This window comes from Alcanivorax xiamenensis (assembly GCF_009846745.1).
In the GTDB taxonomy this organism is placed as follows: Bacteria; Pseudomonadota; Gammaproteobacteria; order Pseudomonadales; family Alcanivoracaceae; genus Alloalcanivorax; species Alloalcanivorax xiamenensis.
In genome coordinates this window covers 173,015-229,712 of the sequence record NZ_AQPF01000004.1, presented here as the reverse complement: position 1 = coordinate 229,712, position 56,698 = coordinate 173,015, and the positions used below count along the sequence as shown (strand labels likewise).

At 63.4% G+C, this 56,698-nt stretch carries 54 protein-coding genes (1 of these 54 only partly in view); 37 read left to right on the top strand and 17 right to left on the bottom strand.

Annotated elements, in window-relative coordinates:
• Positions 1-103 precede the first annotated feature (103 nt).
• Both A6D6_RS05105 and A6D6_RS05100 read left to right on the top strand, forming a co-directional pair.
• Positions 104-574, top strand: a complete 471-nt coding sequence (locus tag A6D6_RS05105) for a hypothetical protein (protein WP_159660121.1) — start codon at positions 104-106, stop codon at positions 572-574.
• Positions 575-802: 228 nt separating this feature from the next.
• Positions 803-1,516: a TorF family putative porin gene (locus A6D6_RS05100; protein ID WP_022996073.1), complete on the top strand. Its 714-nt coding sequence runs from the start codon at positions 803-805 to the stop codon at positions 1,514-1,516.
• A gap of 115 nt (positions 1,517-1,631) precedes the next feature.
• Here A6D6_RS05100 and A6D6_RS05095 read toward each other — a convergent pair whose 3' ends face one another.
• The 3 genes from A6D6_RS05095 to A6D6_RS05085 are packed head-to-tail and all read right to left on the bottom strand — an operon-like array spanning position 1,632 to position 3,616.
• Positions 1,632-2,600, bottom strand: coding sequence for an endonuclease/exonuclease/phosphatase family protein (locus tag A6D6_RS05095; protein WP_133490305.1), 969 nt, complete (start codon positions 2,598-2,600; stop codon positions 1,632-1,634).
• Position 2,601: 1 nt separating this feature from the next.
• Positions 2,602-3,042 (bottom strand): copper chaperone PCu(A)C, encoded by a 441-nt coding sequence (locus A6D6_RS05090; RefSeq protein ID WP_133490304.1) that lies wholly within the window; start codon positions 3,040-3,042, stop codon positions 2,602-2,604.
• Entirely contained in the window at positions 3,023-3,616 is a 594-nt protein-coding gene (locus A6D6_RS05085) for an SCO family protein (RefSeq protein ID WP_159660120.1), read from the bottom strand. The genes A6D6_RS05090 and A6D6_RS05085 overlap by 20 nt, the downstream gene beginning before the upstream one ends.
• A gap of 340 nt (positions 3,617-3,956) precedes the next feature.
• Between A6D6_RS05085 and miaB the strand changes: the two genes are divergently transcribed.
• The 3 genes from miaB to cysT all read left to right on the top strand — a co-directional run bounded on the left by miaB (position 3,957) and on the right by cysT (position 7,351).
• The gene (gene miaB / locus A6D6_RS05080) at positions 3,957-5,294 is read left to right on the top strand and encodes a tRNA (N6-isopentenyl adenosine(37)-C2)-methylthiotransferase MiaB (protein ID WP_133490302.1); all 1,338 of its coding nucleotides are present in this window, start codon (positions 3,957-3,959) and stop codon (positions 5,292-5,294) included.
• 215 nt (positions 5,295-5,509) lie between these two features.
• Complete coding sequence (gene cysP, locus A6D6_RS05075) at positions 5,510-6,511, top strand: thiosulfate ABC transporter substrate-binding protein CysP (protein ID WP_133490301.1); 1,002 nt, start codon at positions 5,510-5,512, stop codon at positions 6,509-6,511.
• Complete coding sequence (cysT, locus tag A6D6_RS05070) at positions 6,512-7,351, top strand: sulfate ABC transporter permease subunit CysT (protein ID WP_133490300.1); 840 nt, start codon at positions 6,512-6,514, stop codon at positions 7,349-7,351.
• 9 nt (positions 7,352-7,360) lie between these two features.
• On the opposite strand, the gene A6D6_RS05065 is transcribed toward cysT, so the two are convergent.
• The 3 genes from A6D6_RS05065 to A6D6_RS05055 all read right to left on the bottom strand — a co-directional run bounded on the left by A6D6_RS05065 (position 7,361) and on the right by A6D6_RS05055 (position 10,700).
• Positions 7,361-8,038: an anti-sigma factor gene (locus A6D6_RS05065; protein ID WP_159660119.1), complete on the bottom strand. Its 678-nt coding sequence runs from the start codon at positions 8,036-8,038 to the stop codon at positions 7,361-7,363.
• Positions 8,035-8,589, bottom strand: coding sequence for an RNA polymerase sigma factor (locus tag A6D6_RS05060; RefSeq protein ID WP_022996065.1), 555 nt, complete (start codon positions 8,587-8,589; stop codon positions 8,035-8,037). The genes A6D6_RS05065 and A6D6_RS05060 overlap by 4 nt, the downstream gene beginning before the upstream one ends.
• A gap of 113 nt (positions 8,590-8,702) precedes the next feature.
• Positions 8,703-10,700, bottom strand: coding sequence for a YncE family protein (locus A6D6_RS05055; protein WP_159660118.1), 1,998 nt, complete (start codon positions 10,698-10,700; stop codon positions 8,703-8,705).
• Between the two features lie 235 nt (positions 10,701-10,935).
• Between A6D6_RS05055 and cysW the strand changes: the two genes are divergently transcribed.
• From cysW to A6D6_RS05030, 5 genes are all read left to right on the top strand, one after another.
• Entirely contained in the window at positions 10,936-11,736 is an 801-nt protein-coding gene (gene cysW / locus A6D6_RS05050) for a sulfate ABC transporter permease subunit CysW (protein WP_055098741.1), read from the top strand.
• Positions 11,737-11,750: 14 nt separating this feature from the next.
• Positions 11,751-12,845, top strand: a complete 1,095-nt coding sequence (locus A6D6_RS05045) for a sulfate/molybdate ABC transporter ATP-binding protein (protein WP_159660117.1) — start codon at positions 11,751-11,753, stop codon at positions 12,843-12,845.
• A 149-nt stretch (positions 12,846-12,994) separates the two neighbouring features.
• The gene (locus A6D6_RS05040) at positions 12,995-13,984 is read left to right on the top strand and encodes a PhoH family protein (protein WP_133490296.1); all 990 of its coding nucleotides are present in this window, start codon (positions 12,995-12,997) and stop codon (positions 13,982-13,984) included.
• Positions 13,956-14,444: an rRNA maturation RNase YbeY gene (gene ybeY / locus A6D6_RS05035; RefSeq protein ID WP_133490295.1), complete on the top strand. Its 489-nt coding sequence runs from the start codon at positions 13,956-13,958 to the stop codon at positions 14,442-14,444. The genes A6D6_RS05040 and ybeY overlap by 29 nt, the downstream gene beginning before the upstream one ends.
• A gap of 47 nt (positions 14,445-14,491) precedes the next feature.
• Positions 14,492-15,367: a CorC family transporter gene (locus A6D6_RS05030; RefSeq protein WP_159660116.1), complete on the top strand. Its 876-nt coding sequence runs from the start codon at positions 14,492-14,494 to the stop codon at positions 15,365-15,367.
• Between the two features lie 52 nt (positions 15,368-15,419).
• On the opposite strand, the gene A6D6_RS05025 is transcribed toward A6D6_RS05030, so the two are convergent.
• The 9 genes from A6D6_RS05025 to cynS form a co-directional block, all read right to left on the bottom strand.
• Positions 15,420-16,514 carry a porin gene (locus tag A6D6_RS05025; protein WP_159660115.1) on the bottom strand — a complete coding sequence of 365 codons (1,095 nt, stop codon included), beginning with the start codon at positions 16,512-16,514 and terminating at the stop codon, positions 15,420-15,422.
• 125 nt (positions 16,515-16,639) lie between these two features.
• Entirely contained in the window at positions 16,640-17,755 is a 1,116-nt protein-coding gene (locus A6D6_RS05020) for a CaiB/BaiF CoA transferase family protein (RefSeq protein WP_159660114.1), read from the bottom strand.
• Complete coding sequence (locus A6D6_RS05015) at positions 17,752-18,945, bottom strand: acyl-CoA dehydrogenase family protein (RefSeq protein ID WP_159660113.1); 1,194 nt, start codon at positions 18,943-18,945, stop codon at positions 17,752-17,754. The genes A6D6_RS05020 and A6D6_RS05015 overlap by 4 nt, the downstream gene beginning before the upstream one ends.
• Before the next feature lie 29 nt (positions 18,946-18,974).
• Positions 18,975-20,525, bottom strand: coding sequence for an acyl-CoA synthetase (locus A6D6_RS05010; RefSeq protein ID WP_159660112.1), 1,551 nt, complete (start codon positions 20,523-20,525; stop codon positions 18,975-18,977).
• Positions 20,526-20,742: 217 nt separating this feature from the next.
• A complete protein-coding gene (locus tag A6D6_RS05005; RefSeq protein WP_159660111.1) occupies positions 20,743-22,245 on the bottom strand; it encodes a tripartite tricarboxylate transporter permease in 1,503 nt (500 codons plus the stop codon).
• 9 nt (positions 22,246-22,254) lie between these two features.
• Positions 22,255-22,704 carry a tripartite tricarboxylate transporter TctB family protein gene (locus A6D6_RS05000; protein ID WP_159660110.1) on the bottom strand — a complete coding sequence of 150 codons (450 nt, stop codon included), beginning with the start codon at positions 22,702-22,704 and terminating at the stop codon, positions 22,255-22,257.
• A gap of 29 nt (positions 22,705-22,733) precedes the next feature.
• A complete protein-coding gene (locus A6D6_RS04995; RefSeq protein WP_159660109.1) occupies positions 22,734-23,684 on the bottom strand; it encodes a tripartite tricarboxylate transporter substrate binding protein in 951 nt (316 codons plus the stop codon).
• A gap of 103 nt (positions 23,685-23,787) precedes the next feature.
• Positions 23,788-24,768 carry a LysR family transcriptional regulator gene (locus A6D6_RS04990; protein WP_159660108.1) on the bottom strand — a complete coding sequence of 327 codons (981 nt, stop codon included), beginning with the start codon at positions 24,766-24,768 and terminating at the stop codon, positions 23,788-23,790.
• Between the two features lie 151 nt (positions 24,769-24,919).
• On the bottom strand, positions 24,920-25,360 hold the full coding sequence (gene cynS, locus A6D6_RS04985; RefSeq protein ID WP_133490293.1) for a cyanase: 441 nt from the start codon (positions 25,358-25,360) through the stop codon (positions 24,920-24,922).
• 297 nt (positions 25,361-25,657) lie between these two features.
• Here cynS and lnt point away from each other — a divergent pair, with 297 nt between their 5' ends.
• The 6 genes from lnt (at position 25,658) to A6D6_RS04955 (ending at position 33,596) form a co-directional block, all read left to right on the top strand.
• Positions 25,658-27,127 carry an apolipoprotein N-acyltransferase gene (gene lnt, locus A6D6_RS04980; protein ID WP_159660107.1) on the top strand — a complete coding sequence of 490 codons (1,470 nt, stop codon included), beginning with the start codon at positions 25,658-25,660 and terminating at the stop codon, positions 27,125-27,127.
• Between the two features lie 96 nt (positions 27,128-27,223).
• Entirely contained in the window at positions 27,224-27,607 is a 384-nt protein-coding gene (locus A6D6_RS04975) for a nuclear transport factor 2 family protein (RefSeq protein WP_159660106.1), read from the top strand.
• A 110-nt stretch (positions 27,608-27,717) separates the two neighbouring features.
• Positions 27,718-28,584, top strand: a complete 867-nt coding sequence (locus A6D6_RS04970; protein WP_133490290.1) for an MBL fold metallo-hydrolase — start codon at positions 27,718-27,720, stop codon at positions 28,582-28,584.
• 21 nt (positions 28,585-28,605) lie between these two features.
• On the top strand, positions 28,606-30,279 hold the full coding sequence (locus tag A6D6_RS04965) for a bifunctional protein tyrosine phosphatase family protein/NAD(P)/FAD-dependent oxidoreductase (protein WP_159660105.1): 1,674 nt from the start codon (positions 28,606-28,608) through the stop codon (positions 30,277-30,279).
• Positions 30,280-30,307: 28 nt separating this feature from the next.
• A complete protein-coding gene (locus A6D6_RS04960; RefSeq protein WP_159660104.1) occupies positions 30,308-32,062 on the top strand; it encodes a SulP family inorganic anion transporter in 1,755 nt (584 codons plus the stop codon).
• 76 nt (positions 32,063-32,138) lie between these two features.
• Complete coding sequence (locus A6D6_RS04955; RefSeq protein ID WP_159660103.1) at positions 32,139-33,596, top strand: SLC13 family permease; 1,458 nt, start codon at positions 32,139-32,141, stop codon at positions 33,594-33,596.
• Between the two features lie 238 nt (positions 33,597-33,834).
• On the opposite strand, the gene A6D6_RS04950 is transcribed toward A6D6_RS04955, so the two are convergent.
• Complete coding sequence (locus A6D6_RS04950) at positions 33,835-34,461, bottom strand: YdcF family protein (RefSeq protein ID WP_159660102.1); 627 nt, start codon at positions 34,459-34,461, stop codon at positions 33,835-33,837.
• 149 nt (positions 34,462-34,610) lie between these two features.
• On the opposite strand from A6D6_RS04950, the gene leuS reads away from it, so the two are divergent.
• From leuS to lipA, 17 genes are all read left to right on the top strand, one after another.
• Positions 34,611-37,061: a leucine--tRNA ligase gene (gene leuS, locus A6D6_RS04945; protein ID WP_133490285.1), complete on the top strand. Its 2,451-nt coding sequence runs from the start codon at positions 34,611-34,613 to the stop codon at positions 37,059-37,061.
• 184 nt (positions 37,062-37,245) lie between these two features.
• The gene (locus tag A6D6_RS04940) at positions 37,246-37,749 is read left to right on the top strand and encodes an LPS-assembly lipoprotein LptE (RefSeq protein WP_133490284.1); all 504 of its coding nucleotides are present in this window, start codon (positions 37,246-37,248) and stop codon (positions 37,747-37,749) included.
• 5 nt (positions 37,750-37,754) lie between these two features.
• Positions 37,755-38,759 carry a DNA polymerase III subunit delta gene (holA, locus tag A6D6_RS04935; protein WP_133490283.1) on the top strand — a complete coding sequence of 335 codons (1,005 nt, stop codon included), beginning with the start codon at positions 37,755-37,757 and terminating at the stop codon, positions 38,757-38,759.
• Positions 38,760-38,969: 210 nt separating this feature from the next.
• Positions 38,970-39,827, top strand: coding sequence for a class I SAM-dependent methyltransferase (locus tag A6D6_RS04930; RefSeq protein WP_133490282.1), 858 nt, complete (start codon positions 38,970-38,972; stop codon positions 39,825-39,827).
• Between the two features lie 73 nt (positions 39,828-39,900).
• A complete protein-coding gene (locus A6D6_RS04925; RefSeq protein ID WP_159660101.1) occupies positions 39,901-41,157 on the top strand; it encodes a glutamate-5-semialdehyde dehydrogenase in 1,257 nt (418 codons plus the stop codon).
• Between the two features lie 79 nt (positions 41,158-41,236).
• A complete protein-coding gene (nadD, locus tag A6D6_RS04920) occupies positions 41,237-42,031 on the top strand; it encodes a nicotinate-nucleotide adenylyltransferase (RefSeq protein WP_159660100.1) in 795 nt (264 codons plus the stop codon).
• Positions 42,021-42,395 carry a ribosome silencing factor gene (gene rsfS / locus A6D6_RS04915; protein WP_022996036.1) on the top strand — a complete coding sequence of 125 codons (375 nt, stop codon included), beginning with the start codon at positions 42,021-42,023 and terminating at the stop codon, positions 42,393-42,395. The genes nadD and rsfS overlap by 11 nt, the downstream gene beginning before the upstream one ends.
• An 81-nt stretch (positions 42,396-42,476) precedes the next feature.
• On the top strand, positions 42,477-42,947 hold the full coding sequence (gene rlmH / locus A6D6_RS04910; RefSeq protein ID WP_080530565.1) for a 23S rRNA (pseudouridine(1915)-N(3))-methyltransferase RlmH: 471 nt from the start codon (positions 42,477-42,479) through the stop codon (positions 42,945-42,947).
• Between the two features lie 104 nt (positions 42,948-43,051).
• On the top strand, positions 43,052-44,986 hold the full coding sequence (gene mrdA / locus A6D6_RS04905) for a penicillin-binding protein 2 (protein WP_159660099.1): 1,935 nt from the start codon (positions 43,052-43,054) through the stop codon (positions 44,984-44,986).
• A complete protein-coding gene (gene rodA, locus A6D6_RS04900) occupies positions 44,983-46,128 on the top strand; it encodes a rod shape-determining protein RodA (RefSeq protein WP_201303701.1) in 1,146 nt (381 codons plus the stop codon). Before mrdA ends, rodA begins: the two co-directional genes overlap by 4 nt.
• A gap of 132 nt (positions 46,129-46,260) precedes the next feature.
• Positions 46,261-47,307: a lytic murein transglycosylase B gene (gene mltB, locus A6D6_RS04895; RefSeq protein WP_133490278.1), complete on the top strand. Its 1,047-nt coding sequence runs from the start codon at positions 46,261-46,263 to the stop codon at positions 47,305-47,307.
• Complete coding sequence (locus A6D6_RS04890; protein ID WP_159660098.1) at positions 47,307-48,239, top strand: septal ring lytic transglycosylase RlpA family protein; 933 nt, start codon at positions 47,307-47,309, stop codon at positions 48,237-48,239. The genes mltB and A6D6_RS04890 overlap by 1 nt, the downstream gene beginning before the upstream one ends.
• A 133-nt stretch (positions 48,240-48,372) precedes the next feature.
• Positions 48,373-49,539, top strand: a complete 1,167-nt coding sequence (locus A6D6_RS04885; RefSeq protein ID WP_159660097.1) for a D-alanyl-D-alanine carboxypeptidase family protein — start codon at positions 48,373-48,375, stop codon at positions 49,537-49,539.
• On the top strand, positions 49,539-50,402 hold the full coding sequence (locus A6D6_RS04880; RefSeq protein WP_159660096.1) for a D-amino acid aminotransferase: 864 nt from the start codon (positions 49,539-49,541) through the stop codon (positions 50,400-50,402). The genes A6D6_RS04885 and A6D6_RS04880 overlap by 1 nt, the downstream gene beginning before the upstream one ends.
• A 22-nt stretch (positions 50,403-50,424) precedes the next feature.
• Positions 50,425-50,697, top strand: a complete 273-nt coding sequence (locus tag A6D6_RS04875) for a DUF493 domain-containing protein (RefSeq protein ID WP_159660095.1) — start codon at positions 50,425-50,427, stop codon at positions 50,695-50,697.
• Between the two features lie 19 nt (positions 50,698-50,716).
• Positions 50,717-51,385 carry a lipoyl(octanoyl) transferase LipB gene (gene lipB / locus A6D6_RS04870; RefSeq protein ID WP_133490273.1) on the top strand — a complete coding sequence of 223 codons (669 nt, stop codon included), beginning with the start codon at positions 50,717-50,719 and terminating at the stop codon, positions 51,383-51,385.
• Between the two features lie 88 nt (positions 51,386-51,473).
• Complete coding sequence (lipA, locus tag A6D6_RS04865) at positions 51,474-52,475, top strand: lipoyl synthase (RefSeq protein WP_133490272.1); 1,002 nt, start codon at positions 51,474-51,476, stop codon at positions 52,473-52,475.
• A 249-nt stretch (positions 52,476-52,724) separates the two neighbouring features.
• On the opposite strand, the gene A6D6_RS04860 is transcribed toward lipA, so the two are convergent.
• Complete coding sequence (locus tag A6D6_RS04860; protein WP_133490271.1) at positions 52,725-53,084, bottom strand: DUF6164 family protein; 360 nt, start codon at positions 53,082-53,084, stop codon at positions 52,725-52,727.
• Positions 53,085-53,402: 318 nt separating this feature from the next.
• Between A6D6_RS04860 and dacB the strand changes: the two genes are divergently transcribed.
• The 4 genes from dacB to A6D6_RS04840 all read left to right on the top strand — a co-directional run.
• On the top strand, positions 53,403-54,893 hold the full coding sequence (gene dacB / locus A6D6_RS04855; protein ID WP_236563991.1) for a D-alanyl-D-alanine carboxypeptidase/D-alanyl-D-alanine endopeptidase: 1,491 nt from the start codon (positions 53,403-53,405) through the stop codon (positions 54,891-54,893).
• Between the two features lie 62 nt (positions 54,894-54,955).
• Entirely contained in the window at positions 54,956-55,621 is a 666-nt protein-coding gene (locus A6D6_RS04850) for a glutathione S-transferase family protein (protein WP_133490269.1), read from the top strand.
• 371 nt (positions 55,622-55,992) lie between these two features.
• Positions 55,993-56,424 carry a copper resistance protein NlpE gene (locus A6D6_RS04845; RefSeq protein WP_133490268.1) on the top strand — a complete coding sequence of 144 codons (432 nt, stop codon included), beginning with the start codon at positions 55,993-55,995 and terminating at the stop codon, positions 56,422-56,424.
• A 240-nt stretch (positions 56,425-56,664) separates the two neighbouring features.
• A protein-coding gene (locus A6D6_RS04840) for a MotA/TolQ/ExbB proton channel family protein (protein WP_133490267.1) crosses the window boundary here: on the top strand, positions 56,665-56,698 show its start. Its footprint extends 653 nt past the window's final position; only the first 34 of its 687 coding nucleotides appear in the window; the start codon lies at positions 56,665-56,667; its stop codon lies off the right edge, out of view.

Below are 56,698 nucleotides of genomic sequence, written 5' to 3'. Positions count from 1 at the left end.
CTCATCTTTCCAGCGTGCGCCAAAGTGGCCCTGGTTTTGCATCATTTTGGACACGATTTATATTTACCTGACGGCTTCGCCCTATTTGTCATGAGGACCCACCATGAAATACCTGCTTCCCCTCCCTGTCCTGCTGCTCACCGGTTGCCAGATGCTCAGCTACACGGCACCCACCGACGAGGACATCGCCACCGTCACTTTCTCCAGCGACAACATCGCCGCCCAACCAGTCGTATGCGTACCGGGCAAGGGCTTTCAGTCCACGCCAACCTCCTTGCAGCAGGTTCCCTTCGAGACCAAGGCCTTCGACGAGCTGCTGAAAACCATGAAGAAAGCGCCGGAAGTCACCACCACCGTGCGAGCGAGCGAACAGGCACGCATCGGTGTGATTTATCAGAAAGGCTCGGCGGGCAATCGCGACCTCTGCCGCGTCGCCGTGCAGTTCAATGCCCAGGCCGGAGCCAGCTACAGCGCTCGCTTCACCAACGACAATAATCAATGCGGCCTGGAGGTGAGTGGAGAGGACGGTCTGCAAGCGGACGCGGTCCCTGTCGACTGGAAATGCCCAAAATAAGCGCCCCACTTCGGTGCGCCGCACCATAACGGCGCACCCGCTCTCCCCATCCTCTCCCGATTTTACCTTTCCCTCTCCAACACACCTTCCCAATCCCCTGTTTTTCCTGGCTTTTTATATTTTGGCACGGACCCTGCTTTGTAAAGTGACAAGCCTCCCAGGCCGGTGCGCCAGGAGCGCGCAACAGGACACATTAGAAACATTTGCCATTTGCAAAGAGGGTTGCACATGAAACACGCATTCGGGATGAAAAAAACCGTACTGGCAGCGGCGGTTGCCGCCGGCATGATCATGCCGGGCATGGCCGCGGCGGAGATCAGCGGTAGCCTGGGTATTTCCAACATGTACTTCTGGCGTGGTCAGGATATTTCCAATGGCGCGGCACAAGTTTTCGGTAGCCTGGACTACAGCCATTCTTCCGGCCTCTATGCCGGTGTCTGGGGCAGCTCCGAAACCGATTCCACCGAATACGATCTGTATGTCGGTTACGGCGGCGCCTTTGGCGACCTCACCTATGATCTGTCCTACATCGACTACAACTACCCGAACGACACCGACTCCGATCTGGCCGAAATCGTTGCCAGCCTCGGCTACGCCGGGGTCACGTTCACCGGTTACTTCGGCGTGGGTGACTACGGTCACGGTAGCGACGCCACCGATAATAAGGACCGCTACTACACCCTGGGTTACAGCTACGATAAATACGGCATTCTGGTCGGTACCTGGGACAACGACGCCGACGACACCAACTACACTCACTTGGATTTGAGCTACGCGCTCACCGACAACCTGAGCTTCACCGTATCCAAAGTGATCTCCGCTGACGACTGCGCCATCAACAACAACGATGACGCTCTGTTCATGAATGGGGAGTGTGTTGGCGACAAGGACGACGTGGACGACGATCTGCTGTTCGTCGTCTCCTACGCCTTCGAGATCTAACAGAACCGCGCTGGTTCAGGGGCGAGCAATCGCCCCGCCTTTTTACACCGTGGGGCCTTCCCTGGTCCTCGCAAACAACGCAAGCAGGCCCCACGGTGCTTTTCATTTTCTTCCGCTAATCCGCCACCGCTTCCGCTTTCAGATACACCCCCAATACATCGTGATCGGACACCACCCGGGTACCGTCGTGATCGTAGAGCACATCGTAGCGCCCGGCATTGCCGCGGCTGACCGCCACTTTCTGGACATGCTGCTTTAGCGACGGGGAGAAAAAGATGTGGTCCAGCGCCTGCGGCCGGCACTGATGCCGGAAGGAATAACGTTCCTTCCCGGGCAGTCGTGACCAGGCACTGATCAGGTTCCCGTTCTCGAATTGCTCCAGCGGCTCGCTGAAACGGCCGCTGTCCGGCGCGCTGTTGAAGTCCCCCGCCACCACCACGGGCCGGGTCTGGTCCGCCGCCCAGCCGGCGATGGCGGCGGCCTGGCGCCGGCGCTTCGGCGCCACCCAGTCCTTCTGATTCAGGTCCCGGGCACTGCGCAGATGCACCACCACCAGATCAAAGGCCACCGGGGCGCGCACTTCGACCTTCAAGGGAGGCCGGGTGAATAACGGCTGCCGCTGAAAACGATCGTCGGCGAACAAGGCCTGGTGGCGCCCCAACGTGACCGGCGCCCGGTACAACAGGCCCACATCCATGCCCGCCGGGTCGTGCCCTTCCAGCAGTACCACCTTGTAGTCCGGCCCGCCCGCCGTGGCAATGGCCTTGCTCAGTGCCCTCAGCACCCTGGCGCTTTCCACTTCCTGCACCGCCAGCAAAGTCGGCGCTCGCAGGTCCCGGGTGATGTAACGGGCCACGGCCTCGAGGCGGGCCTGGTACACGGCCTTCGACAAAGGACGGTCCAGCGAGCTGTCCTTCCTGGCATCGCGCAGGCGCCAGAGATTGAACGTGGCCAGACTGATCTGGCCATCCTTCGCCGCCGGCAACGGGCGCGCCGGCGCCAGATCCCGGCAGTCCGCGGCTACCGGTCCGGTGACCAGCACGGCGGCGGCCAGCAACCAGGCACGCCAGTATCGACCGCTCATGTCAGGGCTCGTTGTGGCGCACCTGGAAGGCACCACACAGGTCAGCATGGTTCTGGAAGGCCAGACACACCTTGGGGGTCTCCCCCGCCTCCGGCACCGATTTCATTTTCATCAGCATCAGGTGACGGCCGCCGGGGGCAAAGGCCAGGCTTTCTCCGGCCGGGATCGTGACGTCCTTCAAATGGGACATGCTGCGCCGCCCCTCACCATCGGTGCCGGTATCGTGCAGCATCGTCATGCCGGCGAAGTCGGCGTTGGCGCCGGTCAGTACCAGCGGCTGATCGGTATCGTTCACCAACACGAAATAACCGGCCATGGACGGCGATACCGGCGGCACCGCGCGCAACCAGGCCTGTTCGATACGTGCCTCCGCGAAGGCGCCGGCGCTGACGGTCACCAACAGCGCGACGCCGCTCATGGCACTAAAGAAGCGTTTTAACATCGGCTACCACCTCGTCGATATTGAAGTCCGCCGGATACACCTTGCGCACCCGGCCCTGCTGATCCAGCAGATAGATATAGTCACTGTGGGTGAAATCCGCTTCCCCGTTGCCGCCATCCTCTTTGATGAACACCACGCCGTACTGTTCCGCTACTTTCTCGATCGCCGACAGTTCTCCGGTCAGTCCCAGGATGTCCGCCTTGAACCAGGGCAGGTACTCACGCAGGTGTTGCGCGGTGTCCCGCTCCGGATCAAAGGTCACGAACACCGGCCGCACCTGGTCCGCTTCCCCTTGCTCTTTCAGATTCCGGTACACCTGGGACACCCGCGCCAGCACCGCCGGACAGATATCCGGGCAGTGGGTATAGCCGAAGAACAGAATCACCACCTCGCCGTTCAGGGATGACAAACTGAACCGCTCCCCATTGTAGTCGGTCAAGGTGAAATCGCCGCCCAGACGGGTGTTGACCGGTAATTCCCTGGCCGGCTCGGAACAGGCCGCCAGCAACAGAGCCGCTCCGGCGATCAGCATGGGGAGAAAGAATGTTCTGGTGAAACGGTCTTTATTGTTCATACCTGCCAGCCATTAAGAAGAGGATGTCAGCGTCGGCCGCCCCGGTTTACCCGGTTTCATGGCTCACCCCCGGTCCCGCACGCACCTTGCTGACCCGATTCGCCGGCGGCTTTTCGATGACGCCCAGCGACCATACCCCCACGGCCGCGCCGTGGCCACGGGCCCGGCCGACATTTTGCCACCGCCACGGTTCGCAGTTTGATCAGGGCGGCGGTATAATTCGCGCCCATTTTCCCGGAGTGCCGGTGGCGGCCCGTTGTAGCCCATCACGGCGCCCGGCACACCCCGATGCGGCAAAATGACGCATCGGCATTGATCCACAACCACGGTTGAGCGACCCATGGCACGCAAGCTGTTTATTCAGACCCACGGCTGCCAGATGAACGAGTACGACTCGGCGCGCATGGCGGATTTGCTGGAATCCAGTCATGGCCTGGAGCCCACCGACAATGCGGACGAAGCGGATGTGCTGCTGCTCAATACCTGCTCGATCCGCGAGAAGGCCCAGGAGAAGGTATTCCACCAACTGGGTCGCTGGAAGCAGCTCAAGGAGCACAAGCCGGACCTGATCATCGGCGTCGGCGGCTGCGTGGCCAGTCAGGAAGGCGAGGCGATCCGCGATCGCGCGCCCTATGTGGATGTGGTCTTCGGCCCACAGACCCTGCACCGGCTGCCCGGGTTGATCCAGCAGGCGGCCACCACGCGGGAACTGGCCATCGATGTGACCTTCCCGGAGATCGAAAAGTTCGACCGCCTGCCCGAACCCAGCGTGGACGGCCCCTCGGCGTTCGTCTCGATCATGGAAGGCTGCTCCAAATACTGCTCCTTCTGCGTGGTGCCCTATACCCGTGGCGAGGAGGTCAGCCGGCCGGTGCGCCCGGTGCTGGATGAGATCCGTCATCTGGCGGATCTGGGCGTGCGCGAGGTCAACCTGCTGGGCCAGAACGTCAACGCCTACCGGGGCCAGGGCGCCAATGGCGAAATCCTGGACTTCGCCGACCTGCTGTTGCTGATCCGGGATATCGACGGCATCGACCGTATCCGCTACACCACCAGCCATCCGGTGGAGTTCTCGGACGCCCTGATCCAGGTGTATGAGGAAGTACCGGAGCTGGTCAGCCATCTGCATTTGCCGGTGCAGTCCGGATCCGACCGGGTGCTGGCGTTGATGAAACGCAACCATACGGTGTTGGAATACAAGTCCAAGCTGCGCAAATTACGGCGTATCCGCCCGGATATCTCCTACAGCTCGGACTTCATTATCGGCTTCCCCGGAGAAACCGACGCGGACTTTGAAGCCACCATGAACCTGATCGCGGACATCGGCTTCGACAATTCCTTCAGCTTCATCTACAGCGCCCGCCCCGGCACACCCGCGGCGGATCTGCCTGATGACGTGCCGATGGCGGTAAAAAAGGAACGCCTGCGCATCCTGCAACAGCGCATCGCCCAGAATACCCAGGACATCTCCCGCAAAATGGTGGGCAGCACCCAGCGCATTCTGGTGGACGGCTTCTCCAAGAAGGACCCCGGCCAGCTCAAGGGCCGCACGGAAAACAACCGGGTGGTGAACTTCCAGACCGACGAACTGGACCTGATCGGTCAGTTCGTCGATCTGACCATTCAGGAAGCGCTGCCCAACTCCCTGCGTGGCACGGATTACCAACGGGTGGGCTGATCCCCGGCGATGGAGATCACCGGATACATCCGGGATCTCTCTCCACAGGGGGCATGACTTCGTAGGGGGAGATGCCGGATCGAGTCCGGCATGACGTTTTTCAAAGGCTCCCTAAACGCATATACGAATGGCAATTTGGTATAACCAACCCCTTTAACCTTAAGGTTGGTTATATAAAATGAGCCCTTTATGACTCACCATTCAAGGAGCCCGAGATGCGCGTCTTGTTGACCGCCGTCCTGCTGTCCCTGGCCTCGCTGGGGACCGCGCAACAAACCCTGTTGAACAGTTCCTATGACATTGCCCGGGAGCTGTTCGCCGCCATCAATCCGAAATTCCAGGAACACTGGAAAGCGGAAACCGGCGAGGACGTCACCATCAAGCAATCCCATGCCGGCTCTTCCAAGCAGGCCCGCGCCATTTTGCAGGGCCTGAAGGCCGATGTGGTGACCTTCAACCAGGTCACCGACGTCAATGTCCTGCACGACCTGGGTAATCTGATTCCGGCGGACTGGAACCAGCGCCTGCCGAACAACTCCAGCCCCTACTATTCCACCACCGCCTTTCTGGTGCGCAAGGGCAACCCGAAGAACATTCAGGGCTGGGCCGATCTGGCCCGGGACGACGTCGATGTGGTGTTCCCCAACCCGAAAACCTCCGGCAATGGCCGCTACACCTATCTGGCCGCCTGGATGAGCGCGGTGGAGCGTTTTGACGGCGACGAGGACAAGGTCAAGGATTACATGGCTCATTTCCTGTCCAACGTATCGGTATTCGACTCCGGTGGGCGCGCCGCCACCGTCACCTTCGCCGAACGTGAAATCGGCGATGTGTTGATCAGCTTCGAGTCGGAGGTGAACAACATCCGCAAGGAATACGGCACCGGCGACTATGAAGTGGTGGTACCGAAGACCTCGATCCTGGCGGAATTCCCGGTCACCGTGGTGGACAAGGTGGTGGACGACAAAGGCACCCGCAAAGTGGCTACCGCCTACCTGGACTTCCTCTACAGCGAAGAGATCCAACGGCTGCTGGCGTCCTTCAACTACCGCGTGCACAACGAAAAAGTGGTGGCGGAAAGCGCCGACCGTTTCCCGCCGGTGAAGCTGCTCAAGGTGGAAGACTACTTCGGTTCCTGGGAAAACGTGACCGACCAGCACTTCGCCTCCGGCGGCATGCTCGACAAGCTGCAAGCCAAGGCACGGAGCCTGCGTTAATTGATCGCTCTGCTGCGCACCCGCCACTCGGTTCTGCCAGGCTTCACGCTCAGCTTTTCGCTGAGCGTGCTGTTTATCTGCCTGGTGATCCTGCTGCCCCTGTCCGGGCTGGCCATGCATGTGGCCGGCATGGGCTGGGACAACTACTGGGGGGTGATCAGCCATCCGCGCAGTCTCGCCAGCTTCAAGGTCACGGTACTTTCCGCCGCCGGCGCCAGCGTCATCAACGCCATCGTCGGCCTGCTGCTGGCCTGGGTGATCACCCGCTATCGTTTTCCCGGCCGGCGGCTGATGGACGCGCTGGTGGATCTGCCATTCGCGTTGCCCACCGCGGTGGCCGGCCTGACCCTGGCGGCGCTGTTCGCCGACAATGGCTGGCTGGGACAGTGGTTCTCGATCGCCGGCGTGAAGGTGTCTTACTCCTGGGTCGGTATCATGATCGCCATGAGCTTCACCAGCCTGCCGTTCGTGGTCCGTACCGTGCAGCCGGTACTGGAGGACCTGACCCCCGACGTGGAGGAAGCCGCCGCCACCCTGGGCGCCTCGCCCACCGCCAGTTTCTTCAAGGTGATCCTGGCACAATTGACTCCGGCTTTGCTCACCGGCACCGGCCTCGCCTTCACCCGCAGTCTGGGTGAATACGGCGCGGTGATTTTCATTGCCGGCAATCTGCCTTACGAAACCGAGATCGTCTCCTTGCTGGTAAATATCCGCCTGGAAGAATACGATTTTGCCTCCGCCAGCGCCCTGGCTTCGATCATTCTGATCGCCTCCCTGGTGCTGTTGTTCGGCATTCAGTCCATCCAATCCCGTCTGGTTCGCCGTTGGCGGGGCGGCTGATGTTCCAACCTACAACGCCACCGCACGGCCAATAAACAGCACCGGCCCGGTGGGCCGGTCCTCGGGCGATCCTCCCTCTGGTTCCAGGGTCAGCTCGAACAGCTGGCCACTTTCCACACCGCCCACCCGGCTGGCCGGAATCACCAGACTCCTGCCCGGCTCCACCAGGCCCAGTGAGCGCGGCCCCTTGTCCGCTTCCGACAGGGTCCAGAACTGCACGCTGCGGTCCGCCGCGTACTGCCCTTTCACCAGCGGCGTGAGCCGCAGATCACCAGCGTCGGAGACGGTGATGCGCCAGCCCGGGCGGGCCGACTCGCCGGGAGCCTGCAGCACCGCGGTGTAGACTGGCGCCGGTTGGCGCAGCGGCCCGACCAGCAGCACCACCGCCACCAGCAGAGCCGCGCTCACCGTGCGCCATACCGCCACACTGGCCCAGCCGCTGCGCCACCAGGGGCGCGCCAGTCCGGTTTCCCAAGCCACCCGCCGCCACAGTCGCGCCGGCGGCCGCGCCGGCGGCAGTAAATCCGCGGCGCCCACCCAGTGCTCACGCCAGCGCCGGGCGAGCCGCCCGGCCTCGTCGTCCTCCGCCAGCCAGCGTTTGATTTCCGCCGCCCGCTCGCCGCGATGCAGGCCGAGCACATACTCGGCAATCAGTAAGCGACGCTCTTCGTGATCCTGGGGAATCATAGCCGCAGACACTCCTGAAGGCCTTTCAGGCCGGATCTCACCCGGCTTTTTATGGTACCCGCGGGCACCGCCAGAGCTTCCGCGATCTGCTCATAGGTAAGGCCGTGATAAAACGCCATCAGAATCGGACGTCGACGCTCACCCCGCAAGCCGCGCAGACAATCGAGCAGGCGGCGATCACGGTCCGCCAGCAGAGAGCACTGCTCCGGAGAGGGAGCCGGGTCGGGCCAATCGTCGCCGGGTAACCCCTGGTGTCCGATTTGCCCGCCGCGCCGCTGCTGGTTGATGAGCCGATAGCGCAACAGGCTGTACAACCAGGCCCTGGCGCTGCCCCGCTCCCGCCGGAAGCGGTGAGCGTTGCGCCAGACCTGGACGAAGGTGTCCTGTACCGCGTCCTCCGCCGCCGCCTGCTCACCAGTGAAACGGCGTGCCAGAGCCAGCATGCGCGGTGCTTCGATGGAATAAAGTCGTTGGAACGCATCCCGGTCGCCACCGGCACAGGCCAGCATAAGGGCATTGCCTTGTTCCAGATGCTGCTGATCGTCATCCATGGCCGGCTTCCAAGATGTGGCCTCACGAGGGTGTCTGCCGAAATCTTGAAGGCCGGCGCGAGAAGATCGTGTCAATGCCGGCAAAGCCGGCCGCCGGAGCGGCCTGCCTCACCTTATTCAGGCGTGTTACCCGGAAGAACCGTGATCAGCGACACCGACTCCGGTGACGCCTGGTCATAGCTCACCGACGGCGCCACATCCCCGCCGGTGGAATCCAGGATGTGGTCGAAACGCAGCACCTTGCCCTGGGATTTCTCCGCCACGTACAAATGCTGGCCGTCAAAGGCGATGTCCACCGGGTTGCCAAGCAGAGTGTTACCCACGGCATTGTTGTCGTTGTCGTCGATGCGCACCGATACATTGGTAATATCATCGGCGCTGCTGGCGTTATCCAGCACGTAGAGCTTGCCGTCGGTGGGATTGGTGCCGCTGCCCACGTCGGAGACAATCAATTGATCGCTGGCCGCGACATGTACAATGCCGTGCAGATTAGTGGGCGCGGCAAAGGCAGTGCCTCCCTCGGCGGGGATGATAACTCGGTCCGGGCCATCGGCGCCGCGAGCCAGGCTGAAGCTGTCGAACACCGCCACGGTGCCATCGGTGAGAGCCACATAGAGGCGGTCGCCATCCGGATCATAGTCCAGATCCCACGGCGCCACGCTCAGGGTGGTGGTGAACAGCGGCGCCACATCACCGCCAGCCTGAGCACCGAACACCCGTACCGCGGGGTCACCCTGATCGGCGACCAGTACCCAGCCCGGGCCGTCGGCCACATCAAAACCCTTGGGCGCGGACAGGCCGGTGTTGCCGCCCTCGATCACCCGGTCCCGGCTGTGACTGAAGGTCTCGCCGTCGCGGCCGCTGGCCAGACGGTTGATCACGCCCACCCCCGTGTCATAGCTCACGTAAGCATCACCCAACGGGTTAAACGCCAGGCTCTCCCGGTCCAGGCCGGAGGTAAACGCTCTCTGCGGGGCGGTCAGCCCGGTATCCAGTATGAGCACATCCGGGTCACCGGGCGCGGCGGGTGGATTGCTGGTCACCGCCAGGCCGGTGAAGACAGTGCCGACAGTATCGATGTCGGACAGATCCGCGCCGATATCCGGCGACAAGACCAGCGCCAGGGATTCTGGTTTGGTGCTGTCCACGATCCGGTCGGGGGCCACGTCTCCGGACTCACCGCTGAATACGTTCCGGTAAATCAGCACCGCGTCGTTGGACTTCTCGGCGATGTAAGCGGTGTCACCATCCAGGATCAGATCCACGGGATTGCCCAGAGAGGTGGCCGGACCGGCCAGCGTGCGCGCAGGGGTTACCATGCCGTCAGCGCTGGCGGCACCTTCGATCACATACAGACGGCCATCATCAGCCACCGCCGCGTCACCCACGTCGGTGATCACCAGAGTGTCGGTGTCCGCCCGGTAGGCAATGCCATGGATATTGGAGACGGAACCGGCGCTGTCCGGGGTGATGGTGCGCGCCGGTGTACCCATGAAGCCGCCTTCCACGTAGTCGTCGATGACAATCACGGTGCCGTTGGTCATGGCCAGGAACAGCCGGTCGGCGGCCTCGTCATAGGCCAGATCCCAGGCGTTGCCGGCCAGAGCGGTGCTGGCCAGGGGGACGGCTCCGGCACCGGCGGCGGTGCCGTATACCTCTATGCTGTTGCCACCGGTATTGGCGGCCATCACCAGCCCTGCTTCATGTGCGATGGCGATCCCTTTCAGAGTCATCGAGCCGGCCGCCTCGAAGTCACGATCAAGCGCGGCGTTGGGGCTGGAGCCATCCTGGCGTCCGGCGATCCTGTGCAGGGCCTGCAAGCGGCTGGGGGCGCCGCTGCTGTCATCGGCGGCATAGAGATTACCGAGCCGGTCCAGGGCAATGCCCTCGTTGGCGCCCGCGTTAAAGGTGGCCACCACATTCAGATCACCATCCAACCGGTCGATCCGGCCCACGCTATCGCCGCCATTGTGCATTACCAGCAGGGGCGCGGTCTGGAAATCGCCGTCGCCCGTGGCCGGGCGTCGATCATTGTCGCCGCCGCACGCGGCCAGCGCCACGGCTACCACCAACGGTGAGAGCCCCCACAAACCTTTGCCTTTCGAGTTCATGCCTTTCTCCTTGAGTGGGTATCGGTTCGGGCACGGAGCCCGGACGGGACCATCTCGGCCCCTGCTTGATACCCACGAGGGCAGCGTCCGGATGTAATAAAAAATAAAGAACGGTGGCATTCAGGTAACCGGCGATCTAACGCGATGCCGAAAGGATCTAAAACAGCACTGTATTTTGCTGATACGGAATATAGAATCGGGGCCCCGCTTCACCCGAACACGGAGCCGCTCGCGCATGCCTCGATACTGGCACCAATGGGCACTGATCGCCGCCGCCTTCGCCGCCGTCATTCTGATGCTGGTGTTACCGCTGGCGTTGATCCTGCAACAGGCCTTCGCCCAGGGCGTGGCGCCGGTGCTTGAGGCCCTCTCCAGCAGCGATATGGGCCACGCCATCCGGCTCACTCTGGTGGTGGCGGCCATCACCGTTCCGGTGAATCTGCTGTTCGGTATCCTGCTGGCCTGGTGCGTGACTCACTATGAGTTTCGCGGTCGCAAGCTGCTTACCACCCTGATTGATATTCCTTTCGCCATGTCGCCGGTGGTGGCCGGCCTCTGCTACCTGGTGGTGTACGGCAGTCAGAGCCTGCTGGGTCAGTGGCTGAGCGATTGGAATGTGCAGTTGATGTTCGCCCTGCCGGGCATGGTGATGGTGACCATTTTCGTGTCCTGTCCCTACGTCGCCCGAGTGCTGATTCCGCTGATGCAGAGCCAGGGTCAGGACGAGGAGGAAGCGGCGGTTTTGATGGGCGCCTCCGGCTGGCAGGTGTTCTGGTATGTGACTCTGCCGAAGATCCGTTGGGCCCTGCTTTATGGCGTGGTGCTCACCAATGCCCGGGCGGTGGGAGAATTCGGCGCGGTCAGCGTGGTATCCGGCCTGATTCGCGGCGAAACCTTGACCCTGCCGCTGTTGATCCAGATGTTGCACGAGGACTACAACACCGTCGGGGCCTTCACCGCCGCCGGGCTGTTGGCCGCCATGGCCTTGATCACCTTGTTGCTGAAAACCGTGCTGGAATGGCGTCAACGCGTTTAAAGGAAAGCCAGAAAGTGAGCATTCAAGTCGAAAACATCCGCAAATCCTTCGGCGCCTTCACCGCCTTGCACGACATCTCCCTGGACGTGCCGACCAATCAGCTGGTGGGCCTGTTGGGACCGTCCGGCTCCGGCAAGACCACGCTGCTGCGGATCATCGCCGGTCTGGAACGGGCGGATAGCGGCCGGGTGCGGTTCAACAACGAGGATGTCACCCATCTGGACGCACGCCGCCGCCGGGTCGGATTCGTGTTCCAGCAATACGCCCTGTTCCGCCATCTCACCGTGGCCGACAACATTGCCTTCGGGCTGCGACTGTTACCACGCGCCGAGCGCCCCTCGCGCGGCGACATCCGCGACCGGGTGCGCGATCTGCTGAGTCTGGTGCAGCTGGATAATCTGGCCAGGCGCTACCCCGCGCAACTGTCCGGTGGCCAGAAACAGCGAGTGGCCCTGGCCCGGGCCTTGGCGCTGAAGCCGGAAGTGCTGCTGCTGGATGAGCCGTTCGGCGCCCTGGACGCCAAGGTCCGCAAGGACCTGCGTCGCTGGTTGCGGCGTCTGCACGAACAGATTTCGGTAACCAGCATCTTCGTCACCCACGACCAGGAAGAGGCCATGGAGGTCTCCGACAAGGTGGTGGTGATGAGCCAGGGACGAGTGGAACAGATGGGGTCGCCATTACAGGTGTACGAGCAGCCAGCCAGCCGCTTCGTGTTCGACTTCCTCGGCCACATCAACAGTCTGGAAGGGCTCTACGATGGCCACAACTGGCGCTCCGGCGACGCTTTTCTGCGCCTCGACACCCATGGCGCCTGCCCGGACGGCGCCCTCACGCTCTATTTGCGCCCCCACGAAGCGGATCTGGCGGCGGCCCCCACAGAGGCCGCCCATTTGCCGGTGCGGCTGGCCGGACGCAGCGTGTTCGGCGGTACCGTGACGGTGGAACTCGAACCCCAGGGTTGGGGCGGTGAGGTACTTGAAGTGGAGCTGGACCGGGTGCGCTGGGACGCCCTCGATCCTGAACGGCACCCCGCCCTGTACCTGCTGCCCCGGCGTTTGCAGACCGTCACCTGCGACGGCGACCTGGGTCCCCAGGTAGCGCCGGCCTGAGGCCCGGCGCCGGCCGGCGCACCACCGGAGCATCGCCCCTTGCCTGCTCCCCGGCGGGCAGGCTACAGTGCCGGGAAATCTTCCCCCGAAAGCGCTTTTCGGGGTATGCTGAATCCATCGCAACCGCCCGCGGGGCCTCGCTTTCCAACTTGGACACACCACTCGCTTCCCAGAAACTCCGTCTCGAACCCTACGATTCCCAGCGGCTCGCCAATCTCTGTGGCCGGCTGGACGAGCACATCAAGCAGATCGCCAAGCGCTTGAGCGTGGATATCCACAATCGCGGCAATGAATTTCACCTGTCCGGCGACGAACGTTCGGTAAAGGCCGCCAGTTCGGTTCTGCACGATCTTTACGATCAGACCGTTGATGGCACCGATATCACACCGGAGCTGGTCCATTTGCACCTGCAGCAATCCGGTCTGACCGACAAGCTGGACAATACCGTGGCCTTCCCCAGCGACGACATGGTAATCCGCACCAAACGCGCCCGGATCCGGCCGCGCGGTGCCCACCAGCGCGAGTATGTGCGCAATATCCGTCGCCACGATATCAATTTCGGCATCGGCCCGGCCGGCACCGGCAAGACCTGGCTGGCGGTGGCCTGCGCCGTGGACGCCATGGAGCGCGCCGAGATCCAGCGTATTCTGCTGGTACGGCCGGCGGTGGAGGCCGGGGAGAAGCTGGGATTCCTGCCCGGAGATCTGGCGGAAAAGATCGACCCCTATCTGCGCCCGCTCTATGACGCTCTCTACGAAATGCTGGGCTTCGAAAACGTGGCCAAATTGATGGACCGCAACGTCATCGAAGTGGCTCCACTGGCGTATATGCGCGGACGCACCCTGAACAGCAGTTTCGTGATTCTGGACGAAGCCCAGAACACCACGCCGGAACAAATGAAAATGTTCCTGACCCGGATCGGCTTTGGCTCCCGGGCGGTGATCACCGGTGACGTCACCCAGGTGGATCTGCCGCGCCACCAGCGCTCGGGGCTGGTCAACGCGCTCGAGGTACTGGCCGACGAACAGGACATCGGCGTGACCCGTTTCGACAGCCGCGACGTGGTTCGCCACCCGCTGGTCCAACGTATCGTGGAAGCTTACGACCGTCATGAACGGAATACCGACCCCAACCGTTGATATCCAGTGGGCCACGGATGCCCCGGACGCACCGGACGAAAACGACTTGCAGCGCTGGGCCCTGGCCGCCGCGGAAGCGGCCGGCGGCGTGGTCGGTGATATCACCCTGCGGATCGTCGACGACGAGGAAATCCGCGTTCTCAACCGTGACTACCGGGGCAAGGACAAACCCACCAATGTGCTGTCCTTCCCTTTCGACATGCCCGAAGGCCTGCCCGATGACGCCATCGCCCCGCTGCTGGGGGATATCATTATTTGCGCGGACGTGGTCCGGCGCGAGGCCTCGGAGCAAAACAAAACCGTGGAAGCGCACTGGGCGCATATGGTCGTCCACGGTGTACTCCATCTGCTGGGTTACGATCATATCGACGATGACGACGCCGAACAGATGGAGTCCCTGGAGGTCCTCGCCCTTGCCGGCCAGGGCTTTCCAGATCCGTATAACTCGCTGCCCCCATGACTTCACAACCCATAACACCGAAACCATAACATGGAGCACTACCCCTGATGTCGGACGACTATTCAGACCAGAACAACGGTCGAAGTTGGTTGGAGCGCGTTGGCCAGTTCTTCACTTCCACTCCCGGTTCCCGGGAGGAATTGCTGGATCTGATGCGCTCCATGCGCGACAGTCACGTCATTGACGGTGACACGCTTGGCATCATCGAAGGCGCCATCGGCGTCAGCGACATGCAGGTCCGGGAGATCCTCATCCCGCGCACGCAGATGGTCAGCATCCGTGCCAGCAGCGATCCCCGCGATTTCCTGCCCACCATCATCGAATGCGCCCACAGCCGCTTCCCGGTTATTGGCGACGATCCGGACGAGGTCGTCGGCATCCTGCTCGCCAAGGACCTGCTGGCGCTGATTATGGAACCGGCCCGCATGGAGCGCTTCCAGATCAAGGATCATCTGCGCTCCGCCATGGTGGTCCCCGAGTCCAAGCGACTGGATTCGTTACTGCGGGAATTCCGCATCACCAAGAATCACATGGCCATCGTGGTCAACGAGTACGGCGGCATCGCCGGCCTGGTCACCATCGAGGATGTGCTGGAACAGATCGTCGGCGAGATCGAGGATGAGCACGACATCGAGGAAGACGATTACCTGATCAAGGATCTGGAGAACGGCGAACACACCGTCAAGGCCCTGACGCCGATCGAGGATTTCAACGAACACTTTCAATGCGAGCTCAGCGACGACGAGTTCGACACCATCGGTGGTCTGGTGATGCACGCCTTCGGCCGCCTGCCCGGCCGCGATGAATCCATCGAGTTGGGGCCGTTTCAGTTCACCGTGTTAAGCGCCGACGGCCGCACCATCCGCTTGCTGCGGGTTACCCACCGGCAAGAGGACCCGGAAACGCCTGTTCCATTGGAGTAACCAGGGGGCACGCCGTATCACTCGGATATGGCGTGTTTGATTTCCCCGCTTCTTAGAATTTGAACGCCATCCCCAGGGACAGCACTTTCGGATCACCGCCGGGCACCGTGTTGACCCGGTCGCCGTGGGCATAGTCCGCGGTACGGTAAACACCGTTGTCGCCCTGGTTCACCGTGGTGGTGGCGGCCAGGTACAGGTCCAGCGCGGGGGCCGCGTGCCAGGTGCCCACCAGGCTGTACTGATCGGCTTCGTCGTCACCGGCGTCGGATTCATCGGCGTGCATCCATTGCGCGCCCAGGGTGACATCCCGGCGAATATCCCAGGTCACGAAGCCGCCCCAGGCATCCCGATTCAGAAAGGCCAGTTCGTCGGCCTTCAGGCGATCAAACACGGCGCCCACGGTGACCGCGCCGAAGCGGTAATTGAGGCCGGCGTTGAGGCCGCTCACATCGCCGCCCGCGTACAGTTCCGACCAGTCCGAGTAACCGACCCCGGCGGTCAGACCACCCTGCCGCCAGGTCGCGGAGCCGCTCCACATATTCGAGTCGTTGTTATCGGTGACCCCATCGGTGTCCTGCTGACCGGCACCGTACTGCAGCGCCAGCGCCAGACGTTTGTCGAGGAACTTCCGGTCCCAGCGGATCGAGTTTTCCGCGCGCAGGCTGAGGCGCTGATTGCCGCCGCCGCCGCGACCCAGGATCGCCTGGGGGTCCGCCGCGGTGGTGGTAAAGCGGCTCAGTACGATGCCGTTGCGCTTGTAGGGCGTGTCCATGATGCCGAACCGGAACAGACCCGCCGGCGTGTCGAACCCGGCGAAGGTATCCCGATTACCCAGCCCGCGATCACGGGGTGAGTCCGGGTCGATGTTCTGTTCCAGCTGCCAGACCAGGTCGTAGTCCGGGCTCAAGCCGAAACGACCACGCAGACCGATCAGCGAGGTGTTGGTGGACACGCTGTGGCCACCATCGACCAGACCGGCGGAGGGGTTCTCCGGCGTGTCGCCCAGGTCCGAATCGGCGTAGTCCACGGACAGACGCAGCGCGCCGTAGATTTCCAGCTTTTCGTCGGCCACCGGTAAGGCGTTGGCCCAGATCGGTGTCAGGCCGGCGAGCAGGACCGGCAGCGCCGGTGCGATTTTTGTTTTCATTCAAGACTCCACGTTTTCCGTTCTTGGTTTTATGAACACGACTTGCCCGGGGCGGCGCGCCGGGGCGCCACGCGGAAAGCGGTTCGGGTGATAAAGGGCGGCTTGGCGGCGCCGCCGGGTTGGATTCATGCATTCAGTTCAGAGAGGATCTCCTCGGTGTGCTCGCCCAGGCCCGGCGCCGGCCGGGGCGACCACAGCGCCTGGCCGTCGATCAGCAGGGGCAAGCGCAGATCGGATCCGTCGCCTCCGGCCAGCGGCCCGGTCAGTCGCCGGTGCACCAGCTGCGGATCGTCCAGGGCCTGGTCCCGGTCGTAGACCGGCGCCCAGGGGATGTCGGTGGCGTCCAGAGCGCGTGCCCAATGCGCCCGGGGCTCACCGGCGAACAGCGTTTTCAGCACACCGTGCACCTCACGCTTGCGGGCCTGGCGTTCCGCCCGCCGGCGCAGAGCGGGCTCGCGCAACGCCGCGCACTGGTCACCGAACAGGTCCGCCAATTGCCCCCAATAGCGGTTTTCGAAGATGCCCAGGCTCAGCCACCGGCCGTCGGCGCACTGGAACAGATCGTTGTCGGGCATCACCGACCGGGTGTGTTCCATATCCCCGGCCTCGCCATCGCGCACCGCCAGGGCATGGGGCAGGCACCAGGCGCTGATCGATTCCTGGATCGCCACGTCCAGGTGACAGCCGTCGCCGCCCAGCCGCACCGTCATCAGCGCTTGCACCACGCCCAGGGCGGCGTGCATGGCGGCGGCGTAATCGGCCAGCCGTATCTTGGGCCGGGCGATGCGATCCTCCACCTGGGAGGGCGTCGCGAAGTAGCCCGCCAAGGACAGGCAGTTGAGATCGTGGGCGGTGCGGTCCCGATAGGGACCGTCCTGGCCGAAGCTGCTGATCGAGCAGTACACCAGCTTGGCGTTGATCGCCCGCGCCTGGGGCCAGCCGATGCCCAGGCGCTCGGCGACGCCGGGGCGGAACCCTTCCAGCACCACATCGGCCCGCCGCAACAGAGCCCGCACGGTGTCCACGCCCTGCTCGCTTTTCAGGTCCACGGCGATGGAGCGCTTGCCCCGGTTGTAGGTGGCGAACACCCGCTCGCCCAGGGCCCGGGTGCCGTCGCCGCCGTCGGCGCGCTCCACCTTGATCACCTCGGCACCCAGCTGCGCCAGCAGCAGGCCGGCGTGGGGGCCGGGCAGCAGCCCGGCCAACTCCACCACCGTGGTGCCCGCCAGCGGCCGGTTCATGACGACCGGGCCTGGTCGGCGTAGCGCTTCAGATAGCCCTTGGCGATGGTGTTGCGCTGGATCTCGCTGGTGCCGGTGACGATGCGGTACATGCGCAGCATCCGGAACACCCACTCCACGGTGCTGCCTTGCATCAGCCCCACGCCGCCGTGCACCTGGATGGCGCGGTCGGCGATGGCGAAGGCTTTCTCCGAACAGAACAGCTTGCTCATCGCCGAGGCTTCGCGGGTGTCCTCGCCCCGGTCGATGCGGCGCGCCACATCCAGCATCAGGCAACGGGCGGCGTGCAGGTCGGTGGCCATGTCCGCCAGGGTGTGCTGGATCGCCTGAAAGCCGGCGATCGGCTGGCCGAACTGGCGGCGCCGGGTGGCGTAGCGGGCGGAAGCGTCCAGCGACTGGATCGCCAGGCCGGTCATGGTCGGGCAATGCAGCAGCCGGTTCACGGTGATCCGCGACATGCCGAGCCGGAACCCTTGCCCTTCCTCACCGAGCACCTGGGTGGCGGGAATGCGCACATCCTCCAGGCGGATATCGGCGTGCTGGTTCTTGCCGGAAATCGGGGTGTAGTCCGAACTGACGGTCACCCCGGGGCGGTCGAAATCGACCAGGAAAGCGGTCACGCCCCGGGCCCCGGCGTTCTCGTCGGTGACCGCCATGAGGATGGCGAAGTCCGCGTAGGGCGCCCCGGAGATGTACCGCTTGAGGCCGTTGAGCACATAGTGGTCACCGTCACGGACCGCCCGGGTGCTCAGGTTGCTGGCGTCGGAGCCGGCTTCCGGTTCGGTGAGCGCGAAACACACGGTACGCTCGGCGCGGATCACCGGCAGCAGATGGCTTTCCATCTGCCCGGGCGTGGCGATATGGAACAGATGCCCGACCCGGCCCGGACCGCCCAGCTCACCCAGCACGTGCGCCGACAGCTTGGCGCCGGAGGCGGCCACGTCTTCCTTGAGCAGGCACTGGTCGTAAACACTCAGGCCCCGGCCACCCTGGGCCTCGGGCAGCTGAGCGCCGTACAGGCCGGCGTCCCGGGACGCCTTCCAGATGCCGCGCAGCAGATCCATGGACGGCTCGCTTTCAAAGCCGATGCCGTGTTCCGCTTCCAGCGGCTTGAGGTAGTTGTCGATGAAGTCACGGGCCTCGGCGCGCACCCGTTCGCCGTTTTCACTGGCGGTGAAGCGTTCGTACATGATGATGCTCCTGTTCGACCGGACGACGATCAGCCGACCTGGCGGTCGTGATCCTTCCAGAAGGTGTCGCGCACCAGGCGACGGGCCACCTTGCCGTTGGGGTTCTTGGGAAGTTCATCGACAAAACGCACATGCCGAGGCTTCTTGAAACTGGCCAGGTGCTCGGCGCAGTAGTCGACCAGCGTGCTTTCGTCCGCCGTCTCGCCGGGCCGGCACACCACGAAGGCAATCACCTGCTCCCCCCACTCCGGGTCCGGCGCGCCGACCACGCAGCACTCCGCCACCGCTGGATGGCGGAACAGCACCGTTTCGATTTCCGCCGGGTAGATGTTGAAGCCACCGGAAATGATCATGTCCTTCTTGCGATCGATGATGTACAGAAAGCCTTCCTCGTCCCGGCGCGCCACGTCGCCGGTGTGGTACCAGCCGTCCTTGACCACTTCCTCGGTGAGGTCCGGGGCGTTCCAGTAGCCCTGCATCACGTCCGGCCCGCGCACCAGGATTTCACCGGCCTCGCCGTCCGGCAGCGGGTTGCCGTCGTCGTCGGCGATGATCACCTCGGACTCGCCATAGGGGCGGCCACAGGAACCGAGCAGCTCCGGCTTGTCCTTCAGGCCGCGCAGGTGGTCTTCCAGGGTGAGGATGGAAATGGTCGAGGTGGTCTCGCCGGCGCCGTAGCCCTGGGTGAAGATCGGGCCGAACACGTCCATGGCTTCGCGCAGCCGTGACGGCGCCATGGGCGCCGCGCCATAGGTGATGCGGCGCAGGCTGGAAAGGTCGTAATCGGCGGCCAGACCGCTGTCGATCAGCCGGTACAGCATGGTGGGCACGGCGAAGAAGCGCGTGATGCGCTCGCGCTGAATGGTGGCGAACAACTCGGCGATGTCGAAACGGTCGATCAGGTAGTTGCAGCCACCGGTGGTCAGTGTCGGCATGATCTGCATGCCGCTGGCGTGGGTCACCGGGCCAACATGGCCAAGCACCTCGTCCTGGGCGAAGCGGCCTTCCGGCAGCATCAGCGATTTGCGCACCAACGCCAGCCGGTTATTGAACGTCTGCACCGCCGCCTTCAGGCGACCGGATGAACCGGAGGTGTAATGCAGCACCGCCGGCGCATCCGGGTCCACCCGCACCGACGGCAGCGCGGCGTCGCCCTTGGCCAGCAGCGCCTCGAAGCTCTCCGCGCCATCGGCGCCGATCACCACCACCTGCTCCACCACCGGCAGGTCGTCGCGACGTTCAAGAATCCCCGGGGCGTGTTCCGGCCCGACCATCAGCACCCGCGCCTGGGCGTCTTCCAGTACGTGCAGGGCTTCCTCGGTGGACAGACGCGCATTAAGAGGGGCCTTTACCAGCCCCGCCTTGTACAGCGCCACTTCCGCTTCCACCAGCTCGACGCGGTTGAGGCTGTAGAGGGCGACCCGGTCACCGGCCTCCAGGCCCAGCCCGAGCAATGCATTGGCGAGCCGGTTGGAGCGTTCTTCAAGCTGCCGGTAGCTGATCCGGCGATGACGGTCCGCCACCGCCGGACGGTCCGGCCAATAGCGTGCGCTGCGGGTCACCAGATGACCAAGGTTCACTGCCTTCTCCCTGTTCCTGTTATTCGAATGGCCGCGACAAACGGCGGCGAATCATTCAAAAATCATGGCCAAGGGCGAATGCATTGAAAAATATTATTTTATGATTCTTGCCATCACATTTCTTTTTAACAAAAGCGCGCTTTTTGTTTTCTTTTTTCAAAAAAAAAGGCCGGCCCATGCGAGACCGGCCAGCCCATAGGGAGACGGAAATCAGCGCTTATTTGATGATGGCCTCGGCTTTTCCGGCGCGGCGGTGCTGTCTCAGCAAACTGATCAAAACCACCACCGCCAGCACGATAAAGACGCAGGCAATGGGACGCTGCAAAAGGTACATCGGATCACCGTCGGCCATGATCATGGCCTGACCGAACGCTTCCTCGAACATGGGGCCGAGCACATAGCCGATAATGAAGGTGACGAACGAGAAATTCAGCATGCGCATAAAGAAGCCGGCCACCGCCATGCCCAGCAACAGCCAGGCGTCGAACAGGCTGTCGGCCACGATCACGCCGGTGATACACAGAACCACCACACAGGGAATGATGTAGGTGAGCGGAATGCGGATTACCCGGGCGAACAGGCCCATGGTGAACAAACCGGTGATCAGGTTGAGCAGATCACCGATCAGCATCACCGCGAACAGCGAGTAGACCAGCCGTGGCTGCTCGGAAAACAGCTGCGGCCCCGGTGTCAGACCGTGGATCAGAAAGGCGCCGAGAATGATCGCCGCCGCCACGTTGCCGGGAATGCCCAACGACAGCAGCGGAATAAAGTTGGCGCCCACCACCGAACTGTTGGCCGCTTCCGAGGCGGCCACGCCGCGAATCTCGCCTTTGCCGAAGCGCTCCGGGTTTTTCGAGGCGCGCTTGGCGGCGGTGTAACCGAGGAAGCCGGCGGCGCTGGAGCCGATCCCCGGGATCGCCCCGATCACGGTGCCGATCAGGGTGGAACGGAGAATGGTGGGCAGAATGGTACGGAAATCCTGCCAGGTGAAGGGCTCACCGGACTTTACCGATTCGCTGTTTTTCTGGTCCAGGCGCGGCAGGCTGTCGGAGAACACGATCTGGCGGAGAATCTCGCCCAGCGCCAGCACCCCGATGCCGGCGGCGGTGATGGAAATGCCGTCCATCAGCTCCGGAATACCGAAGGTGAGCCGCTCCGCGGCGGTGCTCTGATCCATGCCCACCAGGCTCATGAACAGGCCGAGGAAGGCGGCGATCAACCCCTTGATCATGGAGTTGCCCACCAGACCGGCGATGATCACCAGAGCCACCAGAATCACGGCGGCCATTTCCGGCGGCCCCATTTTCATGGCCACGATGGACAGCGGCGCGGCCACGAAGATCAGCACCAGATCACTGAGGGTGTCGCCGGTCACCGAGGAAAAGTGCGCCGCCCTCAGCGCTTTGCGCGCCTTGCCCTGCCGGGTCATGGGATAACCGTCGAAGGTACTGGCGGTGGCCTCCGGCGACCCCGGAGTATTCATCAGAATCGCGGACACCGCGCCGCCGATGGTGCCGCCCTTGTTGATACCGATCAGAAAACCCAGCGCCGCCACCGGACTCATATAAAAGGTGTAGGGCACGGCGATGGTGATGGCGATCAGCGAACCGACGCCAGGCGCGGCGGCGAACAGCTGACCGACCAATATACCCAGCAGGACGAACAGCACATTGCTCAGGGTGAAAGCGTCGGAGAAACCGGCGAGTATCGTTTCCATGGGAGTCTCCTAAGGCAGGGGCGTGCCCAGCACGCGATCGAACAGAACCCAGAGAAACAGGCTCCAGCCCACGGACGTCAGTACGATGGGCAGCCAGCGGCGTTCGCCCATCAGCAGCATCAACAACGCCACCGCCACCACCGCCGCCGCCAGAAAGCCGACCCATTGCATCAGCGCCAGCACCAGCGTCAGCACCGCCAGCACCACCACCAGCCGCTTCAGCGCCGCGCGGCTGACCGGAGCGGGCCGCTCCGCCAGCGCCCGATCGCGGGCGCTGAAGATCACCAGCGCCACGCCCAGCACCGTCACCGCGGTGGCGCACAGGTACGGGAAGGCCCGTGGCGACAAACCAAAGCCCAGACTCGGGCTGATGTGTTGTGGAATCAGATAGAACAGGGTGAAGAGGCCGGCCAGGGTGACAAGCACCCCCGCCGACAGATCCACGATCCGAGCGTTCATGACAGCTTTGCCTCGCGAAAACGCGGTGATTATTCGGAGAATTCGCGCTCGTTATCGGCGCTGCGGAGCTGGATAAAGCGGGTCAGTTTTTCCGCCGGCAGCACCACATTGGGGAACTTCATCTTTTCCTCGGCCAGGTTCGCCACGTCCTTGGAGGTGGCCGCCTTGCGAATCGCCGCCAGCAGCTTCTCGCGGACCGGCCCGGGGATGCCCTTGGGCGCCGCCAGCATGAAATAGCTGGTGTAGCTGCGGTCATAGCCTTGCTCACGAATGGTGGGCACATCCGGGGAGGTGCGCAGGCGTTCGCTGTTCATGGCCACGATCACCTTGACGCCCTGGTCGTTCAGATAGGCCTGGTGCACGCCGGCACTCCAGCCCACGTCCAGGTGGCGCCCCATCACATCGGTGATGATCTGACGCCCGCCCTTGATCGGCACGATACGAACGCGGATGTCTTCCTGCTTGGCCAGACGTTCCGCGAACTTGGTGGTAATCGGCGACAGCGAACCAAAGGTGAGGCCGCCCTGTTCGCGGGCATAGGCGAGCATCTCTTCCCAGGTGGAAAACGGCGCGCTGGCGCCGGCCACCAGAGCGTTCTGCAGCTCGGTGACGGTGGCCAGATAATCGAAGTCGTCGGGCTGGTAGGCGGTGCGCACGATGAACGGCAGCGCATCGAAGGTGGAATCCGAGGTGAAACCGATGGTGTAACCGTCCGCCGGGGCCCGCTGCAACAGGGTGGCCATCACCACGCCGCCGCCGCCGGCCTTGTTCTCCACCACCACCGGCTGACCCAGGTCTTGTTCCAGCGCCCGGGCCATCAATCGCGCCAGGGTGTCGGCGCCGCCACCGGCGGAAAAGCCCACCAGCAGCGTGATCGGTTTGGATGGCCAGTCGTCCGCCGTCGCCGACGGGGACATGGTCATCGCGGTCAGGGTGCACACCGCCAGAACGGCGGCTGCGCAGTGTCTTATTAGTCTCATTCTGCTCTCCACGGGCAGCTCGCCCAGTTTTCTTTTTGCACGGAGGGCCAAGGGCCCAAAACGTTCCAAGCAGAGTACGAGGGCCTCTCAGGAGAAAAAAATATTATTTCACGATATCTGACATCATATTTTTTAATGCCGGCATCTGCTCCTCGGGCAGCACCACCTCCGCCTGCCAGTCGCCCGCCCGGGCCGCCTCCACCATCAAGGCGATCAGCCCGTCGCGCACCCGCTCGGCCGGGCGCGACAGGGGACGCTTGCGCGGCCAGGCCACGGTCATCAAGCGCTGCACCAGAGGATTGACGATGCGCCGCGCCCGACGCGGATGGGTACGATTGTCCGGCAGCGGCATGGGCAGGTTGGCGATGATGCAGGCCATGCCCTGGTCCACCACCGAGGTCAACGTTTTCGGGCCGTTCTGCTCGAAGCGCAGGTTCAACTGGGCGCCAGCGGCCACCACGTGCTCATCGATCACACGGCGCATATTGTGGGTGCGGTCGCCGAGGATCAGCGGACGGCCCACCGCGTCCGCCAGATCGATATCGCCGGTTTCCGGCCCCACCAGTTCCGGCGCGCCGATCAGATAAAAGTACTCACGCAGCACCGGGATCGATTCCACGTCGTCCAGTTCCGCGGCGTTGGGGTTGACCCCCAGTTCCACCTTGCCGGTTTCCACCACATGACCGCTTTCCGAACTGAGCCCCTCGACGATGTGCAGCCGGATAAGCGGATAGTGTTCCTCCAGCCAGGCCAGCAGGCGCGGCGCCAGAAAGGGCGTCACCGTCACCGGCAGGGCGATGATCACCTCCCCGGCCGGTTCAGACTCCATGGAGGTTCTCAGGTCGTTCCGGGCGATCTCCAGTTGCCGCAGGATCAGACGGGCATGGTTAACCAGCCGCTGACCGTAAGGCGTGGGCGTGACACCACGATTGGTGCGCTCGAATAACTGAACGTTGAGTTCCCTCTCAAGACCGATGATTTGCTGGCTGAGTGCCGGTTGCACGATATTCAGACGGCTGGCGGCGGCGGAGAAGCTGCCTTCCTCGAACACCGCGACCAGCGCGCGAAGCTGCTTGAGATTCATGCGTCTTGTCTCTCAACGGGCCCCACCGGGCCCTTTCCGATCGCATTTAATGATGCACAAGCAGCTTATATACCATTTTTTTATGGCACGGCAAGGCGCCAACAAGGCCGGAGGCCGGTCAGGCCCTTTTCTCACCTGACCGCCCTCCCCGTCACCAATGCTTGTAGGGCAGGAATTTTCCGTTCATGGTCACCACCACACGGTCTCCCTTGGGGTCTTCCTGTTTGTCCACTTCCATGGTGAAGTCGATGGCGCTCATGATGCCGTCGCCGAATTTTTCCTGGATCACCTCTTTCAGCGTGGTGCCATAAACCCCCGCGATTTCGTAGAACCGGTAGATCAACGGGTCCGTCGGCACGGTCTGGTCCCAGATTTTTGTGGGAAACGCTTCCAATGCCCTGGCCACGCCCTGGTCCAGCCCCAGGTACTCGGTGATCGCCATGGCTTTTTCCGGCGGCGCGCCATTCATGCCAAGGCAGGCGGACGCCAGCCATACCGGCGACATCCCCAGGTCCTCGCCCATCTTTTCCCAGGTCAGTCCCCGCTTTGCCTTGGCGGTGACAATAAGGTCGGTCATTTGCTGTTTATCCACGGTATCTCTCCTGTCACGGCACACTCTCCTGCTAACAAGCCTCGGAAAAAACGTCATGCCGGACTCGATCCGGCATCTCCCGCTACGGAGTGATGCGCCCTCCAGAGGGGGATCCCGGGTCAAGCCCGGGATGACGAGGTGTTTTTCAAAGGTTCCCCAAGCGTTGCAAGCTCCATACCAACTCAGAGACAGGGCCCCATGGCGCAAGGCGATTAATTTGCGTATAACGTGGCCTCACTATGCTGGGGCCAACCGTTACGCCCTGTTTCCGAGTTCATTTGGGGATCGCCGACAACCATGCCCAACCTGCTGCTCGCCCTGATCGCGGGGCTACTGTTTCCCCTCGCCTTTGCCCCCTACGATCTGTGGCCACTGGTGCTGGTCAGCGCCGCTCTCGGTTATACCGCCCTGGTGCGGTCGCCAACTCCGGGGCGGGCCTTTGCCGCGGGTTGGCTGTATGGCGTCGGCATGTTCGGCTTTGGAATCAGTTGGCTGCACGTTTCAATGACCGATTACGGCTTCATGCCGTTATGGATGTCGATTCCATTCACCGCCGTGTTCGCCATGGGATTGGCCCTGTTTTATGGGCTGGCTTTCTGGTTCACCAAGCGGCGCGGCACCCGCGCCATGGTGTTCGCCGGCACCTGGCTGGTGCTGGACTGGGTGCGTGGCTGGCTGTTGACCGGGTTCCCCTGGCTCTATGCCGGTTACGCCGCCATCGATACGCCACTGGCCGGGTTGGCGCCGCTGGGCGGCGTCTGGGCCCTCACTCTGACGCTGGTGCTGGCCGCCGCCACCGTGGTGGATCTGGCCCGGCCACGGGTCAGCGCCGGAGCGGCCGTGGCGGTGGTACTGATTCTGGTGACGGCGGCCCTGCTGGCCGGCCGCCATGCCTTCACCCACCCTTCCGGTCCGTCGCAACAGGTGGCTCTGGTGCAGGGCAACATCCCGCAGGACCTGAAGTGGCTGGCCACCATGCGCGACGAGACCCAGAAGATCTACCACTCGCTTAGCGCCGATCTGCCGGAGGACACCCTGGTGATCTGGCCGGAGTCGGCGATGATCGAGTTCTATCAGGATATTCGCGGCTTCGTGGATGGCGAGGGCGAACGGATCGCCGCCAGGGGCGGTGCCCTGGTCAGTGGTTTGCCCTGGCGCGATGCCAGCACCTACCCACCGCGATACCACAACAGCGTGGCGGTGGTGGGCACCGGCCACGATGGTGTTTATCACAAGCAGAAGCTGGTTCCGTTCGGCGAATACGTGCCGCTGGAGGGCCTGATCCGCGGCTGGATTCCCTTCTTTGATCTGCCCATGTCCAGCTTCACGCCGGGCCGCCCCGCCCAGCCCAACCTGTTCGCCCTGGGTCAGGAGATCGCGCCGGCGATCTGCTACGAGATGCTCTATCCGGCCCAGGTGGCGGAGCGCACCGGCAATGCTGATGTGCTGCTGACCATCAGCAACGATGCCTGGTTCGGCCACTCCGCCGGACCCTTGCAGCATTTCCAGATGACCCGCATGCGCACCCTGGAAACCGGGCGCTGGCTGCTGCGCGGTACCAATAACGGTGTCACGGCGGTGGTCGACGCGCATGGCCGGGTACGTGACCGATTACCGCAATTCGAACGCGGCGTACTGATCAGCGAATATCAGCCGCGCCAGGGCCGCACTCCCTTCATGGTGGCCGGTGTCTGGCCCACGCTGCTGGTGGCCCTGGCCATGGCGGTGCTGGCTGGCGGGACGGGCCGCCGCAAAGGCACGTCCTGATCAGTACCGCGCAAACGGCCGTCATCTGTACCGTGACGGCCATTCCCGCCAGGCACCATACTCGGATTTCCCTGCTGATTACTGCCCGGAGGTTCCATGCCAGACCGTCTTACTCACGCTGATTTGCAATCACACGCCGACCACTGGATCGCCGCCTGGAACCGGGGGGATGTGGAAGCGGTCGTGTCCGCCTTCAGCGACGACGCGGTGTTCATCAGCGCGGTGGCCGAGCCCTACGTCGGCACCAGCCGTATTCAGGGCAAGGCGGCACTGCGCGATTACTGGGTAGCGGCATTGGCCGACCGGCCAGGTTTGCACTTCGAGCTGGTGGCCGCCATCTGTGACGAACCGGGCCAGCAATTGGTGGTGCATTACATCGCCAGCGCCAATGGCAAGCGGGCGTTCGCCTGTGAAATCATGCGTTTTGAGAACGGACGTCAGATCCACGGCGAGGCCCTTTATGGCGCCCCGGCATTATAACCGGCCTGAACCAATTATTCCCAAATAGAATAAGCATATAACTTATTTGACTTTCGCTTCCGTGCCCCCTATAACGGTGCCATCCCGCAACGTTTTGGATGGATAGGGTCATGGCCGGTCCGCAAGTGCAAAGTTTCTTCGACACCAACACCAACACCGTCAGCTATGTGGTGACCGACCCGGATACCCGGCACTGCGCAGTGGTGGATTCAGTGCTTGACTACGACCCGGCCGCCGGGCGCACCCGTTACGACAGCGCCCAGCGGCTGGTGGATTACGTGCGCGAGCACGACCTCACCGTGGAATGGCTGCTGGAGACTCACGTCCACGCCGATCACCTGTCGGCGGCACCCTGGATTCAGGAACAGGTGGGCGGCAAGCTCGCCATCGGTTCTCATATCCGGACGGTGCAAGACACCTTCGGCAAGATCTTCAACGCCGGTTCCGAATTCGCCCGTGACGGCGGCCAGTTCGATCACCTGTTCGAGGATGGCGAGCATTATCGGGTTGGTAATCTGGAAGCCGTGGCCCTGCACACCCCGGGCCATACTCCGGCCTGCATGAGTCACCGGATCGGCGACGCGGTATTCGTCGGCGACACTCTGTTCATGCCCGACTACGGCACCGCCCGTTGTGACTTCCCCGGCGGTGACGCCCGCACCCTGTACCAGTCGGTGCGCAAACTTTTGGAATTACCCGGCTCGACCCGCATGTTTTTGTGTCACGATTACCTGCCCGAGGGACGCGAGCAGTACCACTGGGAAACCACCGTGGAGGAGCAGCGGCGCGCCAACATCCATGTTCACGACGGGGTCAGTGAGGATCAGTTCGTCGCCATGCGCGAGAGCCGCGATGCCGGACTGGGTATGCCGCGCCTGATCCTGCCGTCGGTACAGGTCAACATGCGCGCCGGCCATCTGCCACCGGCGGAGGACAACGGCGTCCACTATCTGAAGATTCCACTGAATTCGATTTAAGAGACACGAGAGCGGAGCGCAATGAACGACTACAAGACTCTGACGCCGGCCATCTCGGTGGCCGGTCAGCTGCAGCCCGGGGATATGCAGGCCCTGGCCGAAGCCGGCTTTCACACCGTCATCAACAACCGCCCGGACGGTGAAGGCGAGGACCAGCCCGCCAGCGAGGCTCTGGCCGAAGCCGCCGCCGAAGCCGGCCTGCGATATTACTATTTGCCAATCACCCCGGGCGAAATCAGCGACGATCAGATCCAGCGCTTCGGACAACTGCTGGCGGACAATCGCGCGCCGGTCATGGCTTTCTGCCGCACCGGCAACCGCTCCAGCACACTGTGGGCACTATCGCAGTCCTCACGGCTGGACCCACAAACGGTGCTCGCCACCACCACCGCCGCCGGCTATGACCTGGAAAAACAGCGCTCCCGCCTGGAGCAACGCTGGCAGCAGGGGCAAGGCGCTGACGCCCCCCGCCGTTCACCGGCCAACGACTGGGATGTGCTGATCATCGGCGGTGGCGCCGGTGGACTGGCCGCCGCCGCCAGCCTGCTGAAGCGGCGTCCGTCCCTGAATGTCGCGGTGGTGGAACCGCGCGACACTCATTATTACCAGCCCGCCTGGACTTTGGTCGGCGCCGGCGCCTTCCGCCGCCGCGATACCGCCCGGCCGATGACCCAGGTGATGCCACGAGGCAGCAAATGGATCCGGGCCCGGGTCGCCGGTTTCGATCCGGAGCGCAACCAGGTGATCCTGGATGATGGCGACCGCCTCGGCTATCGCGCGCTGGTCGTCGCCCCCGGCCTGGAACTGGATCTGGACGCGGTGGAAGGCCTGCGCGACAGCCTCGGCCACAACGGCGTGACCAGTAACTACCTGTTCGAGCATGCGCCCTATACCTGGGAATGCGTGCAGAACCTGAAACATGGCCGCGCCCTGTTCACGCAACCGCCGATGCCCATCAAATGCGCCGGCGCGCCGCAAAAAGCCATGTACCTGTCCTGCCATCACTGGGAGCAACGCGGCGCGCTGCCAAATATCGACGTGCACTTCCACAATGCCGGCGAGGCGCTGTTCGGCGTCGCCGACTTCGTGCCGCCGTTGATGGAATACGTACAGCGCTACAGCGCCACTCTGAACTTCCGCAGCACCCTGAAAGCGGTGGACGCGGGCCATCGCAAAGCCTGGTTCGTGGACAAGGATCAGGACGGTAACGCACGGGAGCGGGAAGAGAGCTTTGACCTGTTGCACGTGACACCGCCACAAAAAGCGCCGGCGTTCGTCGCTGACAGCCCACTGGCCAACGGCAACGGCTGGGTCGATCTGGATCCGGCCACCCTGCAACATCCGCGCTTCGCCAATGTCTTCGCCCTTGGCGACGCGGCCGGCACCAGCAACGCCAAGACCGCCGCGGCGGTACGCAAACAGGCGCCGGTACTGGCCGGAAACCTGCTGTCGGTGCTCGACGGCCGGTCCCCCGGCGCCGCCTATGACGGCTACGGCGCCTGCCCGCTGACCGTGGAAAAAGGCAAGGTGATCCTGGCGGAATTCGGCTACCAGGGCGTACTGCAGCCCACTTTTCCGCTGGCCCCCACCCAGGCCCGCTCGCTGTATTGGTGGCTCAAGGCCAAGGCCATGCCGCGCATCTATTTCGACCTGATGCTGAAAGGCCACGAATGGCTCACCGGTCCAACCAAATGACCCTGCTCCATTACCGGGCTCACCAACGGTGAGTCCGGCCTCCCCTCGCCGCCGCCCGTCACTGCCGTCCTGGCTGCCGGCGTCACGCTGGCTGGCCGGCTATCAGCGCCGGGATCTGAGCGCCGATGGCCTGGCGGCGGTGATCGTCACCCTGATGCTGATCCCGCAGAGCCTGGCTTACGCGCTACTCGCCGGTGTTCCGGCGCAGATGGGGCTCTATGCCAGCATTCTGCCGCTGGTGGCCTACGCCCTGTTCGGCTCCAGTCGCACCCTGGCGGTGGGGCCGGTGGCGGTGATCTCATTGATGACCGCCGCGGCCGCCGGTCAGGTGGCCGGCGGTGACAGCGCCACTTTCCTGCTCGCCACCACGGTACTGGCGTTGCTCTCCGGGCTGATGCTGGTCGGCATGGGCCTGCTGCGTCTCGGCTGGGTGGCGAACCTGCTCAGTCATTCAGTGATCGGCGGTTTTATTTCCGCTTCCGGTCTGCTGATCGCCGCCAGCCAGCTCAAACATCTGCTGGGTATTCCCTTGCACGGTGACACACTGTGGGCTCTGGGGGGGGCCCTGGTGGCGCAAATCGGCCGGATTCAATGGACCACGGTGGTCCTCGGCCTGCTCACTCTGGCGTTCTTGTTCTGGGCCCGCTCCGGCCTGAAATCCCTGCTCGCCCGCACCCGTCTTTCCGCGTCGGCGGCGGACCTTGTCAGCAAGGCGGCGCCGGTGCTGGCGGTGATCCTCACCACCCTGGCGGTGGAAGGCCTGAATCTGCATCAGGCAGGCGTGGCCACGGTGGGCGCCATTCCCGGCGGTCTGCCGGATCTGAGTCTGCCTGCGTTCGATGCGGAACTGTGGCGGGCACTGCTGCTGCCGGCTTTGCTGATCAGCCTGATCGGCTTCGTCGAATCGGTGTCGGTGGCCCAGACCCTGGCCGCCAAGCGCCGTCAACGCATCGACAGCAACGCGGAACTGACCGGCCTGGGCATGGCCAACCTGGCTTCGGCGGTGAGCGGCGGTTTTCCGGTTACCGGCGGCTTCTCCCGCTCGGTGGTGAATTTCGATGCCGGCGCCCGCAGCCCCCTGGCTGGCATCCTCACCGCCGTGGGGATCGCCCTGACTGCCCTGTTCTTCACGCCCTGGTTCCAGGCTCTGCCGAAGGCCACCCTGGCCGCCACCATCATCGTCGCCGTGCTCAGCCTGGTGGACCTTGGCGCCCTGGCCCGCACCTGGCGCTATTCCCGCGCGGACGGCCTGGCCATGGCCGTGACCATGGCTGGTGTGCTGCTGATGGGCGTGGAAGTGGGCGTGATCGCCGGGGTGCTGTCGTCGCTGCTGTTGTTCCTGTGGCGCACCGGCCAGCCCCATGTGGCGGAATTGGGCCAGGTGCCCGGCACCGAGCATTTCCGCAATGTGCAGCGGCATCAGGTGCAAGTGTCCCCCTCCGTGCTGTCGCTGCGGGTGGACGAGTCTCTTTACTTCGCCAATGCCCGCCATCTGGAGGATCAGATCTACGACGGCGTGATGCAGCGTCCCCAGGTCCGCCACGTGGTACTGCTGTGCTCGGCGGTCAACCAGATCGACGCCAGCGCGCTGGACAGCCTGGAAAGCCTCAATCAACGGCTGGGGGACGCCGGTGTCACGCTGCATTTGTCCGAGGTCAAAGGCCCGGTGATGGATCGTTTGCGCCGCTCCCCCTTCCCGGAACACCTGCATGGCCGAATCTTTCTGACCCATTTCGACGCCTTGCGCACTCTGGACCCGGCGAGCCTCTCCCCGCCGTCCTAGCGATAAGTCTAATTCCCAGCGTCCAGGCCTGAGCGCATACTGGTTTGTTTTTCGTTATGCGCCCCAGGAGTGGTCAATGACCGACGCTGCCCGGCATCAGGCCGAGATCAAGAAAGACACCGATATCGCCGCCTGGATCGGCCTGTTTCTCGGCCCCCTGCTGTTGTTGGCCTGCCTGCTCACCGATCCGCCCGGCACCTTGAGTGAAGCAGGCTGGCGTACCGTGGGCCTGACCTTGTTAATGGCCACCTGGTGGTCCACCGAGGCAATCCCGATTCCGGTCACCTCCCTGCTGCCGATTCTGATGGCGCCCGCCCTGGGCATCAGCACCGTGGACAAGGCGTCCGCGCCCTACGCCAACCCGGCGATCTTTCTGTTTCTCGGCGGTTTCATGCTGGGGCTGGCCATGGAACGCTGGAATCTGCACAAGCGCATCGCCCTGATGACCCTGCGCGCCGTCGGCAGCCAACCCGCCTACCAGGTGGCCGGTTTCATGCTCGCCACCGCCTTTCTCAGCATGTGGGTCAGCAACACCGCCACCTCCATCATGATGCTGCCCATCGGCATGTCGGTGATCACCTTGCTCGGCGAGGACAATCCGCACAGCGAACGTCTCTCCATCGGCCTGTTGCTGGGCATCGCCTACGCCGCCAGCATCGGCGGCATCGCCACCCTGATCGGCACGCCACCCAACGCGCTGCTGATTGCCTTTCTGAAGGACAATTACGATATTCACATTGGCTTCGGCCAGTGGATGCTGGTGGGGGTGCCGGTGTCGGTGGTGATGCTGGTCGTGACCTGGCTGTGGCTGACCCGGGGCGGCCTGCGCAAAGCGGAAAAACTGGCCGACAGCGACGCTCTGATCAACAACGAGCTCAAGGCGATGGGACCGTTGTCCCGGGGTGAAAAAGGGGTCGCGGTGGTGTTTTTGTGCGCCGCCTTCGCCTGGGTATTCCAGCCTTTGATCGCCAAAGTCGTGCCGGGAATCAACGACACCAGTATTGCCATGGCGGCGGCCATCGCCTTGTTCCTGGTGCCGGTGAGCCTCAAGAACCGGGATTTCCTGATGAGCTGGGGCCATGCCGGCAAGCTGCCCTGGGGCGTGCTGCTGCTGTTCGGCGGCGGCCTGTCCCTGGCCGCTCAGATCCGCGCCACCGGGCTCGCCGACTGGATCGCCCAGGGCATGGGAGCGCTTGGTTTCCTGCCGCTGGTGCTGTTGATCGGCATGGTGGTCATGGTGATCATCTTTCTGACCGAGGTCACCTCCAACACCGCCACCGCCGCCGCTTTTCTGCCGCTGCTTGGCGCCCTGGCGGTGTCGCAGGGCATGTCACCGGAACTGCTGGCGATTCCCGCCGCCATCGCCGCCAGTTGCGCCTTCATGATGCCGGTGGCGACGCCACCCAACGCCATTGTTTTCGGCACCGGCCATCTGCGCATCAGCGACATGATCCGCGCTGGCTTCCTCCTCAACCTGGTGGGCATCGTGGTGGTGACCCTGCTCAGCCATGTGCTGGTGAGGACCATCTGGTAAACGCTTACCCGCTAAACCCGCCAAGCTTTTGATGACGTTCATTCAGAGGTCGCCACGAAGCCGCTGTGGGAAGCTGGCTTGCCAGCGAATACAGTGTGAGTACTATCTCAGACCCATTCTCTGGCAAGCCAGCTTCCCACAGCGGCTTTGCAGTGCAGACCTTGGCAACCTGCCGGGTGGCACTCCGCCTGACAGCGAATCAGCGTGTTGCTTACCCGCGCCGTTTTTACCGCGATCGTCACAACGGGTATTTGCAGTGATACCAGATCAGCGCCAGCCACTCGCGCCAGATCACCGGCATCTGCGACAGCGCCCCGGCGGAGGGCATCCAGGGGCGGCGCGGCAACAAGGTAGCCGGGTGAGGCGTCACTTCCAGACCCTGGGCCTGAAAACAAAGCGTGGCACGGCACAGGTGAGCCTGATCGGTGACCAACATCAGGCTCTCGATACCGCGAAGGCGCAGAATCCGGGCCGCCATCACCGCGTTTTGCCAGGTATTGCGGCTCTCTTGTTCCAGCATCAGGGGCGCGTCCGGCCAGCGCCGGCGCACCACCTCGGCCATCAGCGCGGCCTCGGATTGCTCCGGCAGCAAAGGTTGGCCGCCGGGAGCGCCACCGCAAAGCAGCAACGGCAATTGCCGCTCACGGGCCAGTTCCAGCGCCACCCGTAACCGCTTCAGACCCAGTGTGTTGAGGCGGTACCCTTCACCGTCACGGCGCCGCCCCGCCCCCAGTACCCCCCCCGCCCGCGGCGGCGAGGAAGCGCGCCGCCGCGGTACCGGCGGGTAAAACCGGGCGACCACCGCCGGCAGGGTAGCGCCGGCCATCACCAGCGCCACCATGCCCAGAATCATTACCTCGTCCATTCGCTGTCTGCCCGCGCCCCGCTCATGTATCCTATGTTCCCTTCATGTATCCGCATGTGCCCGGCTCGCGCACCGCCCGCCGGTCATGCGACATGACTTATTCGACGACACACTGCCAGACACCCATTGACCTAACGCTAAGAGAACCGATGGACGCACAGTATCGCCCCGACCAGGTAGAACGGGAAGCCCAGGAATACTGGGAGAATCAGGAGACCTTCAAAGTCACCGAGCAACCGGGCAAGGAAAAATTCTATTGCCTGAGCATGTTCCCTTATCCCTCCGGTCGACTACACATGGGCCATGTGCGCAACTACACCATCGGCGATGTAATCAGCCGGTATCAGCGCATGCAGGGCAAGAACGTGATGCAGCCAATGGGCTGGGACGCTTTCGGCCTGCCCGCGGAAAACGCGGCGGTGAAGAACCAGAGCGCGCCGGCGCACTGGACCTACGAGAACATCGACTACATGAAGCGCCAGCTCAGACAGCTCGGTTTCGGCTATGACTGGAGCCGCGAGCTGGCCACCTGCCGCCCGGAGTACTACCGCTGGGAGCAGTGGTTCTTCACCCGGCTTTACGAGAAGGGTCTGGTCTACAAGAAAATGTCCACCGTCAACTGGGATCCGGTGGACCAGACCGTGCTCGCCAACGAACAGGTGATCGACGGACGCGGCTGGCGCTCCGGCGCTCTGGTGGAGCGCAAGGACATTCCCCAGTGGTTCGTGAAAATCACCGCCTACGCGGATCAATTGCTGGAAGACCTGGATCAGCTGGACGGCTGGCCGGAACAGGTCAAGACCATGCAGCGCAACTGGATCGGCCGGTCCGAAGGCGTGCAGCTTGACTTCGCGTTGCGGGACAGCGACGACGCCCTGAGCGTCTACACCACCCGCCCGGACACCCTTATGGGGGTCAGCTATGTGGCGGTGGCGGCACAGCATCCGGTGGCGCGACTGGCCGCCCGGGACAACGCGGACATCGCCGCTTTCATTGACGAATGCACCCATACCAAAGTGGCCGAGGCGGATCTCGCCACCATGGAGAAAAAAGGCGTATTCACCGGCCGCTATGCTCTCCACCCGATCAGCGGCGAGGAAGTACCGGTGTGGATCGCCAACTTCGTGCTGATGGACTACGGCTCCGGGGCGGTGATGGCGGTGCCCGCCCACGACCAGCGCGATTTTGAGTTCGCGCGGAAATACGATCTGCCGATCCGCCAGGTGATCGAACCCGCCGGCGACGCAACCATCGATCTGACCAAGGAGGCCTTTACCGTCAAGGGTAAGCTGGTCAACAGCGGCGAATTCGACGGCCTCACCTCCGAGGCGGCTTTCGACGCCATTGCCGCCTGGCTCAGTGAGCGCGGCCTGGGCGAAAAGAAGGTCAACTACCGTCTGCGCGACTGGGGTGTATCCCGCCAGCGCTACTGGGGCGCACCGATCCCGATGCTGACTCTGGAAGACGGCAGCCAGGTGCCGGTGCCCGAGGACCAATTGCCGGTGGTGCTGCCCGAGGACGTGGAGATGGACGGCGTCACCTCGCCGATCAAGGCGGACCCGGAGTGGGCGAAAACCGAGTACAACGGCCAGCCCGCCCTGCGCGAAACCGACACCTTCGACACCTTCATGGAATCGAGCTGGTACTTCGCCCGCTTCGCCAGTCCGGACAGTGACCAGGCCATGCTGGACCCCGCCGCCGCCAATTACTGGCTGCCGGTGGACCAGTACGTGGGCGGCATCGAACACGCCATCCTTCACCTGCTCTACTCACGCTTCTTCCACAAGCTGATGCGTGACGCCGGCCTGCTCGACAGCGACGAACCGTTCAAGCGGCTGCTGTGCCAGGGCATGGTGCTCAAGGACGGGGCCAAGATGTCCAAGTCCAAGGGCAATACCGTGGACCCACAGCAGATGATCGAGCAATACGGTGCCGATACCGTGCGGCTGTTCATGATGTTCGCGGCGCCACCGGAACAGTCGCTGGAATGGAACGACGCCGGCGTCGAAGGCGCGCACCGCTTTATCAAGCGCTTGTGGCGGATGGTGGCCGAGCATGTCGAAGACGGCGCCGCCCCGGCACTGGATGCGAACACACTGAGTGCCGACGCCAAGGCCGTGCACCGCAAGACCCATGAGACCATTCAGAAGGTCAGCGACGACTTCAGCCGCCGTTACACCTTCAATACCGCCATCGCCGCGGTGATGGAGTTGATCAACGACACCGGCCGTCTTGCCGCCGATGATCCACAGGCAGGCGCGGTCCGTCAGGAAGCGCTGGAAGCCGCGGTGCTGTTGCTGTCACCCATTATTCCCCACGCCTCGCACCAGTTGTGGCGGGCACTGGGCCATGATGACGCGGTGATCGACGCCGTCTGGCCCGAAGTGGACGAAAGCGCTCTGGTCAAGGACAGTGTGGAACTGGTGGTGCAGGTAAATGGCAAGGTGCGCGCCAAACTGGAAGCACCGGCGGACGCCGACAACGCTGCCCTGGAAACGCTGGCCATGGCCGAAGAGAACGTGCGCAAGTTCATCGACGGCAAGACCGTGCGCAAGGTCATCGTGGTGCCCGGCAAACTGGTTAACCTTGTCGTCAACTAATGGTTGCCAACTAAAGCGTTTCTGAATACACCCCGTCATCCCGGGCCTGACCCGGGATCTCCCTCCGGAGAGCGCATGGCTCCGTGGATGGAGATGCCGGACAAGTCCGGCATGACGTTGTTCAGAGGCGGCGCCCTAACCGGCAAGACCGCCAACGCGAGGTCAACAGCTCACGGAGATCGTCATGACGCTCGTCCCACATCGCACACTGTTGCTTGTTCTCGCCACACTTCTTCTGACGGCGTGCAGCGGCTGGCAGTTGCGCGGCCAGACCCACACCCCGCAATTCGAGAGTGTCACCCTGGCTGGTGGCACCGCTCAATTGCGCTACACCCTGGAACGGGAGCTGACGCCGCTGGGCGTACTGCTGCATGGCGAGTCGCCCTACGTGATCCGGGTCATCGACGAACGTTGGGACCGGCGCACGGCGGCGGTGGACGAGCGCGGGCGGATCGCCGAACTGGAATTGCATTATGAACTGGTGTGGCAGTTGATCGACCGCGACACCCAGGCGCCACTCAACCCGCCCCGCCACATCCGGGCACTGCGTAACCTGGCCTACTACCCGGACAACATCACCGCCTCGTCCGACGAGGAAGAAATGATCCGCCAGGATCTGTACGACGACATCGTCTACCGCCTGATCAACCAGTTGGCGGACGCTTCCCGCAAAGTACAACGGAACTGACCGCCATGCGGCTGCGCGCGGACCAACTGGGCAAACACCTCAACGGCGAAGAGCTGCTGCCGGTCTATCTGGTGGCCGGCGACGAGCCGTTGCAACAAGACGAAACCCTGGACGCCCTGCGGGCCGCGGCCCGCCAGCGCGGCTTCGAGGAGCGACAGCGTTTCAGCGCCGACACCGGCATCGACTGGAACGCCCTGCTCAACGAAGCGCAAAGCCTGAGCCTGTTTGGCGGCCGCCGAATCCTTGAGGTCGTGCTCAACGACAAGCGCCCGGACAAAGCCGGCAGCCAGATCCTGCGGGACCTGATGGCCAGCCCCTCCCCCGACACCCTGCTGCTGATCCGCTGTTCACGGTTGGACCGTCGCAAGGACTGGGGTAGCGCCTGGGTCAAGGCGCTGGACGGTTGCGGCGCGGTCATCGAGATCTGGCCGGTGGAAGGGCGCCAGCTTTACCCCTGGTTGCGGGACCGTCTGGCCAGCCGCGGTCTCAACGCGGACGAAGACGCCCTGGAACTGCTGATCCAGCGCAGTGAAGGCAACCTGCTGGCCGCCGCCCAGGAGGTGGACAAACTGGCCCTGCTGGCCGAGGACGGCCACGTGACCCCGGAAACCGTGCAACAGTCGGTGGGCGATTCCAGCCGTTACACGCCTTTCGATCTCACCGACGCCACCGCCCAGGGCGATCCCGCCCGCGCCCTGCGGGTCCTGCGAACACTGCGGGCCGAGGGCGTGGAGCCGCCGGTGATCCTGTGGGCCCTGAGCCGCCACCTGCGCGGCCTGGACGCCCTGCTCACCGGCGGCAACCCGCCACGCATGCCACCCGCCCGCATGCGCGCCATGGAAACCCAGGCTTCGCGCCTGCGGCCGCGCCAGTTGCATCAGGCCCAGGCCCTGGCGATCCGCGCCGACCGCACCGTCAAGGGCATGGCTCCCGGCGATCCCTGGAAACATCTCAGCAGCCTGGTGCTGCGCCTCACCGGCCAGCCCCTGCCGCCGATTCTGGAAAGGTAAGACCGATCGCTGGCACGCTTACACGCGGCACGCCGGCACGCCAAAACCTGAAAACGCCATGCCGGACTTGATCCGGCCTCTCTCTGCTCCCTCTACAACCACTGGGCTCCGTTGACGGCGGCCCCGGGTCAGGCCCGGATTGGCCCGCTCGGAACCCGCCGTTCTGCTAGGGTCGGTTCACATTATTGTCATCGTCGCCAGGAACAACCTATGCCGCAGCGTCTGGACACCTCCTCGATCAGCTTTACCGCTCTTTATACCGGCCAGGTGTGGGTGCGTAACGGGCTTTCCTCGGCGGATTTCCAGACCCGCGCCGGGGCCTTGCTATACCATGCGATGACCCCCTTCGAGGCGGTGGGCAAGCAACTGCTGGGCGGCAATATCCGCACCTTCCTGCTGCAACGCCATTACCTCATCGACGCCCGCCTGCGGTCACTGATAGAGCACTACCCGGACCTGCAGATTCTGGAAATCGCCTGCGGTCTGAGCCCGCGCGGCTATCGTTTTCGCCAGCAGTACCCCCACATGACCTATGTGGAAGCGGATCTGCCGGACATGGCCCGGCGCAAACGACGGCTGCTGGCGCGGCTCGGTGCGCTTGGCGACCGGCACCGGGTGGAACCGGTCAACATTCTGTTGGAACAAGGCGAAGACAGCGTGCCCGCCCTGCTGGCCCGCTTCGCCCCGGACAAGCCGGTGGCGGTGGTCACCGAAGGCCTGATCAACTATTTCTCGCTGGCCTCGATCAGCCCGTTCTGGCAACGGCTGGCGACATCGCTGGCCGGCTTTCCCGACGGCCGTTATCTCACCGACAATTATCCGCTTTACGCCAACCGCCGTATTCAGCGGACCCTGAAAACCCTGGGTGGCGTGCTCGGTGTCCTGTCCCGCAGCCAGGTCAGCTTCCACTTCGACTCCAATGAGCAGAGCCGGGCCCATTTTCGCGCCCTCGGTTTCCACCATCTCGACATTCACGACCCGGCGGATTACTACCAGCGGCTGCCCATTCCGCGTACCCGCCGCACACCGATGGTGCGTGTCCTGGAGGCCCGCACCGGAGCAGCGTGACGGCGCCGGTTTCGCCGCTGTCGTCCTGCACCTATACTATGGGGCTTCCGATCGACACGGCATGACAGAACACATGGATATCCAGCAGTACATGGCCAACGTGGGCGAGCAGGCCCGCGACGCCGCCCGCGCCATGGCCCGGGCCAGCGCCGGTGACAAGAACAATGCCCTGATGGCCATCGCCGGGGCGTTGCGCGAGCACCGTGACACCATTCTCGCCGCCAACCAGGGCGACCTGGCGCGGGGCCGCGACAACGGCCTGGACGCGGCCTTGCTGGATCGCCTGGAACTGACCCCGGCACGCTTCGAAGGCATGGTGGAAGGGCTCGAGCAGGTCATCGCGCTGGCCGATCCGGTGGGGGAAATCACCGATTTGAACTATCGTCCGTCCGGCATCCAGGTGGGCCGCATGCGCGTGCCCCTGGGCGTGATCGGCATCATTTACGAATCCCGTCCCAACGTCACCATCGACGCGGCGGCACTGTGCCTGAAATCCGGCAACGCGGCGATTCTGCGTGGCGGTTCCGAAGCCATTGAGTCCAATCAGGCCATCGCCGCCTGCCTGCGCCAGGGCCTGGCCGCCGCCGGCCTGCCGGAAACCGCGGTACAGGTACTGGAAACCACCGACCGCGCCGCGGTGGGCGAGTTGATCACCCATCCCGAATACGTGGACGTGATCGTTCCCCGTGGCGGCAAGGGCCTGATCGAGCGTATCAGCCGGGAAGCACGGGTGCCGGTGATCAAACATCTGGACGGTAACTGCCACACCTACATCGATGTGGACGCCGATGCCGACAAGGCGATCAAGGTCGCCTACAACGCCAAAACCCAGCGCTATGGCACCTGTAACACCATGGAAACGCTGCTGGTGCACCGGGACATCGCCGCCACCGTGCTGCCAGAGCTGGCGCGGATGTACCGGGAAGAGGGTGTGGAGCTGCGGGGCTGCGAACGCACCCGGGCGCTGCTGAAGGACATCGCCGCCGCCACGGAAAGCGACTGGGAAGAAGAGTATCTGGCACCGATTCTGGCGATTCGCCTCGTCGATGGTCTGGATCAGGCCATGGATCACATCCATCGCTACAGTTCCCAGCACAGCGAAGCAATCATCACCGAGAACTACACCCGGGCACGGCGTTTTCTCGCCGAAGTGGACTCCAGCTCGGTGATGGTCAACGCTTCCACCCGCTTCGCCGACGGCTTCGAATACGGCCTGGGCGCGGAGATCGGTATTTCCACCGATAAGCTCCATGCCCGGGGCCCGGTGGGCCTGGAAGGGCTGACCAGTCAAAAATGGGTGGTGCTGGGCGACGGGCATGTGCGTCAGTAACGGGAGCGGATTCTGAATCTCCAGCCTCATCGCCAGACGCCAGACGCCAGACGCCAGACGCTAAAGCCGGGAGGTCTCCATGGTTAGCGTCCAGTATCCGGCGTCCGGCGTCCGGCCTCTTATCCTGTTCGGCGGCACCTTCGACCCGGTTCATGGCGCCCATGTGCGCGCCGCCCTGGCCGTGTCCCAGGTGCTCGGTGACGCACCGGTGCGGTTGCTGCCCAACGCGGTGCCGCCACATCGGCCCCAGCCCTTGGCGAACGCCAGCCAGCGCCTGGCCATGGTGCGCCTGGCCTGCGCCGGACATCCGGCCCTGCAGGCGGATGACTGGGAGTTGCGGCAGGCCGGCCCGTCCTACACTCACCTGACGTTGCAGCACTTTCGCCGCCTCATTGGCCGGCGGCGGCCACTGGTGTTCATGATCGGCGCCGACAGCTTCGCCAGCCTGCATCAATGGCACGGCTGGCGCCGCTTCGCCGCCCTGTGCCATCTGGCGGTGGTCCCCCGCCCCGGCGCGCCGGCACCGCTGCCGGCGGTGGAAAAGGCCTTTCCACGCGGCCAGGCGCGCCTGCTGCAGACCCTTCCGGCGGGGCGCCGGCTGATGCTGACGCATCCGCATATGGACATTTCCGCCACCGCCATCCGCGAGGCGCTGGAGCATCGGGGACAATGCCGTGCCCTGACCTCCGTGGTGGAAGCGCATATCCGCCGCCATGGTTTGTATAATGTGCGGACATCCGCTGCCCCGGCGGCGCCCGGAATCATAGAACCCGATACCGACGCCATTACCAACATCGACGTCACTACCAATACCGACGCCACTACCAATACCGGCGCCAATACAATGGAAACAACGAGGCCCCATGAGTTCTGACACCTCTCTGCTGGATCTGGTACTCGACGCTCTCGAAGAGCTGAAAGCACGGAACGTCACCCACCTGGATGTTCGCGAGCTCACCAGTGTGGCGGACGATATGGTCATCGCCAGCGGCACCTCCAACCGCCACGTCAAAGCCCTGGCGGACAACGTGGTGGAACGGGCCAAACAGGCCGGTTATCGCCCGCTGGGTACCGAAGGCGAAAAAGGCGCCGAGTGGATCCTGGTGGATCTCGGTGACGTCATTGTCCATCTGATGCTGCCCGCCACTCGCGAGTTCTATGATCTGGAACGTCTATGGCGCAATCCGGATCACCATCCCGAGCGGACCGGCACGCCGGCCAACAAGGATCCGGGCTGAACCCGCCAGCCGTTTCGCAGTCCCATTTGCCTGAGCCGGCATCACTCAGGGCCGGTTCAGGAGGGCGCCGCAGGAGAGTCTATGCGCATCCATCTGTTTGCCGTCGGCACCCGCATGCCGGCCTGGGTCGAGCAGGGCTTCCAGGAATACCAGAAGCGGCTGCCGCCGGACATGCGCCTGCTGCTGGAGGAGATCCCACTGCCCAAGCGGGCCAAGGGCGACGTCGCCGCTTTGGTGCGGACCGAGGGTGAGGCCATCCGCAAGCGGCTGGAGAAACTGCCCGGCGCCCGCGTGGTGGCTCTGGAGGTCACCGGCAAAGCGGTGGATACGCCCATGCTGTCACAACGCCTCGGCGAATTGCGGGATCTCGGGCAGGATCTGGCGCTGCTGGTGGGAGGCCCGGATGGGTTGTGTGCCAGATTGTCCGCCGACGCCGACGAGCGCTGGTCGCTGTCGGCGTTGACGCTGCCGCACCCTCTGGTGCGGGTATTACTTGCCGAACAGCTGTATCGTGGCTGGACGCTGCTTGCCGGCCACCCCTATCATCGCTGAGCAAAACCACCCGGTAATCTGGCTGCCATGCGCGATCCACACTCACATTTCGTTCCGATCACCGTGCCATGGCGACCGGTCACGGAACCGATCACAGGGTCCACATGCGCCAACCGCTGACCCTCAAGGACCACCATCACGAGCACCGTCTGTTCAGCCTGCGTCTGCTGGTGGCGGTGGCGCTGGTGCTGGTGTTGTCACTGGTACTGGTCGGGCGCATGGCCTGGCTGCAGATTGCCCAGCACAGCCGGTTCACCACTCTTAGTGACAACAACCGGGTGCTGACCCAGGCGATGTCGCCTCCGCGCGGCCTGATCACCGATCGCAACGGGGAAATCCTGGCGGTGAACCGGCCGGATTTCACCCTGGAACTGGCGGTGGAACAAAGCGCGGACCTCAACGACACACTGGATCGTATCCGCCGCTTGATCCCGCTTACCGACGACGACCTGGAGCGGTTCGAGCGGCGCCGCACCAGCGCCCGCCGCCCGTGGGAGCCGATTCCACTGCGTGGCCGGCTCACCGAGGAGGAGATTGCCCGCATCGCGGTGCATCAACACGAATTGCCCGGTGCCAGGGTAACGGCCTCACCGGTGCGCTTTTACCCTCACAGCCATCTGTTTTCCCACGTGCTCGGTTACGTCAACCGCCTCAGTGCCGAGGATCTGGACAACATGACCCTGGCCGAACAGCGTAACTACAGCGGCACCCATTATTACGGCCGCACCGGCGTGGAGCGCTATTACGAGCATCGGCTGCACGGGCAGGTTGGCTATCGTCAGGTGGAAACCAACGCCCGCGGCCGGATCCTGCGGGTTCTGGAAGAGCAGCCACCGATACCCGGTGACGATCTGCGTCTGTCCCTGGATCTGAAAGTGCAGCAGGCCGCCTATGACGCCCTCGGCGAGCGGCGCGGCGCGGTGGTCGCCATTGATCCCCGCGACGGCAGCGTGCTCGCCTTCGTCAGCCGCCCGGGCTTCGATCCCAATCTGTTCGTTACCGGCATCTCCCATAAGGACTATGCCCGATATCAGCAGGATCACGACCACCCCCTGTTCAACCGCGCCTTGCAGGGCCGTTATCCGCCGGGTTCCACGGTGAAACCCATGCTCGGTCTGGCGGGCCTGGATGCCGGCGTCACCAATTGGGAGAGGACCATCCACGACCCCGGCTATTTCAGCCTGGAGGGCAATCCGCACCGCTACCGGGACTGGAAGCGCTGGGGGCATGGCCAGGTGGATATGGAAAAAGCGGTGGTGCAATCCTGTGACACTTATTTCTACGATATGGGGTTCCGGCTCGGCATCGACCGCATGCACGATTTCATGATCGGTTTCTCCATCGGCGAAGCCACCGGCATCGACCTGCTCAACGAATCCGAGGGGAACATGCCCTCCCGCCAATGGAAGCGGGCCGCTCGTAACGCGCCCTGGTTCCATGGCGACACCATCAACACCAGTATTGGACAAGGCTTCATGCTCACCACACCGCTGCAACTGGCGGTGGCCACGGCGATACTCGCCAACGACGGCCATCAGGTGGTGCCCACCCTGGCCGCCGATGAAACCCATCCGCCACGTCGCCCGGACATCGTGCTCAAGGACCCTCGGGACTGGGAGCGCATGAAGCACGCCATGGAGGCGGTTGTCCACAGCAATCGCGGTACCGGCCGTGTCATGGCCAAGGACGCCCGTTATCATATGGGCGCCAAAAGCGGCACCGCTCAGGTGTTTTCGGTTGGCCAGGAAGAAACCTATAACGAGGCGGAATTGGCGGAACGCATGCTTGACCATGCTCTGATCGTATCCTTCGCGCCGGTTGAGAATCCGGCCATCGCCGTGGCGGTGATGGTGGAGAACGGCCGTCACGGCGGCTCCGTGGCCGGGCCAGTGGCCCGTCAGGTGATGGACGCCTGGCTGTTGAATGAAGACGGCGACCTGCATATTCCGGAACCGCTGGCGCGTCCACCGATACAGAATGGGCCGCCCGCGCCGACCACCACCGCCTCCACCACCTCGACCAGGACGGCTACCCCATGAGTCAAGTCGATCCGGTCAGAACCACCGACAACGGTGGTCATGCCATCTTCCGCACTCCGGTAGCCACGCGTCTGCACCTGGACCCACCGCTGCTGGCGGCCCTTCTGCTGACCATGCTGGGCGGCCTGGCGGTCCTCTACAGTGCCAGCGGCGGCAGCCTGGATACGGTGATCCGTCAGGCCATCCGCTTCGGTGGCGGTTTGCTGATGATGCTGGTGCTGGCGCAACTACCACCGAGGACATTCCGTTTCTGGGCCCCTCTGGTGTACGGCGTCGGCCTGGCCCTGTTGGCACTGGTTATTCTTGTGGGCACCGAGGCCAAGGGCGCACAGCGCTGGCTGAGTCTGCCCGGCATCGGCCGCTTTCAGCCCGCGGAATTGATGAAACTCGCGGTACCGGCGATGGTCGCCTGGTTCTTCAGCGACCGTACTCTGCCACCGTCAAAACGCAATGTGCTCGGCTCACTGGTGCTCATCTTCCTGCCGACGGTGTTGATCGCCATGCAGCCGGATCTGGGCACCGCGCTGCTGATTGCCGCCGCCGGCCTGGTGGTCTTGTTCATGGCCGGTCTGTCCTGGCGCCTGATCGGGCTGGCGGTGCTGGTGTTGGTGGTGGCCGCGCCGCTGATGTATTTCTTCGTTCTGCACGATTACCAGCGCACCCGGGTGGATACGTTCCTGAATCCGGAGGCGGACCCGCGCGGCGCGGGCTGGAACATCATCCAGTCAAAAACCGCCATCGGCTCCGGCGGCATCGGCGGCAAGGGGTGGCAGGACGGCACCCAGTCGCGGCTGGATTTCCTGCCGGAGTCCCACACCGATTTCATTCTCGCCGTGCTTGGGGAAGAGTTTGGTCTGATCGGGTTCCTGCTGTTACTGGCGGTCTATCTGGTGATCATCGGACGCGGCTTCTTCATCAGTTGGCAGGCCCAGGAAACCTTCAGCCGATTGCTGGCGGCGGCTCTGACCATGACCTTTTTCATCTACGTGTTCGTCAACGTGGGCATGGTATCCGGCCTGCTGCCCGTGGTCGGGGTACCGCTGCCACTGGTCAGCTACGGCGGCACCTCGATCGTCACCCTGCTGGCCAGTTTCGGCATGTTGATGTCGATCCACACCCACCGGCGCTTCATCAACTTCTGAACTGGCGGCGGATTCCATGGTCAGCAATTGGGGTCGGCCGCCGGCGCGGCGCGCGCCGCGATCATGGTTTAACCTCGCCGACCCCGATATTATGGCCCCAGCCCCATCCCCCCTGTTTTTATGGAGAAACTCATGGGTGTAAGACTGTCCGCCCTGCTCACCCCCTTTGCTTTCCTCGCCGCTGTTTTCCCCGCGGCCATGGCCTTTGCCGAAGAGCAAGGATATGCCCGTCATCCCCAGGCGGAAGCCCTGATCCAGGAAGTGGTGAAAAAAGGCGTGGACGAAAAACGGGCCCGGGAACTGCTGTCCCAGGCCCGACGTCAGGACAAGATTCTCGAGTCCATCGCGCGTCCCGCGGAACACACCATGACCTGGGCCCGCTATCAGAAAATCTTTTTACAGCAGGAACGGGTCGATGCCGGCGTCGCCTTCGCCAGGGAGAATCAACAGGACCTGGCCCGGGCCGAAGCCGAGTATGGCGTGCCCCGTGAAATCATCCTCGCCATCATCGGCGTGGAAACCTACTACGGCCGTCATAAGGGTACCTACCGGGTGCTCGACGCCCTGACCACCCTGGGCTTCGACTATCCCCCGCGGGCATCTTTCTTCCGCGGTCAGTTGGTGGCCCTGATGGAGATGGAGAATCAGGCCCATATCAACGCCAGTGAGATCACCGGCTCCTACGCCGGCGCCATGGGCCTGGCGCAGTTCATCCCCACCAGTTACCAGGCCTACGCGGTGGACTATGATCAGGATGGCGTCACCGATCTGGTCAACAGCCCCGCCGACGCCATCGGCAGTGTTGCAAATTATTTCCATCGTCATCATTGGCAACCGGGCTTTCCGGTGGCCGCCCGTGCCAGAATCGAAGGGCAGGGCTATCAGGCGTTGGCGAAAAAAGGCTACAAGCCCTCTTTCAGTCTCTCCACGGCCCGGAAAAACGGCGTAGTGGCAGTGAGCTGCCAGGATGATACCCTCGGCAGCGAATACTGTTTTGATCTGGCGGACGACACCCAGGTGGCGCTGCTGGACCTGACCGGTGAAAAAGGACACGAATTCTGGATGGTGACGCGCAACTTTTACGTGATCACTCGATACAACCACAGCGAACTCTACGCCATGGCGGTGCTGCAGCTGTCCCGGCAGCTGGCCCATGCTCTGGAAGAGGACAGGTCTTGATGCGTGCCCTTCTGATCAGTGCGCTGGCCCTGGCTCTGGGCGCCTGTAGCTTGGCGCCCCCGGCGACCACGCCGGCCTCCGTCGGCGCCACCGGTGATGCCCCGGCTCAGCCCCCGGCCCGCGACCCCGCCGGCGCACCGGGCTCGGACCGTTACGCCCATGACACCGACAGCCCGCCTCCGGCCCGGGAGCGGCACAGCGTCGAGCGGATGCCGGAACCGGTACCCAAGGCCGAACCTCCCAGCCGTTACGGCAACCCGACCACTTACTCCGTATGGGGGCAGACCTATCATGTGCTGCCCTCCTCCGAGGGTTACCAGGAAGAAGGACTGGCATCCTGGTATGGCCGCAAATTTCACGGCTATCGAACCTCCAGCGGCGAACCCTACGATATGTACCGGTTCACCGCCGCCCATCGCACCTTGCCACTACCCACTTACGTACGTGTCACCAATCTGGACAATAACAAGCAACTGGTGGTGCGGGTGAACGACCGCGGTCCCTTCCATTCCGATCGCATCATTGATCTGTCCTGGGCCGCCGCGGTTCGCCTCGGCATCGAGCAGAACGGTACCGGCCATGTCCGGGTGGAAGCTCTGATGCCAGAGAAGCGCCCTGGAGGCCGTCGTCAGGGCACCGTACCCACCGCGGTACGTGCGGCGCTGGACAGCCCTCCCCCGGAGGCTGGTAAAACCCAGGCCGAATCCGGGGACCTTTATCTCCAGGCCGGCGCTTTCCGGGCTCTGGACGGCGCCCGTGATCTGGAACGCCAGTTGCGCCACCGGCTGAAGCTGCCAGTGACCGTGCGCAAACCGGACGACAGCGCCTACTACAAGGTGTGGTTGGGCCCCTTCGCCAGCCTGGACGACCAGGAGCAAGCACGCCAGGCATGCCGGCAGGCCGGTTTCGGCAATCCGATGCCGGTTCGCTAAGGCCCGGAAATTTCAGGCCCTGTGAATTCTTTCCAAGGTCCGCGCCTCGCGGCTGCGTCGACGTTGGAAACAGGCCATCACCGTATCCGGTCCCGAGCCGGAGTCGACAAGAAGTACTAACAGGCAGGAAACCATGATCCAGAGAATTGCCCTTCGCGATATCTTCTTTTTATTCGCCGCCGCCTGTCTGGCGCTGCTGCCGCTGACCGGACAGGCTCAGAGCAGCGTGCCGCGCGCGCCCTCGGTGGAAGCCCGCAGCTATATTCTGATGGACGCCCGCAGCGGCCATATCATCGTCGAGCACAACGCTGATCAGACCATGCCTCCGGCCAGTCTGACCAAGATGATGACCGCCTACATCGCCGAGCGGGAGATTCAATCCGGCAATATCTCACTCCAGGACCAGGCGCCGGTCAGCGTCAAGGCCTGGCGCATGGGCGGCTCGCGTACCTTCCTGAAGGAAGGTACCCAGGCCGCCATCGACGATCTGCTGCGCGGTATCATCATTCAGTCCGGCAACGACGCCAGTGTCGCCATGGCCGAGTACATCGCCGGTTCCGAGGATGCCTTCGCCGATCTGATGAACCAGCAGGCGCGGGCCCTGAACATGAACGACACCCACTTCATGAACGCCACCGGCTGGCCGGCGGAAAACCACCACAGTACCGCCCACGATATGGCACGGCTGGCCCGGGCCATCATTAACGACTATCCGGAACACTACGATATCTATGCCGAGAAGGAATTCACCTACAACGGCATCACCCAGACCAACCGCAACCTGCTGTTGTGGCGGGATTCCACCGTCGATGGCTTGAAAACCGGCCACACCGACGAAGCCGGTTACTGCCTGGTGGCGTCCGCCAAACGCGACGACATGCGCCTGATCAGCGTGGTCATGGGCACCGCCTCCGAACAGGCCCGCGCTCAGGAAACCCAGAAGCTGCTGACCTACGGATTCCGCTTCTTCGAATCCTACAAGGCCTACAGCGCCAACGATGTCCTCGCCAACCCGGATGTCTGGCTGGGAGCCGCCGATACCGTGCGCCTGGGTCCGGAGAAGGACGTGCAGCTGACCGTGCCGCGGGACAGCGCCGACCGTCTGCAAGCGGACATGACGATTGATCCGCAACTGCGCGCCCCGATCGAGAAAGGCCAGCAATACGGCAAGGTCACCATCCGTCTGGACGACGAAGTGATCAGCGAAACGCCGCTGGTGGCGCTGGAAAGCGTGGAAGAAGGCGGCTTCTTCTCGCGTCTGTGGGACCACATCATACTGTTCTTCAAAGGCCTGTTCTGATGAGCACGGTCTACCTCAACGGCGCCTTCATGGCCATGGAGCAGGCTCGCATCTCGCCGATGGATCGCGGTTTCCTGTTCGCCGATGGGGTATACGAGGTGATCCCCGCCTTCAACGGGGTTCTGTTCCGCTTCGAGGAACATCTGCGCCGGCTGGAACGTTCCCTGTCGGCGCTCTATCTGATCAACCCGCATGACCGGGCCGGTTGGCGTCGCCGTTGCGGGGAACTGATCCAACGCAATGGCGGCGGCAATCTGTCGCTATACCTGCAAATCACCCGTGGCGCCGCCGACCAGCGCGATCACGCCTTTCCCGATCCGCCGGTGCCGCCCACGGTGTTCATGAGCACCTCGCCGCTGGCGGTGCCAACCGTGAACACACCGGACCGGATCACCGGCGTCGCCGCCATTACCCTGGACGATATCCGCTGGGCCCGATGCGATATCAAGTCCATATCGTTGCTGCCGAACATCCTGCTGCGGCAACAGGCGATCGCCGTCGGCGCCCGCGAGGCGATTCTGATCCATGACGGCTTCGTCACCGAAGGCGCCGCCAGCAACGTCTTCATCGTGAAGGACGGCGAGATCGCCACCCCGCCGGCAAGTCACGCCATTCTCGGCGGCATTACCCGTGACCTGGTCATCGAGCTATGCCGTGAGCAGGACCTGCCCCTGCGCGAACGGGAAATCAGTGAGGCCGAACTGGGCGACGCCGATGAGGTCTGGATCTCCAGCTCCACCCGCGACGTGGTACCGGTGGTCACTCTGGATGACCGCCCGGTGGGCGACGGCCGCCCCGGCGAGACTTGGAAAATCCTCGCCCGCCACTATATAGCGTTCAAGCGCCGCCTCTGCGGCGTGTGACGTCACCGTAGCGAGAATCGACATGGCCATCCGTGAAGAGCTTTGGGAATTTCCCCACACCATGCATTTGAAAGTGATGGGCGCCGTGGACGCCCCCCTGGAAGATGCAGTGGTGGACATCATCGAGCGTGTACTGGAGCTGGATTTCGACCGCCCGCGCAATCTCAGCGCCCGCCCCAGCAGCCGCGGCAATTTCATTGCCCTCACCGCCCGCATCACGGTTCAGGACAAAGGACAGGTGGAAACCCTGTATCGGGAACTGAACGCCTGCCCCCATGTGAAAATCACCCTGTAACACGAACCGGAGCGTGCCGATGAACCTGCTCGTCCGCTATCTGCCGCAGGCGGATTACGACACCTGCTGGCGGGCCATGCGGGATTTCACCGAACAACGGGATGACAGCACACCCGACGAACTGTGGGTGCTGGAGCATCCGCCGGTATATACCCTGGGTCAGGCCGGCAAACCCGAACACGTACTCAACCCAGGCGATATCCCGGTGGTGCGCAGCGACCGCGGCGGCCAGGTCACTTACCATGGTCCCGGCCAGACCGTGGTCTATCTGATGCTGGACGTGCGGCGCCTGGGAATGGGCAGCCGCGGGCTGGTTAACGCCATTGAACAAGCGGTGGTGGACTATCTGGCGACCCAGGGCATCGACGCCGTCAACCGCGAGGACGCCCCCGGGGTCTATGTGAACGGCGCCAAGATCGCCTCATTGGGCCTGCGCATTCGCCGCAAGGGCAGCTATCATGGCCTGGCGCTGAATCGGGACGCGGACGCCACGCCCTGGCAGCGCATCAACCCATGCGGCTACGCCGGCCAGCCCATGACCAGCCTGGCCGCCGAAGGCCTGACACTGACCCGGCAGCAGGTGGAAGAGGATCTGGTTACGATTCTCGCCCACCGCCTGGGGCTTGAGCCCCGGACAGCACCGCCACCGGACTGGTACACTTTACCCCAGCGGAAACCCGAGGCCTGACGGCTTCAGCGGTAACGCAGGCCTACCCGGCCCTGATGACATTGAGCAAGCGCCCAAAAGGCGCCTACACGCCAAGGCGAGAGAACAGATGAGCGAAGCACAGGCGAAACGTCCGGCAAAACAGAAAGTCCGTATCGGCGACAAGCTGCGTGGCGCCGACAAGGTCCGCACCATTCCCATGGTTAACGAGGAAGCGCCGGCACGCGAGCGCAAGCCGGACTGGATCCGGGTGCGAGTGCCCGCCAACGGCGAGATCCAGCGTATCAAGAGCATGCTGCGCCGGCAGAAACTGCACACCGTGTGTGAAGAGGCCTCTTGTCCCAACCTGCCGGAATGTTTTGGCGGCGGCACCGCCACTTTCATGATCATGGGCGATATCTGCACCCGCCGCTGTTCGTTCTGTGACGTGGGCTTCGGCCGTCCCAACGCGCTGGACCCGGAAGAACCTCTCCACCTGGCCGAGTCAGTGGCTGATCTGGCTCTGAAGTACGTGGTTATCACCTCGGTGGACCGCGATGATCTGGCGGACGGCGGCGCTGGCCACTTCGCCGACTGTATCCGCGAGATCCGCGCCACCAGCCCGGACACCAAGATCGAGATTCTGACGCCGGATTTCCGCCCGTGCCTGGAGGATGCGCTCGATATCCTTGATGCGACGCCACCGGATGTGTTCAACCACAACATCGAAACCGTGCCGCACCTGTACAAGAAAGCCCGCCCCGGGGCCCGTTACGAGCATTCACTGAAGCTGCTGCGGGAATTTGGCGCCCGACGCCCGGATGTGCCCACCAAATCCGGCATCATGGTCGGCCTGGGTGAAACCAACGATCAGGTACTGGAAACCCTGCGTGATCTGCGCGACCACGACGTCGACATGATCACCATTGGCCAGTACCTGCAGCCGAGTCGCTTCCATGCTCCGGTGGAGCGCTACGTGCACCCGGACGATTTCAAGATGTTCGCCGAGGAAGGCCGCAAGATGGGCTTCACCTCCATCGCCTCCGGCCCGATGGTGCGCAGTTCCTACCACGCCGACCTCCAGCACAAGGGCGTCAACGTCGGTGATCCCGACGATCTGGCCCACGGCTAGGGATAGCCAGACGCTAACATTAAAACCTCGTCACCAAAGACATTGCAGCTACACAACCGGTCTTGACGTCAACTCAAATCGGTCTTTTGTTGGTATTCGCTGCCAAGGCAGCTTCCCACAGCATGAATCACGGAGTCGCTGTGGGAAGCTGCCTTGGCAGCGAATCCGCCCGCCAGCGTGCTGCGTATAAGCAGACTGTTTCACAACCGTGGGGCCCCAATGGTTCAGGAGCCACAATAACGGTACTGCCTAAAAGGTCAAAAACGGCAGCAGCGTGATCAGCAACAACGCGATCACCGCCAGCAGCATGGCCAGTGCCCGTACCGGCTGTTCCCGCAATCGGCGCCACAGGGTTGGCGCGGTGCCCAGACGACGGGCCTCCTCATAGGCGGCCCGCTGCCGCTGGCCCCGATCCTGCTGGTATTCAGCCATCAGCGCCTGTGCCCGCTGCCGATCCTCGGGGCGGGTCAACCAGATTCCACCAGCGGAAACGCCCCAAAGACTGGGCCTGGTTTCATAGAAAGGGATGTCATGCCGCTCCAGCAAAGCGCGGACTTCATCCGCTTCGTCGTCCGGTACCCGGCGCAGATTCAACAACAAAGTGGTCATGATACTCCAGAGACTGCTCGGGACCTTTACGCCACCGCGCCGGGCCCCAAACAGGTTCCAAGGTTTTACAAAGTGCGGCCCGGCTCGCCACTGACCGTGACCGGCAATTCGTTTAGTCTAATATTGCCTCAAATGGTGTGCGGCTCTGCTACCGGACCTACCCGGCATTGGCTCCGCATCCGCCATTCTCAGGCCAAGTTTATACCAATCCACATTTCGCGGTGGCGGCGTTCGCCCCTGCCGTCGCGCCAAGGAAGCCCCGATCCGCCGCCATGACGCCGGATCCGTATGCCGTACTCGAGGGAGCCCGCATTGATCATGACTTGCCGTCCGTTCTGGTTGTCGCTGTGTCTGATGTTCGTCGTCATGTCCCCGGCAAATGCCGAATCCTGGGCCGACAACATCTACGAGAGCCTGCAGGAACGGAAGTTACCGGAAGAATCCCTGTCACTGGCGGCAATCCCACTGGACGGTCCCGGCGAACCCCGTTTCGTCAACGCCGACGAGCAGATGAATCCGGGCTCCACCATGAAGCTGGTCACCACTTATGCCGCGCTGGAACTGCTCGGGCCCAACTTCCAGTGGCACACCCGACTGTATACCGACGGCGAACAAAAAGGCGATACGCTGAAAGGCAACCTGTACTATGTCGGCGTCGGCGACCCCAAACTGACTCTGGAGCGCATGTGGCTGCTGCTGCGCGATCTGCGCGCCATGGGCATCAAGCATATCCGGGGCGACCTGATACTCGACGGCAGCTACTTTCATCTGCCCAACGGCGTCCCCCATTTCAACGACGATGGCGACAACCCCTACGCGCCCTATCTGGTGGAACCCAACTCTCTGCTCACCAACCTGAACGTGTTCCGCATTCGTATGATGAGCCGGGACGGCAAGGTGCATGTCAGCACTGAACCGCCCGTCAGCAAGATCGTGATCGACAACCAGGTCACCGCGCCGGAGCGGGGCCGTTGTCCGGTACACAATTCCAAGGCGCTGCAATACGAGCCGGACTTTTCCGACCGTCGCAAGATCACCGTCACCATCACCGGCGCCTTGCCGGAGAATTGTCGTGCCGACCGTTACCTGTCCCTGATGTCCCAAGAGAACTACACCGCCAATCTGATTCGCGGCCTGTGGCGGGAAATGGGCGGCTCGATCTCCGGCCGCGACCGCACTGGCCGGCTGGCGCGGGGCGCCAAGCTGCTGGTGACCACATCCTCGCCGGATCTGGTCACCATGGTGCGCGACATCAACAAGTGGAGCAGCAACATCATGGCCCGCCAGTTATTCCTGACCATCGGCGCGGAAAACCGGCTGGCCGGCGACAAGGACGATCTTGCCGCGGCCGACCGGGCAATCCTCGAATGGATGCGGCTGAAAGGTATCGACGTCAGCCAGGTAGTGCTGGAAAACGGCTCGGGATTGTCCCGCGTGGAGCGCATCACCGCCCACCAGCAGGCACTGATGCTGCAACAGGCCTGGCGCAGCCCGTTCGCCGCCGAGTTGATCGCCTCGCTACCGCTGGTGGCGATGGACGGCACCATGCGTAACCGGCTGCGTAATACCGCGCTGGTGGGCGAAGGACACATCAAGACCGGCACACTGAGCAACGTGCGTTCCATCGCCGGCTTCACCCGCGATCAGAACAACACCACCTGGGCGGTGGCGGCGATGATCAATGATCGCAGCGCCTGGAAATCCCGGGCGGTACTGGACGAAGTACTGAAGGCGGTACACACCCTGGTGGAACCGGGCACCGACGCCAGTCGGGTCACCACGGCTTCCGCCGACGGCGACCGCCGGTAACACGATTATCTCTGCTATGCTCCGGACTTTGACGTTGTCACGCCACGGTCCGGAGCATTTCAATGATCACTGTCCACCATTTGGAAAATTCCCGTTCACTACGGGTTCTCTGGCTTCTGGAAGAACTCGGACTCCCCTACGAAATCGTTCATTACAAGCGCGATCCCAAAACCATGCTGGCGCCGGAAAGCCTGCGCGAAATTCATCCCCTGGGCAAAGCGCCGATACTGCAGGACGGTGACCGGGTGGTGGCCGAATCCGGCGCCATTCTTGAATACCTGCTGGACCACCATGGTCAGGGCCGCTTCCGCCCCGAACCCGGCGCTTCCGGCCGCGAAGCCTACCAATACTGGCTGCACTACGCCGAGGGGTCACTGATGCCGCTGCTGGTGATGAAGCTGGTGTTTTCCCGGGTGCCGGAATCACCGATGCCGTTCTTTATCCGCCCGGTGGCCAGAAAAATCAGTCAAGGGCTGAACCAGGGCTTCCTGGACCCTCGCCTCGGCGAGCACCTGGGCTTTGTCGAGCGCCATCTTGGCCAACAGACCTGGTTCGCCGGTGACGACTTCAGTGCCGCCGACATCCAGATGAGCTTCCCGTTGCAAGCGGCGCTGGCCCGGGCCCCCGGAAATCTGCCCAACATCCGGGCATTCATTGAACGGCTGGAAAGCCGCCCCGCCTACCGACAGGCGGAGGAACGCGGCGGGGCCCTGAAACCGCTGGGCTGATCCCGCCAGACCGAATGTGCTCCAGTGCCCATTCCCCACACTTTGCTATAGCCATTCAGACATAAGACGTTATGCTTAGCCTGGAGCACACCCCAATATCCTACTCAGGCCGGATCCTGGCCGGGGGTGCTCCGGCCATAGCCATCAAGTGGGGATCCATGATTCTGCTGTATTTTTTCATTGCCCTGGCGGTGGCCATCGCGGTCATCGAAGTGGCCCAGAGAATTCATGCCCGCCGCCGCGATTAAGCGGCGTCGCCCTCCGTGCTTTTCCTCCCTGGTTAAAGACTGTTAAAAACGTGAACACGTTCACACCGACCGACTCCAATGGATTAGCATCTGACATTGCTTGGTCTATATGGAGATAGAAGCATGAAAAAGATTTTGCTTACCTTCGGTCTGGCCTCCGGTCTGGCACTGGCGGGCTGTTCTTCCACTCCCTCCAATCCCCAGGCGGACAAGGCCTTGTACAGCGGCATGTTGCCCTGCGCGGACTGCTCCGGGATCCGTACTTCCCTGACGCTGTACAGCGATGAGAAAGACCGCCCGACTCAATACGAGTTGCGCGAAGAGTACATGGACAGCTCCCGTGTTGGTCACACCGAAGTCGAGCGTGGTCAGTGGGCCTACGGCAATAAGGAGATGGACGGTACCGCTTATCGCACCGTGGTGCTGAATCCCGAGTCCGAGGACGTCGAAAGCCAGCTGCGCTATCTGGAAACCGCGCTGAACGCCCTGGAGATGCTGGACATCAACGGCGATCGCATCGAATCCGAACTCAACTACACCCTGATCAAACGGTAACTTCAGGCACAGGCGCCCAACGGGCGCCTCCCGCCTCCTCCCGCATCCGTCGCGCTCATTGAATCAGCCTATTCATCGTCACATTCCTGTAAATAGGAATGACTTGCATTCACTGCGCGAAATGCTAGACTCGCCCGCACACTGAGATATCGTCCCGTCGCGGCGCCCCAGGTGCCGTCATCCGCTTTAGTACGCCCCGGCCGACGGCGATATCCGCCTTTTCCACGATGGAGTTCGGCGATGACTTCTTCTCTGCAGTTTCACCTCCCCGAGT

What these genes read in the sequence shown, in the direction of transcription:
- cysW (WP_055098741.1), top strand. Translation starts at nt 10,936, where the DNA reads ATGCCTCGATACTGGCACCAATGGGCACTGATCGCCGCCGCCTTCGCC.
- mrdA (WP_159660099.1), top strand. Translation starts at nt 43,052, where the DNA reads ATGCGCCAACCGCTGACCCTCAAGGACCACCATCACGAGCACCGTCTG.
- mltB (WP_133490278.1), top strand. Translation starts at nt 46,261, where the DNA reads ATGGGTGTAAGACTGTCCGCCCTGCTCACCCCCTTTGCTTTCCTCGCC.
- A6D6_RS05060 (WP_022996065.1), bottom strand. Translation starts at nt 8,589, where the DNA reads ATGGATGACGATCAGCAGCATCTGGAACAAGGCAATGCCCTTATGCTG.
- A6D6_RS04845 (WP_133490268.1), top strand. Translation starts at nt 55,993, where the DNA reads ATGAAAAAGATTTTGCTTACCTTCGGTCTGGCCTCCGGTCTGGCACTG.
- lnt (WP_159660107.1), top strand. Translation starts at nt 25,658, where the DNA reads ATGCCCAACCTGCTGCTCGCCCTGATCGCGGGGCTACTGTTTCCCCTC.
- cysP (WP_133490301.1), top strand. Translation starts at nt 5,510, where the DNA reads ATGCGCGTCTTGTTGACCGCCGTCCTGCTGTCCCTGGCCTCGCTGGGG.
- rlmH (WP_080530565.1), top strand. Translation starts at nt 42,477, where the DNA reads ATGCGCATCCATCTGTTTGCCGTCGGCACCCGCATGCCGGCCTGGGTC.
- A6D6_RS04880 (WP_159660096.1), top strand. Translation starts at nt 49,539, where the DNA reads ATGAGCACGGTCTACCTCAACGGCGCCTTCATGGCCATGGAGCAGGCT.
- lipB (WP_133490273.1), top strand. Translation starts at nt 50,717, where the DNA reads ATGAACCTGCTCGTCCGCTATCTGCCGCAGGCGGATTACGACACCTGC.
- A6D6_RS05065 (WP_159660119.1), bottom strand. Translation starts at nt 8,038, where the DNA reads ATGATTCCCCAGGATCACGAAGAGCGTCGCTTACTGATTGCCGAGTAT.
- A6D6_RS04955 (WP_159660103.1), top strand. Translation starts at nt 32,139, where the DNA reads ATGACCGACGCTGCCCGGCATCAGGCCGAGATCAAGAAAGACACCGAT.
- A6D6_RS05030 (WP_159660116.1), top strand. Translation starts at nt 14,492, where the DNA reads ATGTCGGACGACTATTCAGACCAGAACAACGGTCGAAGTTGGTTGGAG.
- A6D6_RS04890 (WP_159660098.1), top strand. Translation starts at nt 47,307, where the DNA reads ATGCGTGCCCTTCTGATCAGTGCGCTGGCCCTGGCTCTGGGCGCCTGT.
- A6D6_RS04975 (WP_159660106.1), top strand. Translation starts at nt 27,224, where the DNA reads ATGCCAGACCGTCTTACTCACGCTGATTTGCAATCACACGCCGACCAC.
- A6D6_RS05015 (WP_159660113.1), bottom strand. Translation starts at nt 18,945, where the DNA reads ATGTACGAACGCTTCACCGCCAGTGAAAACGGCGAACGGGTGCGCGCC.
- ybeY (WP_133490295.1), top strand. Translation starts at nt 13,956, where the DNA reads ATGAACGGAATACCGACCCCAACCGTTGATATCCAGTGGGCCACGGAT.
- lipA (WP_133490272.1), top strand. Translation starts at nt 51,474, where the DNA reads ATGAGCGAAGCACAGGCGAAACGTCCGGCAAAACAGAAAGTCCGTATC.
- A6D6_RS04930 (WP_133490282.1), top strand. Translation starts at nt 38,970, where the DNA reads ATGCCGCAGCGTCTGGACACCTCCTCGATCAGCTTTACCGCTCTTTAT.
- A6D6_RS05100 (WP_022996073.1), top strand. Translation starts at nt 803, where the DNA reads ATGAAACACGCATTCGGGATGAAAAAAACCGTACTGGCAGCGGCGGTT.
- A6D6_RS04950 (WP_159660102.1), bottom strand. Translation starts at nt 34,461, where the DNA reads ATGGACGAGGTAATGATTCTGGGCATGGTGGCGCTGGTGATGGCCGGC.
- A6D6_RS05020 (WP_159660114.1), bottom strand. Translation starts at nt 17,755, where the DNA reads ATGAACCGGCCGCTGGCGGGCACCACGGTGGTGGAGTTGGCCGGGCTG.
- A6D6_RS04970 (WP_133490290.1), top strand. Translation starts at nt 27,718, where the DNA reads ATGGCCGGTCCGCAAGTGCAAAGTTTCTTCGACACCAACACCAACACC.
- miaB (WP_133490302.1), top strand. Translation starts at nt 3,957, where the DNA reads ATGGCACGCAAGCTGTTTATTCAGACCCACGGCTGCCAGATGAACGAG.
- rodA (WP_201303701.1), top strand. Translation starts at nt 44,983, where the DNA reads ATGAGTCAAGTCGATCCGGTCAGAACCACCGACAACGGTGGTCATGCC.
- dacB (WP_236563991.1), top strand. Translation starts at nt 53,403, where the DNA reads ATGACTTGCCGTCCGTTCTGGTTGTCGCTGTGTCTGATGTTCGTCGTC.
- A6D6_RS04965 (WP_159660105.1), top strand. Translation starts at nt 28,606, where the DNA reads ATGAACGACTACAAGACTCTGACGCCGGCCATCTCGGTGGCCGGTCAG.
- A6D6_RS05105 (WP_159660121.1), top strand. Translation starts at nt 104, where the DNA reads ATGAAATACCTGCTTCCCCTCCCTGTCCTGCTGCTCACCGGTTGCCAG.
- A6D6_RS05005 (WP_159660111.1), bottom strand. Translation starts at nt 22,245, where the DNA reads ATGGAAACGATACTCGCCGGTTTCTCCGACGCTTTCACCCTGAGCAAT.
- A6D6_RS05085 (WP_159660120.1), bottom strand. Translation starts at nt 3,616, where the DNA reads ATGAACAATAAAGACCGTTTCACCAGAACATTCTTTCTCCCCATGCTG.
- A6D6_RS04925 (WP_159660101.1), top strand. Translation starts at nt 39,901, where the DNA reads ATGGATATCCAGCAGTACATGGCCAACGTGGGCGAGCAGGCCCGCGAC.
- A6D6_RS04940 (WP_133490284.1), top strand. Translation starts at nt 37,246, where the DNA reads ATGACGCTCGTCCCACATCGCACACTGTTGCTTGTTCTCGCCACACTT.
- A6D6_RS04990 (WP_159660108.1), bottom strand. Translation starts at nt 24,768, where the DNA reads ATGAATCTCAAGCAGCTTCGCGCGCTGGTCGCGGTGTTCGAGGAAGGC.
- A6D6_RS05055 (WP_159660118.1), bottom strand. Translation starts at nt 10,700, where the DNA reads ATGAACTCGAAAGGCAAAGGTTTGTGGGGGCTCTCACCGTTGGTGGTA.
- A6D6_RS05095 (WP_133490305.1), bottom strand. Translation starts at nt 2,600, where the DNA reads ATGAGCGGTCGATACTGGCGTGCCTGGTTGCTGGCCGCCGCCGTGCTG.
- holA (WP_133490283.1), top strand. Translation starts at nt 37,755, where the DNA reads ATGCGGCTGCGCGCGGACCAACTGGGCAAACACCTCAACGGCGAAGAG.
- A6D6_RS04875 (WP_159660095.1), top strand. Translation starts at nt 50,425, where the DNA reads ATGGCCATCCGTGAAGAGCTTTGGGAATTTCCCCACACCATGCATTTG.
- A6D6_RS05090 (WP_133490304.1), bottom strand. Translation starts at nt 3,042, where the DNA reads ATGTTAAAACGCTTCTTTAGTGCCATGAGCGGCGTCGCGCTGTTGGTG.
- leuS (WP_133490285.1), top strand. Translation starts at nt 34,611, where the DNA reads ATGGACGCACAGTATCGCCCCGACCAGGTAGAACGGGAAGCCCAGGAA.
- A6D6_RS04995 (WP_159660109.1), bottom strand. Translation starts at nt 23,684, where the DNA reads ATGAGACTAATAAGACACTGCGCAGCCGCCGTTCTGGCGGTGTGCACC.
- A6D6_RS05000 (WP_159660110.1), bottom strand. Translation starts at nt 22,704, where the DNA reads ATGAACGCTCGGATCGTGGATCTGTCGGCGGGGGTGCTTGTCACCCTG.
- A6D6_RS04850 (WP_133490269.1), top strand. Translation starts at nt 54,956, where the DNA reads ATGATCACTGTCCACCATTTGGAAAATTCCCGTTCACTACGGGTTCTC.
- rsfS (WP_022996036.1), top strand. Translation starts at nt 42,021, where the DNA reads ATGAGTTCTGACACCTCTCTGCTGGATCTGGTACTCGACGCTCTCGAA.
- nadD (WP_159660100.1), top strand. Translation starts at nt 41,237, where the DNA reads ATGGTTAGCGTCCAGTATCCGGCGTCCGGCGTCCGGCCTCTTATCCTG.
- A6D6_RS05025 (WP_159660115.1), bottom strand. Translation starts at nt 16,514, where the DNA reads ATGAAAACAAAAATCGCACCGGCGCTGCCGGTCCTGCTCGCCGGCCTG.
- A6D6_RS04885 (WP_159660097.1), top strand. Translation starts at nt 48,373, where the DNA reads ATGATCCAGAGAATTGCCCTTCGCGATATCTTCTTTTTATTCGCCGCC.
- A6D6_RS04860 (WP_133490271.1), bottom strand. Translation starts at nt 53,084, where the DNA reads ATGACCACTTTGTTGTTGAATCTGCGCCGGGTACCGGACGACGAAGCG.